Consider the following 56,940-nt stretch of genomic DNA (forward strand, 5'->3'; position numbering starts at 1 on the left):
ATGAGAAATCTTTAACGCCGTTAGCGTCCTATTTGCTCCTTCAAATTGAACAGGTATTAAGTGAAATTGGTATAAAGCACTCTGCCCGAAGTTCACCTGCGACGAGAAGGGAATGCTCGATCGCGCGAACTCAGTTTATCGGACTGTTTTCTCAATATGAAAGGCATTCTCGTGCGCAGTCAGAATTTATTGCTATATTTAGGAACTGTGAAGCTAGGAGCCTAGGCTATTAAAGAGAACATGCAGCCTCCCTCTACACAAAAATTAACCAATTCATTCTTGCTTTATACACACGGGTGTGTATAAAATAAACTAAATATGGAGAGCTCATGACTTCAAAAGATTTATTTAAGCTCTTAAAAAAGCACAATTGTGAGTTTGTTAGATATGGGAAAGGGGACCACCAAATTTGGCGGGCTCCCAGTGGTAGAACCTTTAGCGTCCCGCACCCAAAGAAAGACTTACCAATAGGCACAGTTAAGAGCATTAAAAGGATGGCTGGGATTAAATAGGCCTGCTGGAAGTCGAAACTAATTGAGGTATATTTTATGTTATTTATGGTCGGTGTTGAACGCCCCCAGTGTGATGGGGAAGCTTTTGGCATCATAGTGCCAGTATTTGAGCTGCTTGGATACGGTTGCATATCCGCTGCTGATACCCGAGAAGCAGTGCTTTACTCGGCCAAAGATGCCATATTGGAAGTGGCTGAAGAAATGCTCCAAGGTGGCCATGCACTTGATGCACTGGACACAGGTTACCAAGACTTAAGCCGTGACTACCCAGACTATGACGAATGGTTCGCGCTTGAGGTACCTGTTGAATCTCTAAAGGGCAAGCAGAAGAGAGTTAACGTCACTCTCTCTGAACCCTTGCTAGCAAGAATTGATGCATACGTTGAATCACGCAAAAGTGATTACAAAGACAGATCAGACTTTTTAGCAAAAGCTGCGGATACAGTAATGCAGCAAAACAAAACTACATAATCGAGTAGTATCAATTATTGTAAAGCCCCTTTTGGGGCTTTACTGTTTTGGGGTATTCAAAAGTGAATAGGTCACCTGTTCCCTTCACAAGGTCAAAGGGTAAACAACCGTACAGGCCTGAAGGGAACATCACAGATGGCTTATTTACTGCTGTGTCACTCGGATATTTTACAAATCACTCAAGCAAAACTCTACACCTCTCGCCACTTTGCAACGCCTCAAAAAATCATAGCGCCCTAACCCGGTTCCAAGTATCCTAATACTTCTGCATATCAAAGGATTTATTTCATGCCTAATCAAATGTTTACCGATGTCGAACTCCGCATTATGTCAATTCATGTTAAATCGCAGGGTTTCGTCGAAAAGCTACTCAGCGAAAGTAAGTTTGAACTCAAAGTATTTAGTGCCGTCAGCGACGGGGTAGCAGACCATTCATTTAATATGGAGCTGAACGTGATGCCAGTCAGTGAGGGCGGTACCATCGGCTTTGGCCCCGCAGGTTACACGATTTATCGTAATCGCGCCGGACAAATCCCACGCTTCCTTGATGCCCATATTGCCGTCTTAGAAGATGACAGTGATATTCGCAGCACAGCCAAGCTGATGGCCCAGGTTCGAAAAACCGCAGCATTTGGCGAGCTGACTCGCACCGTGGCAGCTGCGGCGGCCAACCCTCTGTTTGCAGTCGGTATGAATGTGGCTGAAAGCCTGATGGATATTTCCATCGATGTGTTAAAGGACAATAAAGACGACCTGTGGCTGCGCCGTTTCTTCAGCTTTAACTACAATATTGAAGGTTATGAGGGCGTTGCAGAGTTTGAGTCTGACGAAGTGAAAATAACGCTGCAACTTTTTACCGGATAGCACTGCAATCAGCTTTTCACGGCAATCACGACTCCCTGAGTCAGTGACACCAGCTTGGCTGCTGGCAGCGAGAATACCGCATTGGGTGTACCTGCCGCAGCCCACAGCGTCTCATGTTGTAGCAAATCCTCATCAATAAAAGTAACAGGCTTAGTCAAGTGCCCGATGGGAGGTATGCCACCAATGGCAAACCCGGTTACCTCCCGGGTAAACTCAGCGTCGGCTTTTACCAGCTTCTCTCCCAGATGTTTGGCCACGACTTTTTCTTTTACTCGATTGCTGCCACTGACCAGCAACAACACCGGCTTACCACTTTCTTTGCCTTTGAATATCAGTGACTTTACAATCTGGCCGAGCTGACAACCTAAGGTGTGCGCAGAGTCCTCTGCTGTGCGGGTACTGCCGGGCAACTCGACAACAGTAAACGCCCCTCCCGCTGCTGCAATGGCATCCTGAACCCGTTGCGCACTTCTGCTTAATTTGTCCGCTTCGTGATTACTCATAGTCGCTCCTTGTTTTGACTTTGTTAGTTTCTAACCCACCCTAGCCAAAAATCACGCCCGGGCCAAACACATTCCGTGATTTAATATTGATTGTTTTTCATCTGACTGGTGTTGTTCTTTTTCCCTGTAATTCAAAATCACAACGAGTAATCAGTACTTTTCAACTACACTTACCTGTAGAAAGCTTCTGAAATGGGAGACGAGTCTTGACAAGGGACAGCCCAGAGTTGACTGCCCAGTCACAGGGCCATGTGAAAACACGAAAGAGAGATAGCCGAGTGACCAAACTATACTCAATTGACCTCAAACTATGGCTTACACTCAGTGCTTTCTTATTTGCCGCCCTGTTGGCGGTAGGTTTAGTGCAGGTCCATCATGATACCCAGCAAGAAAGCCTGCTGGCAATCACAGAAGCAACCTTAAAACGCGATCTATCTGCGCTTAACCTGACAATGCAACATCACCTCGCCCAAAACGATCAGGAAGAAATACGTAACACCTTAGTTGCATATCAGCAGGGCCAGCAATATGACCACCTGGCACTGGTCGATGAAAATGGCATAGTGCTATATAGTAGTAACACAAGCCATGAGGGCCGCCACCACAACGATACCCCATTAAAACTCAAACCAGAAGCCATCAGTCAACGGCTTAGCCCGCCATACATAATGGTTGAATATAATAAACATAAACACCTGTATCAGGCCTACAGCACCTATGAACAACAAGGCGCAGTGGCGCCTAATTCCCCTCTTCCGGCACTCATCTATGCCGAATACTCCATTGCCGTTCAGGCACAACAGCTACTTGAATATACGCGAATGAAAACCCTGTCTATTCTGGCGATTGCGGCACTACTCACTGCTCTGGTACTGTATTTCACTCGACTATTCATCCATCGCCCAGTATCACAGTTGGTTGCGCTCAGTGAACGGCTGAGTAGCTTTGACTTTAGTGAAACACTCGAAACACACGGCGCTGGCGAGTTTAAGCATCTGGCCGACAACCTCAATCGCATGGCAAACAGTCTGCAAGTTGGCTGGCAGCAAACGCTGCAAGCTGAGGCTGATGCAAGCCGCAAAACAGCTATCCTGGAGGGGATTTTCTCAGCCCTGCCTGACTTATTTTTTATCATTGATAAACAGGGTACTATTTTAGAGTATCACAGCGGACAAACTGACGACTTATACGTACCTGAAGCCCAATTTTTGGGACGTAAAATTGAGGAGTTCCTGCCAGCCCAAACCTCGCGCCACTTTACTCGCGCAATTCAAAGCATTGAACAACCGGGCCAGTTAATGCAGCTTGAATATTCACTGCCCTTTGAGGACGGTAACCGCCACTTTGAAGCTCGCCTCAGTGCACTGCCCGGTACCGAGTCCCTGGTTATTGCAGTGCGCAACATCACAGACAAAAAACGCCAGGAAGAAATCATCCTGCACCACGCTTTTTACGACACCCTGACAGACTTGCCTAATCGCTTTTTGGTGCTTGATCGCCTCCAGCAATTGATCCATGACGCCAAACGTGACAAGTCATTAGTTGGAGTTGGGTTTATCGATCTGGATGACTTTAAAAAAGTGAATGACTCTATGGGACATGAAGTCGGTGATAAAGTCCTGATACATTCGGCAAAGCGGCTGCTATCAGCTTTGCGAGAAAAAGACACCGTGGCGCGCCTTGGTGGCGATGAGTTCATCATTTTACTGGGCGACTTGAAAAGCAACGCCGATATTCATCCCATCGCCAGCAAACTGGTTAAGCTCTTTCACGCACCGTTTGATATCGACGGCCGTGCCTTTAATATTTCTTTGAGTCTGGGCATTGCCCTTTTTCCTCAGGACGCCGACACGCCCAACGACCTGCTGAGAAAGGCCGACTCTGCGATGTACAATGCTAAGCAACAGGGGCGCAATACCTATTGTTTGTTCACTGAAAGCATGAGCAATACGCTGCAACGACGCCTGATGCTTGAAGAAAGCATGCAAGGCTCACTTGAGCGCGGAGAGTTCGAGGTCTATTATCAGCCACAGCTGGATCTCCAGGCGCGTAAAGTCGTTGGTGCTGAAGCACTGCTTCGCTGGCACAGTGATAAACTGGGTCCGATCTCTCCGGCTGAGTTTATTCCCCTGGCAGAACAAAATGGGTTTATTATCGACCTCGGCAAGTTTGTTCTTAATTCAGCAGCCAAAGCCCTACAGCGAATACATACGCAATTCAATGCGTCACTGCGACTGGCGGTCAATCTGTCACCCCGCCAGTTTAATGACCCTGAACTACTCAGCCATGTTGAGCATCTGATAGAGCACTGTGCATTGCAACCCGGCACGCTTGAACTGGAGATCACCGAAGGTCTGCTATTAAGCGGTGACAGCTCGATCAGAGCCACACTGGATAAACTCCAGCAACTGGGGATTTTGATCTCAATGGATGACTTTGGCACAGGCTACTCGTCGTTGAACTATTTGCGCCAGTATCCGTTTGATGTGTTGAAAATTGACCAAAGTTTCATTGCCGATATGCACACGGGGAATGAGTCGGCCTATCTGGTAAAAAACATTATCACCATGGCACACGGCATGGGCCTCAAAGTGATTGCCGAAGGGATTGAAGACCACGAACAACTCACACGACTGGTCGAGTTTAAGTGTAACATTGGTCAGGGTTACCTGATTGGACAGCCAATGCCTGAAGCCGCATTCCAGGACTGGCTTGAACACAACTTTACTCGTCCGGAGAATATAATGAATAAATCCCTGTCGATACAAGACTATTAAAAAGAATATGTTAGTATTGCATGGCAGTGTAAGGATTTAGAACATGAATATAGAACAACTGGTAAGTAAAGCTAAGCAAGTTTGTGATAATCGAGGGGCTCGATTTACCCCTATCCGAGAAAAAGTTTTCCGCTTACTCGCTGCTAAACAAGGCGGTGTAGGCGCCTATGATCTGTTAGAAGAGCTCAAGCTCACCGAGTCTGGAGCAAAACCAGCAACGGTATACCGTGCTTTGGATTTTCTCTCAGAATTAGGGTTTATTCATAAGATTGAGAGCACGAATGCATTTATGCTGTGCCATCACTTTGACTGTATTCACCCTGTGCAGTTATTGATCTGTGACTCCTGTGGTCACGTACAAGAGCTGCATTCTAATGCCATTTCGCACGAGCTGAATAACCTGGCTGCAGAGCATGGCTTTCTTGTAAAAGCACAAACGATAGAAGCACACGGCCGGTGTGGAAAGTGCAATGAGTAGTGCAGCATAGTAAAAAGCCCACTACACTTAAACCAGCGTCCGTTACAACATAGGAACCAAGGGAAGAAGCATATGAATGTAGAATTCATCAACCCTTTTTTATCGTCACTAATGAATGTCCTGGCAACCATGGCACAAACAGAATTAACGCCAGGCAAGCCAAAGATTAAAAAAGATGAGGTGGCACGCGGTGATGTGTCTGGGTTGATTGGCATGGTAGGCCCGCAAACCAAAGGCTCCTTTTCTATCAGCTTTGATGAAGGCCTGGCACTGACCATTATGGAAAGAATGCTGGGTGAGCGCCCAGACAAAATCAATGAAGAAGTCACCGATATGGTTGGTGAAATCACCAATATGGTCACCGGTGGCGCAAAGAACCTGCTTGGCGAGAAGGGCTACGAGTTTGATATGGCCACGCCAATTGTGGTCTCCGGGCCCGGGCACACAATTACTCATAAATGCGAAGGCCCTAAAATCATAATGCCCTTCACCTCAGCTGACGGGAATGCCAACATAGAGGTGAGCTTCGATAAGCTATGAGCTGGCATCAAACACATATCACACTCAGGCCGCGTCAACGCGGCTTTCATTTGATTGATGATGAAGTACTTACCCAGGTACCACAGCTAGGCTACTACAAAGTGGGATTACTTCATTTGTTTATTCAGCACACATCGGCCAGTCTCACCATCAATGAAAATGCCGATCCTACCGTTCGTATGGATATGGAAAGTCACTTCAACCACTTTGTACCCGAGCGACAAAGTTACTATCGTCATGATTATGAAGGAGACGACGACATGCCAGCCCATATCAAATCCAGTACGCTGGGCTGTGAAGTGACAATCCCGGTTAGTCATGGACGCTTGCAATTGGGTACCTGGCAAGGGATTTACCTGGGGGAACACAGAGACCATGCAGGCAGTCGCTCAATTGTCGCAACCTTACATGGCCAGCTGCTGGAATAATTAGCGTGATAAGTCTGCCGGGGTGATATAGTCGTAACTCACCCTGGGTGTGACATTGCAGAGTAATTCATAAGGAATCGTACCCGCGCACGCCGCAACTTCTTCAACCGGTAAAGCAGGACCCCACATTTCAACCTGATCACCGACTGCAACCCCGTCCGGGTTAGTGCCTATGTCCACAGTGATCATGTCCATAGACACTGCACCAACAATGCCATAACGTTTCTCCCTGATCACCACAGGGGTGCCATTGCGCGCATTACGTGGGTAACCATCACCGTACCCCATCGCCACGACGGCCAGCTGAGTTTGTATATTACTCTGCCAGCGACCGCCATACCCCACTTTTTCGCCAGCAGCGATAGTCTTGATGGCAATCACCCGGGTTGTTAGCCGCATCACTGGCTTGAGGCCATGCTCAGTACCAACCTGATTAAGCATGGGCGACACCCCATACATCATTAGACCGGGGCGGATCCAGTCACCATGTGACTGAGGCCAGCCGAGTATCCCGGCGGAGTTGGCCAGACACTTAGCTTCAGGTTTACCCTCTATCAGACGCTCGAACGCGTTAATCTGGCGTTGCGTTTGCGTGCTATTTACATCATCAGCGCAGGAAAAGTGCGTCATCAGTTTGATATTCGGGTCAACATTGCCACAGGTTTTTAGCCGCTGATAGAAGGCCTCGAACTGTTCAGGCTCGATGCCCAGTCTGTGCATGCCTGTATCAACTTTCAGCCACACAGACAAACGAGCACCTAACTCACTGGTTTCGATAGCCTGCAGCTGGTTTTCATCATGAATAATGGTTTCAAAATTATTGGCGATCAGAATGGGCAAATCAGCACAATGAAAAAAGCCTTCCAGTAAAACGATCGGCTTGGTTAAGCCACCGGCGCGCAGCGCCAATGCTTCATCAATACGGGCCACTGCAAAGGCATCTGCGTCATTAAGCTGCTGGGCAATTTTGACCAGACCATGGCCATAGGCATTGGCCTTGAGCACTGCCATCACCCGGGCACCAGGTGCCAGTGTCTTGATCCGTTTTAAATTATAACTTAATGCCGCGAGGTTAATTTCGGCGGTTGCCAGGCGCATACTTACTCCTAATTCAGGCTGCCGATTCTGTTAGAACACAACGAATGCTTTAATATTCGTCATCTACTGCTGGGCCGGCATAATTGTCGAACCGAGAGAATTGCCCCTGGAAGGTTAACCTAACCTTACCAATCGGACCATTACGTTGTTTACCAATGATAATTTCCGCGACACCCTTATCCGGGCTGTCGTCGTTGTACACCTCATCACGGTAAATAAACATGATCAAGTCGGCATCCTGCTCGATAGACCCCGATTCACGTAAGTCTGAGTTAACCGGGCGTTTATCAGCCCGTTGTTCCAGTGTCCGGTTAAGCTGAGATAGGGCTATCACCGGGCACTGAAGCTCTTTTGCCAGTGCCTTAAGTGAACGAGATATCTCTGCGATTTCTAAGGTCCGGTTGTCCGATAAACTGGGCACTCGCATCAGCTGCAAATAATCCACCATGATCATGCTAATACCACCGTGATCTCGCGCGATGCGCCTTGCCCGTGAGCGCACATCCGTCGGCGTCAGGCCTGAAGCGTCATCAATGTACATCTGACCCTTTTCCATCAACAACCCCATGGTTGAGGATAAACGCGCCCAATCATCATCATCCAGCTGACCAGTCCGTACTTTGGTCTGGTTAATACGCCCCAGTGAAGCCAGCATCCTCATCATGATCTGTTCTGAGGGCATCTCCAGTGAATAGATAAGCACAGGCTTATCCTGCGTCATCGCAGCATGCTCAGCCAGGTTCATTGCGAAAGTGGTTTTACCCATCGACGGACGTGCAGCGACTATGATCAGGTCTGAGGGTTGCAAGCCTGCGGTCATCTGGTCAAGATCAGAGTAGCCCGTGCTCACCCCGGTTACACCATCCTGCGGCGACTGGTAAAGCTCTTCAATTTTATCGACGGTTTTTTCGAGAATGCTGTGAATGCTCTGTGGACCTTCAGTACTCTTGGTGCGCTGCTCAGCGATTTTGAATACCTTACTTTCTGCCAGGTCCAACAATTCGTGACTATCACGCCCTTCCGGATTAAAACCCGCTTCGGCAATTTCATTGGCGACCGAGATCATCTCACGGACCACAGCCCGTTCGCGTACGATACTGGCATAGGCATCGATGTTCGCCGCACTGGGTGTATTTTTGGCAATTTCAGCCAGATAAGCAAAACCACCGACCGTGTCCAGTTGGTTGTTCTTTTCGAGGTTTTCCGAGATGGTGATCAGGTCAATAGGCTGACTGGCCTCAACCAGCTTGCTCATTGCCTCGAATATCAGCTTGTGGGTGCGGGTGTAAAAGTCCTGCGCGACAACCAGTTCTGCAACCCTATCAAACGCCTGATTATCAAGCATGAGTCCACCTAACACAGACTGCTCTGCCTCGATAGAATGGGGGGGAACTTTCAGGGTATCGACTTGTTGATCAGGTTTCGCCATATCACTACAAACACTAAGGGACGGACCTGTTATTGTATACGCAATTGGGGTGGAAATGAATCTAGATTATCAGGCTAATATTGACTCAGGGACGCCCTCGCTGGGCGCCCCTCCTGAGTATTACAATTTCTTCAACGCAATACGTCCACTGACTGTATCAATTTCTACATCCACATCACCGTCGTTAATCACGAACTCCAGTTCACGCGATGGCCCATATTTCGCCTTTTTTTCTTTGTCTGATGACAGTTCATTGATGATCCGTCCGCCGGCATGCGCATCAATATCAAAACGCGCCGACAGATTAGTCGGAAAATAAAAGTCGACATCACCACTGACTGATTCAAAGCGAATATTGGCTCGCTTTTCCAGTGCTCTCAATTTGACATTAATCTCGCCATTGACGGTACTCATTCTCAAATCCTTCAGGCTGGCAATATCGAAATCAACTTCACCGTTGACGTTTTCAACGCGAATATCACTCGCCTGCGTCATACTCTCAATACCACCATTGACCGCATTAAACCTTAGCTTTCCGCTGGACGCCATGTCTTCAATATCGCCATTGACTGTTTCATAGCGGATGTTACCGGATAGCTCTTTCCCCTCGATGTCACCATTGACGGTTTCCAGTTCAATTTTCCCGCTGACCTGATTCACTTCAATGTCGCCATTGACGGTGGTGACTGCCACACCAGCACTGAAGTTGCTGACATCCACATCGACATTCACCCCTTCAAAATCAAGTTCACTCTGTTTCGGCATATAAATGATCAACCGAGAACCATCTCGCTTGTTATTCCACCCTTTATTGCGACGTGGCATTTTGACAATAAACTCTGTTACATTGCCCTGAGTTTCTAATGTATAGCCATCGGCCAGCTCATCTAGCTCGCCACTGACTTTAAAGCTTGGCTTGTCCCATGATTTGATAGTGACTTTACCACGCTGGTTTTCAATGACGACTTTGCCATCCAGCGGCACCTCAATCTGCTCGTCAATCTTGTCACCTGCCAGGGCAAACAGCGGCAGCGTGGCCAGTCCTAAAATGATTGCTTTCATGCTTCTCTCCTAAATCTGTTGCCACTGGGGCTGATGTACCTTAGTGATTAAATCCAATTGCTGCTGGTATACCTGAGCCAGCATTTTAAGCAGGGCTGCATTGTCGGGATCTTTTGTCAGAGCCAGTTTGATGGCCTGCTCTGCTTCCTCCAGCTCCTGCAATGGCACCTGCCAATCCTGTGTGAGTGCGGGTTGCGTCTCATACTGAACCAGTAGCATTTGTTTTCTCTGCTCGAAGAAGGCACTCATATTCGCCATAGTGTCTTGCTGAGGCTGCGTCATGATAACCTGCCAGCTCAGCAAGCCAGCTGATATGCAGGCTGCAACACCAGCTAGCTTAACCCAGGGACTGGCAGAGCGAGGCTCCGCTGCAGGCAAATTGATTGCCTTTTCAATGCCCTGCCATAAGTCTTTGCGCGGTTCAGGTAGCTGATCCTGATCTTGTTGTCGTGGCAGCTGTTGTTTCAGAAACTGCTCAAATGTTGGTTTACTCATTGTCGTACCACTCCTGTAACAATTTCCTGGCTCGGTGAAACTGAGATTTACTTGAGCCCACCGCCATATTCAACATACCCGCGACCTCTTCATGGCGGTAGCCTTCTACCGCGTGTAAGACAAACACCAAACGAGCGCGCTCCGGTAAACGCAGGACCAGCTTATCTAGCCCGTTGAGCGATTCACATTGCGCGATTTCAGCTTGTTCCATCCCACTGTCTTCCAGACTGACAACTTTTTGCAGCCAGTTTTTTTGCTTACGCAAATAGCTGATTGCAACATTCGACGTGACGCTGTGAAGCCAGGTCGTGAATTTTGACTGCCCCTGAAACTGAGCGATGTTATGCCATAGCTGAACAAACACTTCCTGCGTCGCATCTTCCGCGTGTGCCTGATCGGCAAGCAAACGTAAACACAGTCCATACACCCTGCGATAACACTGCTGATAGAGCTGTTCAAATGCAGCCTGTTCGCCCTGCTGGGCACGCTGCACTAACGCTTCAATCGTATCTTGGTTAAATGCCTCTTTGGCATTGATTATCATAGAGTATTCCCTCGTTACCGAGCCATCATCGTGACACATCGGATGTAATAAAGAAAGTGACCCAATGGCGCGATGTTTGAAGAGTAAGACGCGGGGGGAAGAGCAAAAGGTTTAAACAAAGAGGAAAAATTTTTCTGTACGGTGGGAGCGACTAGTTCACTGTGTTATTCGTCTTCCTCCTCTGGAGTCTGATAGTCTTCGCCAGACTCAAAACGCCAGCCCATAAATTCCAGCTTAGCCGGCGTAACCACGCCGCCGTTGCCGAGGTTAAAGTTTTTCAGTGCTTCATCAAAATGCACACCACTGCCGCCGGTGGCATCTATGGTTGCGCCACGGATAGTACCGTAAAACTGACCACTCCCTCGCATTGCGATGCTGGTAACGGGTGCATAAATTACGGCATACACAGAGCTGGCACCTCTCAGAGTAATGCCATTTTGGCCAGAGTAAGAAGAGAAGATACTCAAACTTGGAAAGCCGCTATCAGTCATGCCTTCCCGTTCAGTGATCACGACACCACTGGCACCAAAATCAACTTTACCGGTAACAAAAATCGCCAGACTGCTACCTGCTTTGATAGTAATGCTGGTGTGACCCGTCATCTTGAGGTCACCATCGACCAGCCAGATCACATCTCCTCCCTCGATGGTAATGGTACCATCGCTGGTCAGCTTCATGTTTTTCATTCCAAACACATACTCATTGCCGCTATTACCCTGGCCATGGTTTTGCGTAAGGTGCTGAAACAAATAGATGTCTGCGGGGCTCGATGACCAGGTGCCACTGCCTCCACGTATATAACGGCCTTCGCTCGGGGTAAACACATAGTCCGTCTGTGCACCGACAGTAAAATCAGCATAGTTGTTATTGCTGTCGATCACTGAGGGCATATTCAAAGGTAACGCCAGTGGATCACATTCTTTATCTGGGTCATTGGGATCATAATCCGGCGAGCTGGGGTCGTATACCCGTACCGCTTCCACTTCTGGGTTAACATTGAAGCGATCCGCTGAATAATGCAACCCACCTTGCATATGGCTGCTCTGGAAGACACCCGTGCCACCATACATAATGTCTAACTCAGCCTGGTTTTGATTGAGAATTTCGGCGCCCCACTTCATCGTCACGTCACCATTCGCACGCAGTACGCCGGTGATCTGTCCGCCATTGTGCTTTACGAACCCCTGAGTGAGCACATCGCCATCAACTCGCACGCCACTGCCCGCGGAAATATCGATACCGGTATTGGACTGAACAGTACCGACAACAGGTGAAGATCCCTTAAGGTACAGGATACCCGATGCTTTAACATCTCCCATGATAGGGGAGTGACCATTTAGCACCACATCGGCATCGCCAATCACAGTATTCACATCGCCATTGCTGGTTTTAGTGTCTTCATAGCTGCCCTGAGTGGAATCATAACTGTCGACTAAACCACTGCCCGCAAGATTTACGCCCTTACACCCGGTAACAGCGTTTTGGAACACTGAACTGCGCTCGGGAGGGGTGTATTTAAAGTAAGAGATCATACGCGCCTGGGCCTGCTCATCATAACGCTGCCCCAGGCTGGCAATCGCCACTTCATCACCGTTGACTGACAACTGGGCGTCAAAACTCGTGCCATCCAGTTCGCCGCTACCCACACCCGTCCCTATCTGCTGCACCACCTGCTCCAGTGTCAGATTTGGGTTATTGATCAGTGCGGCTTTGAGTGCCTGCCCCCGCTCGATCACGCCCTTTTCAGCCAATAATCGCGCATTCAGGTCTTTTTGATAATTACCACTGAGACGCTCCTGCACCAGGGTATCTTTAAATGCAGCAAAGACCACCACACTGGCTACCGAGCTGAGTAGCATCACTTTTATCAGGGTAAACCCACGTTGTCGCAGTGTTTGTATTGCCATGATAGTCACCAGTTCGCCGTCGCCAGCACCTGCTGACTTGCTGCAATATCTATCTGGATCCCCGCGGCATACTGTGCGGGCACACCCACGGGTGTCACTGTAATGGACGTGATCAGGCCGTCGACCGAAAAGCTTAGTCCATTCACCCCTCTTAACAAGCGCTGGGCAGGTAAGTTATCTGAGCTGATATCACATAATAAGTAGCCATCAAGTAACGAAAAGGTCTCGGTGTAATTCACCACAGGCACGCTGCCATCGCAGGCCGGCGTATTGGCAACCTGACTGACTTCTAATGCCTCACCGTTAAGCATGACCTGAGGTGTAGACGCAGTTTGCTTAATGCTGCGGGTCATTAGCTGACTGGTATAACGGATCACTTCCTGGGCCTGTGCCAGCTCCTGATTCACCGCAATAGTGCTGCGAATGGTCGAATAGGCCACGGCAATACCGCCGAGCATAAACAAGCCTATCGCCAGTGCGATCAGCAGCTCAAGTAAAGTAAATCCGCGGCAATTCATCATTCGACTCACAAACATTCATTGACAAAACTGGCGTGCAATGAGATTTGGTCCACGCCTGTATTGGTCATACGTTCATCGTGCCAGCTAACCGTCAGGCTCATATCGAGACTAAAGGTATCAGGCAGCGTCAGCGTAAAGCGAGGATCATTCGGATATAGCCGGGCAGCTGTCGGGTTGGCACCCGGGTTCAGGCTGGTATTGACACTCTGATAATGGCAAATGTCGGGCCAAATGCGCTCTATCGCATTCTGCCCGTGGATCAAAGCCAGAGTATAATTAAAACTGTTCTGTGCAAACTGCATGGCCTTGATCTGGGCTGCTGCAAGGCCGAGTAACGCAATGGCGGCTATCACCATAGACACCATAACTTCCAGCAATGAAAACCCCGAAACTACGCGCAATTGTCTGTCGCCTTAGCCAACCAGCTTTGCCCACTGTGTAAGATGCATAAACGAACATCGTCCGTTGTTGCATCGTTATCCGATATCAGTATATTACTGAACGCACTGAGCTCACCACTTGAGCGCAGCGTTCTGTCAACCAGGTTCACGGCCACTGCCGTGTGGTCAATCGTAAACCGTTTTAACGTGATTTCCTGGCCCTGCTCGACCACCTTCATCACCCAGTCATTGTTTTCAAGTTCCAGTTTTACCGGCACTTCGCGTTTTACCGCTTCACTGCGTGCAAAACGATAAAAACTACTTAGCTGATTTGCAGTGGTATTAACCCTGTCCTGCTTAATTTGGCCAATTAAAGACGGCGCAGCCGTAACAGCCAGAATGGCAATGATAGCCAGGACCATCAACAGCTCAATCAGCGTAACACCGTGCTGGGTGTGCTTACCAACAGTCATTCAGGTTGCCTCCCTGATTGCCTAAATGGTCCAGTGTGAGCACACCACAAATGTCGCCATTCTGACCACCCGCAGCCAGTGGTGTCGCCTTTAAAATATAGCCCATATTGCGAAAATCACCGTTGGCACCTTGTGGCTTATTGCGCGCTTCGTAGCTGAACGTGTAGTGTTCAGCAGCTGGCAGGCTCTGAAAAGTCTGATCATTAGGGTAACCACCATTACGAGAATAGATTCGCTCCAACGTGGCACTGGTTTGTAACAGCAAGTGCTGTGCATCCAGTCGTCTGCTTTCACGTACATACTGACCATAGTTTGGCAATGCCACACTGGCCAGAATGGCGACGATCGCAATGGCGATCAGCAGCTCAATTAAAGTAAATCCACGCATTCTGGAGGTTTTAAGCATATTGGGTTTCCCACCTAAATGATAACGCTGTCATTAGTACCTGAATAAGACTGTATGACATTTAACCAATAAAAAAAAGTGCCTGTAATAAAAACAGTTAACTAAAATATCACAAAACAGGATTATCTAAAACAGGAACGCGCTTACATGAGATAACAGCTGACGATGTGCCTCAAGGCTACACGGTGGTCAGACCATTAAATACCAGCGTCATTTGTTCCCATAAAGACTATAAGCCGTTTACGAGCGCTGTTGTTTTGATTTGGATTAAATTTCCGACTTGTGTTGTAAACCTTCCATGATGATCCCGATAATCATCAGATCCACACACTGAAAATTGGAGTTGTTATTGTCTTTCAGAGATTGGGAATACAACCGCGTGCAGATACACGCGGTTGGTGCTTAATACTATTAAGCTTCAGCGATCACGATTACTTTGATAGCTGTTGTCACGTCAGTGTGAAGCTGGATTGATACGTCGAACTCACCTGTTTCGCGGATAGTACCGGTAGGCAGACGAACTTCTGACTTAGCAACTTCCAGACCTACTGCAGTGATAGCGTCGGCAATATCGCGAGTACCGATAGAACCGAATAGCTTACCTTCGTCACCCGCTTTAGAAACCAGAGTCACTTCTGCTAGTGCTTCTAGTTTTTCAGCGCGCGCTTGTGCAGCGACTAGCTCTTCAGCGATTTTCGCTTCAAGCTCAGCACGACGTGCTTCGAAAGTTTCGATGTTAGCTTTAGTTGCAGGAACTGCCTTACCCTTAGGGAAAAGGAAGTTACGTGCGAAACCAGATTTAACAGAAACCTGGTCACCTAGGCCACCTAGGTTTGCGATCTTGTCTAGTAGAATAACTTGCATGTCTCTACACCTTTTAAAAACTGTTAATCAGCTGCTTACTTGTGTAAGTCAGTGTACGGAAGAAGGGCTAGGTAGCGAGCACGCTTGATAGCAGTTGCTAGCTGACGCTGGTATTTAGCGCTAGTACCTGTGATACGGCTAGGTACGATTTTGCCACTTTCAGTTACATAGTTTTTAAGAGTAGCCAGATCTTTGTAATCGATTTGTTGTACGCCTTCCGCTTTGAAACGGCAGAACTTACGACGTCTGAAATAACGTGCCATGAGTAAATTTCCTCAATTAATTCTTTCAATATGTTGTGCATGTAATACAAGTTGACTCAAGCCGCTGCGACTCTCGTGTCGGTTTAAAAAACCGCGTACTTGTATGGTTTGCCCAACGTATAAATGCTCTAGTTGAGTCCGGAACTGCTGTCCGCTGGCTACCACCTGAATTCGCACATAACTGTTACGATTTAGGTCGGCTTCTACTTGCATCGATTTATGTTCTAAAACAAAAATACAATGCGCGATACCGGCGGGGCTTTGACTGTACTTAGGTGGCTTACAGACCGTGCCGGATAATACCAGCTGGTTTGTATACAGTTCAGACTGAGTGCTCACCAAACTACCAGGTCAATTCCGAATCAAAAACGATTAAGCAGTTGCTGCTTCTTTTTTCTCTTCTTTAGCAAGAGGAGACGCTTCAGTTACAGCGTTCTTAGTACGCATAACCAGGTTACGAAGCACTGCATCGTTGTAGCGGAAAGAAGTTTCAAGCTCGCTGATTACTTCAGTAGGTGCTTCAACGTTCAACAGAACATAGTGTGCTTTGTGAAGCTTTTCGATTGGGTAAGCCAGTTGACGACGACCCCAGTCTTCTAGACGGTGGATTTTACCGCCAGCTTCTGTGATGGCACCAGTATAACGCTCGATCATACCAGGTACTTGCTCACTTTGGTCTGGGTGAACCATGAATACGATTTCGTAATGACGCATGGATATTCCTTACGGTTAATATAGCCTTGTCCCGTTTCGGCCAGTCGGGGTAAGGCAAGGAACTAAAGTTAGTTAGGCCGAAAGAGCGCGTATTTTACGTGTCGAACTAAAAATAAGCAATCAGTTTATCGATGAAAATTGGTGGAATAAGGGTTAAAGTTGAGTGAGTAAGTCAGAATGAAAAAATAAGGGTAGAAAGAGAGGAAAGTTGGAGCGGCACACGAGGTTCGAACTCGTGACCTCGACCTTGGCAAGGTCGCGCTCTACCAGCTGAGCTAGTGCCGCATCACAAATTGCCCGATTTTTTAAACGCTGGAGCGCGACAGGTCGCGTCTAACATTTAGCAGCTGAGCTAGTGCCGCTTCACAGGATATAGAAATATCATTCAAAATAAACTCGTTATTTAGTCAGTCGAGTAAACTGATTGTAGATTGGAGCGGCACACGAGGTTCGAACTCGTGACCTCGACCTTGGCAAGGTCGCGCTCTACCAGCTGAGCTAGTGCCGCATCACAATGTAGCTCTTAGTTTCCCGCTGGGCGCAACCTTGAGGTCGCGTCTAACGTTTTAGCAGCTGAGCTAGTGCCGCATCACGCACAAGCAACAAACAATGTTTGCCGTCTTGAGCGGGGCAGGATTCTACAAGATAGAAAAAGCATTGCAAGTACTTTTTCTAAATTTTTTTAAAGATTGAAGAATTTTTGCTGGTAAACCTTCAACTCCATAATGGAGTCTTTGATGTCGTCCAGAGCCAGGTGAGAGCTCTTTTTGTGGATCCCGTTTAACAGCTCAGGCTTCCAACGACGTGCCAGCTCTTTAATCGTGCTGACGTCCAGGTTGCGGTAGTGGAAATATTCTTCCAGCTCAGGCATGTATTTGTTGAGGAAACGACGATCCTGACCAATCGAATTACCACACATCGGCGATTTGCCCGGCGGTACCCATTGTTTCAGGAAGTCTAATGTTTGTTTGATTGCATCAGATTCAGAGTGAGTACTGGACTTACAACGCGCAGTCAGACCGGAACGGCCATGCTGGTTTGTACACCACTCATCCATATTATCAAGTAAATCATCACTTTGATGGATAGCAATTACAGGTCCCTCGGCCAGTACATTCAGATCACAGTCGGTGATCACAGTGGCAATTTCGAGGATCCTATCTGTTTTAGGTTCCAGACCCGTCATTTCTAAGTCGAGCCAGATCAGGTTTGATTCATGAAAAGACATACACTACCTAACGGTACTTTCCTTTAGATCCAATGCAATTAGATATATCATATTAGCTTCATCACTCGACCAAAAGCTTTTTTTTACAAAGCGGGGCAATTTATTGAGTTATAGTCCATGATTGGCCTGTATACCACTCGATAGCAATAAATCGTGTCGCGAGTTTATTAGATATGGCAAAACGCAAAAAACTCAGTAAGGGCCAGTCCAGACGGATCAGTGCCAACCATCAAAAACGCTTGCATAAAGCGAAACAACAATCCGACACTCAGGTGACTTGGCAAACCGATAACCTGGGCCCCACAGAACCCGCGGTGGTGATCAGTCGCTTTGGCCAGCATGCCGATGTCGAGTGCGAAAATGGCGACGTACTGCGCTGCAATATTCGCCGTACCGTCACCAGCTTAGTATGTGGCGACGAAGTGATTTTTCGCCGTGCCAAAGTCAGCGAAGGCGATCTGGCCGGTGTAATAGAAGCCGTCGAGCCTCGCCGTTCTCAGCTCACCCGTCCGGATTTTTACGACGGTGTGAAAGTGGTTGCAGCCAACATTGATCAGATTTTAATGGTGTCCGCTGTAGTGCCTGAATTCACCCCACAGATCATCGACCGCTACCTGGTCGCCTGTGAAGACATGGGCATTGAGCCAATTCTGCTGCTCAATAAAATCGACTTGCTCGATGACGAAGGTCTCGACTATGTCGATGAAGTGCTGGATATCTATCGGGAGCTAGGCTATCGCGTCCTGCTGGTGAGTAACAAAACAGGCCAAGGGATCGATGAGCTCAAATCCCTGCTAACAGACAAGAACAATATCTTTGTTGGCCAATCCGGCGTGGGTAAATCCACTTTAGTGAATACCGTCCTGCCCGATGCCGCCATTCTGACTCAGGAAGTCTCTGAGAACAGTGGCCTGGGTCAGCACACCACCACAGTTTCTAAACTGCATCACCTGCCCAGTGGCGGTAACCTGATAGACAGTCCGGGGATCCGTGAATTCGGTCTGTGGCACCTGGAAGTTGAGCGGGTAACCTGGTGTTTTAAAGAGTTTCGTGAGTTTATCGGTGGCTGCCGTTTTCGCGATTGCAAGCACCTCAACGATCCGGGGTGTTTGATCCTGGAAGCGGTAGATGAGGGCAAGATCAGCGAACTGCGCTTTGACAGCTATCACCGTATTCTGGAGTCAATGGCAGATGGTCGCGCAGGTGCGCGCGCGCCAAGAGTTTGATACTATCTTCAAAATTTTTTCAGGAATAATAAAAGTGAACTTGGATAAACTAAAGATTGCCCTGCAATATGCTTTACCCAAACATGCCGTATCACGTTTGGTGGGAAAACTGGCCGCAGCCGAAGCGGGTGCACTGACAACCACCTTAATTAAATTGTTTATCAAACAGTACAAGATAGACATGAGTGAAGCCCTGCATGAAGATCCAGCTCACTATAAAACCTTTAATGAATTCTTTACCCGTCCGCTGAAGCCGGGGATCCGCCCACTTGCCGAAGAAGCCAGCATTGTGGCTCACCCGGTCGACGGTGCCATCAGCCAGTTAGGCGATGTAGTCGATGGTCAGATCATTCAGGCCAAAGGCCATGACTACAGCCTGCAAACCCTGCTGGGGGGCAAAGAATCCGACGTAGCCCCCTACCTTGGCGGTAAATTTGCCACCATTTATCTGGCGCCTAAAGACTATCACCGCATTCATATGCCCCTTGATGGTACGCTGAAAAAGATGATCTACGTACCCGGCGATCTGTTCTCGGTAAACCCGTTAACTGCGCAAAACGTCCCAAATCTGTTTGCACGTAACGAGCGAGTTGTCGCAATCTTTGACACTGAGATAGGTCCACTGGCTATGGTATTGGTGGGCGCCACCATAGTGGCCAGTATCGAAACCATCTGGGCGGGCACGGTCACGCCACCAGCCGGTAAAGACGTCTTTAGCTGGGATTATCCGGCAGAGGGCGACAACGCCGTTAAATTGAAAAAAGGCGACGAGATGGGCCGCTTCAAGCTGGGCTCGACGGTTATTTTGGCCTGGGGAGAAGATAAAGCCGACTTCCTGGCCAACCAATTGCCAGAAACCGTTACCCGTATGGGCACCCCATTTGCGACCATCCGCGACTAAAAAAACGGATAACGCGCTCAAAAAAGCCCGCATTTGCGGGCTTTTTCAATCGTCTATCACATTAGCCACACACATCACATGCTGCATCCCTTTCCAGCGTAAACTGTCTTTGCTTAAGGCTTAGCGCATCGACCAATATCATTTCACTGTGTTTATCAGGTACATCAGAGATAATTAAACTGACTGCTTTCATTGCCTGCATAGAACCAATGATGCCCAGCAACGGGCTCACGACACCTGCGTTCTGACAATTCAATACCGGTTGCGCCGATGACTTTGGAAAAATGCAGTGATAACAGGGCGAGGACGCCCTGAAATCAAAGGCCATAAACTGGCCCTGAGTGCCCAGCGCGGCACCCGAGATCAGCACCTTGCGCTGTTGTACGCAATACTGGTTGAGCAAATAGCGGGTGGCGAAGTTGTCGCTGCAATCCAGGATCCAGTCACTGTCTTGCAATATGCTGTCTATATTGCCGCTGTCGAGCTTCACAGGCTGAGGGATCAGTGAGATTTGGTTATTCAGGCTCGCTAAAACCTTACCCGCGGCTTTCGCTTTTGGCTGGCCAATGTGACTGACCTTATACAAAATTTGCCTTTGCAAATTAGACAGTTCAACCGCATCATCATCACAAAAAGTCAGCTGCCCGACTCCGCTTGCCGCCAGATAAAACAGCGCAGGGCTACCCAGCCCCCCACAGCCAACCACGGCTACTCGTGCTTGTTTAAGGCGCAGCTGACCGGCTTCCGACACGTCGTTGAGCAGTAAATGGCGGCTGTATCTTAGCCGCTCTTTGTCACTGAGCTCTGTACTCATGACTCGCCTGTGGCCCGTTTCAGGTCAATAATGGCCTGTTTATAATCCGCCGCCTCGGTGATGGCACGCACCACCGCCACACTACCCACTCCGGTGGCGGCAACCTGAGGGGCGCGAGTCAGGTCAATACCCCCAATCGCTACGGTGGGATAGGTTTCACGCATCAGAGGCACAAAGTGCCTGAGCTTTTCGAGCCCCTGGATCTGTCCGGTCATGTCCTTGGTGGTCGTCGGGTAAATTGCGCCAAATGCCAGGTAGCTGGGCCGATAGTTGTGGGCTCGCAGCATTTCATAAAACCCATGCGTAGAAACGCCCAAACGTAACCCCGCCTGCTGAATGGCAACCAGATTCGCCGAATCCAGATCTTCCTGACCAAGGTGCACCCCATAAGCGCCATGGCGAATGGCCAGCTCCCAGTGGTCATTGATAAAGACCCGGCCCTGATACTTTTCCCCCAGGGTGATAGCACACTGTATGTCTTCTTCCAGGGTCGCATGATCAGCCTGTTTAATTCTGAGTTGCACTGTTTTTACGCCCTCAGCCAGACACTTTTCAACCCAGTCTACCGAGTCTACGACGGCATAAAGCCCCAGCTCTTCTCCGACTGGGGCAAAACCGGCTGCAAAGTTAAACTCTTCGCTAAGAGCAAACTCCAGTTCATCACCGAGCCAGCTTCCAGGCTCTATCACCTGAGGAAAGTCCGAGATATTCTCTGGGAACCCGGCATGTGCCAGTGGCCCTCGCCCCTCACCAAAGCGCTGTGCTAATTTCAGCCCCTGGTTGATATAGGCTTTGGCCAGAATAAAGGCATCTTTGATCGGATAACCTTTGGCCAGACAAGCCGCAACAGAAGAGGCAAAGCTACAGCCGGTGCCGTGACTGTGCGGCGTTTGTATCGCTTCATTGCCAAGCCAATACTCTTCACCCTCACTCCAGCAATAGTCAATGCAATAACCACTGGGATAATCCCAGTGACCCCCTTTAATGATCACCGATTTGACGCCAAATTCGCGCAGCTTACGGGCAGCGTCCCTGACGGCATCCGGACCAATCAGATACACGCCTGTCAATACTTGCGTCTCCTGCGTATTGGGCGTGATCACATCGACCAGAGGTAATAAGTACTTTTTTAGCGCATCCAGGGTATCTTCTTCGGTAAGCGCATCGCCACTGGATGCAATGGCAACCGGGTCGAACACAATCACAGGGGGATTGTCCCAGCGACTCTTGTACTGCGCCAGATGCTCTGCCACCAGCTGGATCTGTGTGCTGTTGGCCAGCATGCCAATCTTGATCACGGTTGCTTTTAAATCGGCTTCGAGTGCCAGCAGCTGAGATTCCAGCACTTCACTCGATACCGCATTGATCTCTTCAACCGCTAAACTATTTTGCGCCGTCAGCGCGGTTATAGCTGTGCAGGTTTGCACACCAAAACTGTGCATTGCTTTGACATCCGCCTGCACTCCGGCGCCGCCACCCGAATCCGACCCGGCAATGGTCCATACCAGTTCAGCCACAATTACTCCTACTTACTCTGTTAAACATGGGCGCATGATAAAGTACTTTGCGCCACAAAAGCTTAGCGACACTATAGCGCGTGTTTAATTCTGATGCCAAAAGGGCATCCCCATCGTCGGGGTGGAAGGCGCTGCGACTTCTTTCTCCGGCATGGCCTGCGCTACATAGGCAGCACGCCCGGCAACCACCGCATGATTAAAAGCACTGGCCATGGTCACCGAACAGCCAGCACCGGCAATGGCAGAATTCAGCAACACGGCGTCGTAACCAAGCTCCAGAGCCTGAACGGCATGCGAGGGTAAACCGAGTCCTGCGTCGACAATCAGGGTGTGGTCAGGCAAACGCTCACGAATGGTTTTCAGGTTATAGGGGTTGAGTAGCCCTTTCCCGGTGCCAATGGGGGCGCCCCAGGGCATCAGTACTTCACAACCCAGATCCGCCAGGCGCTGACACACCACTAAATCATCGGTGCAATACGGCAGCACCTTAAACCCCTGCTTTATCAGGGTTTCAGTGGCTTCCAGCAGGGCAATCGGATCGGGCTGTAAATTGTATTCATCGCCAATCAGTTCCAGCTTGATCCAGTCAGTTGCAAACACTTCCCGGCACATTTGTGCCAGTGTCACCACTTCTTTAACACTGTGACACCCGGCGGTATTAGGTAACACCCGCAATCCGGTATCCTTGATCAGTTGCCAGAAGTCGTCTCCGGCCGACACTGAGTTTTGTCGTCGCAGTGACACAGTGACGATTTGTGCCTGCGAAGCCACCAGGCTTTGCTGCATAATCTCAGGCGAGGGGTAAAGTGCTGAGCCTATCAGCAAGCGACTGTTGAACTGCTCACCATAAATGGTTAACGGCGTATCACTGTGCATCATCAGCCCCCCTGAATAGGCGATAGCAACTCGATGCTGTCACCCTCTTGCAGCCGCAGCTCTGCCAACGTGCTGCGCGGCACAAATTGCCCGTTCAGCGCCACCGCAAAGGGTGCCTTTGCCCCTTGCGCCTCAATCACCTCCAGCAAAGACTGTGGCTGTGACAGCGTGAGCGCCTGACCATTGTAACTAATATTCATAATACCCCTTGTTGTAACGCGTGTTGCACCACAGCGGGTGCCAGCAAAAACCCGTGCCGATACAGACCGTTAATGCGGATCACATTATCAGTGACACTAGTATGCGGACGATTATCTTTATACGCCGGGCGCAAACCTGCGCGCAGCGACATCACTCGACCCTCGGCAAAGCCACTGTGTACTGTATATGCAGCCGACAGCAGCTCCAGTGTCGAGCGGACTGTAATATCTCCCCGATCCTGAGACTCAATTTCGGTCGCCCCGATGACAAACTCGTGATTTGGTTTAGGCGCAATATAGAGTGGATAACGCGGATGCATCAGACGCACCGGACGCTGCAAACTCACCTCCGGCGCATAGATGCGTGCAACTTCGCCACGCACCCCGCGCAGATCGGGACTGTCCTTTTTGGCATCCAGCCCGCGGCAGTCAATGATCCAGTCAAACGCTTCACCATTGACCCGCCCTTGTGCGATGTGTGCCTCTGCCCCTTCATGAAAGCGCACGCCCCTGTTTTGTAAGGTGCGAAGGCTGGCAGCATAGAATGCCAGGTTATCGAGCTGGCCCTCACAGGGTAAATACAGCCCCTGGTGAAAGCGGCCAGCCAGTTCAGGTTCCAGCGCACCAATGCCGTGACCATCCAGGTTTTGCGCCTGATGCCCAGCCAGCGGTTTAAGGCGCCGCTGGAAACTCAGCAAATCGCCCCTGTCTTGCTGATGCGCGACGATCACTGTGCCCTGCTGCTGAAAGAATACAGGCGCATCGAGTTTGGCCAGCAACTCGGGCCATAATGCCATGGCATGTAAGCCCTGCTCTGCCAGGTCTTGTTCACAGATCACGGATTCGGCCATGGGAGCGAGCATCGCCGCGGCCAAAGTGCCTACACTGGCAGGCGCCGCAACCGGGTCACGCTCAAATACGCTCAGCTGATACTGCTCTGCCAGCATCAGCGCCGCAACCCGCCCTGTCAGACCAAAGCCGACAATGGCAACGCGTGGTTTGTTTGTCTGGGACATCTTGCCTCCATACGGGCCCGAAGGGGCCCGCTACCCTAAATCACAACGCTTTGTGGTAAAGCTCCGAACCCGTTTCTTTAAATTCGCGTGATTTATTTTTCATTTCGGCTTCCACATCAATCATTTTGATGGCGATAGCTTCACCGGCATTATTTGGATCTATGCCCTCGGCTTCGAGCTGTTTGGCATAGTCGCGCACATCCTGGGTGATTTTCATAGAGCAGAACTTAGGACCACACATAGAGCAGAAGTGCGCCACTTTACCCGACTCCTGAGGCAGTGTTTCGTCGTGGTAAGACAATGCCCGCTCCGGGTCCAGACTCAGGTTGAACTGATCGTGCCAGCGGAACTCAAAGCGTGCTTTAGACAAAGCATTGTCGCGAATTTGTGCGCCAGGATGGCCTTTAGCCAGATCCGCCGCGTGTGCCGCAATTTTGTAGGTGATCAGGCCCTCTTTCACGTCTTCTTTGTTTGGCAGACCCAGGTGCTCTTTTGGCGTGACATAACACAACATGGCGGTACCGTACCAGGCGATCTGCGCTGCACCAATGCCGGAAGTAAAGTGATCGTAGCCAGGAGCAATATCTGTTGTCAGCGGACCAAGGGTGTAGAAAGGCGCTTCATGACAGTGCTTTAATTGCTCATCCATGTTTTCTTTGATCAGGTGCATTGGCACATGGCCCGGCCCTTCAATGAACACTTGAACATCGTGTTTCCAGGCAATCGTGGTCAGTTCACCCAAAGTGCGCAGCTCGGAGAGTTGTGCTTCGTCATTGGCATCGGCGATTGAACCCGGACGCAGGCCATCACCCAGAGAGAAACAGACATCATATTGCTTCATGATCTCGCAAATGTCTTCAAAGTGGGTGTACAGGAAGTTTTCTTTATGGTGCGCCAGACACCATTTGGCCATGATAGAGCCACCGCGCGAAACAATGCCCGTCACTCGCTTCGCTGTCATAGGCACATAGCGTAACAGCACACCTGCGTGAATGGTGAAGTAGTCAACGCCCTGCTCGGCCTGCTCAATCAGCGTATCGCGGAAAATTTCCCAGGTCAGATCTTCCGCCACGCCGTTCACTTTTTCCAGCGCCTGATAGATGGGCACCGTACCGATCGGCACGGGTGAGTTACGTACGACCCACTCACGGGTTTCGTGAATATAGCGCCCTGTTGACAAGTCCATGACCGTATCCGCACCCCAGCGGGTTGACCACACCAGCTTCTCAACCTCTTCTTCAATCGAAGAGGTCACCGATGAATTACCTATATTGGCGTTCACCTTCACCAGGAAGTTACGACCGACAATCATAGGTTCGGTTTCCGGGTGGTTGATGTTGTTTGGCAAGATAGCGCGACCACGTGCAATTTCAGCACGGACAAATTCAGGGGTAATAAAATCCGGGATCTCGGCACCAAACGACTGGCCCTTATGCTGTTGTGCCAACAGTTCTTCACGAATTTTGGCACGCCCCATGTTTTCACGAATGGCAACGTACTCCATTTCTGGCGTCACAATACCACGGCGTGCGTAGTGCATTTGCGTCACATTTTGCCCAGGTTTGGCACGACGTATTTTAGGCAGATTTTCAAAACGAATATGATCTAACCCTTCGTCCGCCATACGCTGCTGAGAAAACTGCGAGGTGACAGATTCCAGTACTTCAGTATCGTCGCGATCCAAAATCCACTGCTCACGGAATTTCGGCAACCCTTTGCGCACATCCAGCTTAAAATCCGGATCGGTATAAGGGCCCGACGTATCATAAACACGAACCGGCTCATTCTTTTCGAAGATTGGATCTTCTTCCGTGCCGCCAATAAAAGAGTCACTCAAAGTGATCTCGCGCATGCCGACGCGCACGCCCGCCTGCTCACCCTCAACATACACTTTCTCAGAATTTGGGAAAGGTTGTCCGGTAAGGTTATAGATAAAGTCCGACGCCGCCTCGCGCGACTCACGACGTGATAACTTGCTACTGTTGTTTGACATGACATGCCTCATTGTTAAGTTAAGGTGTCTTGTCAGAACTCCGCAAAGGGAGCGAGAAGGGTCCAAACCAAACTCACAACAAAGCGCTGTGTGCTGGTTTCATTCAGTGGAGCATGTTGGCACAGGCACAACATGGCTGGCAACCTAGATATCTTGCGATATACCAACTTAGGTAGCTTGTTCCCTACGCAGGCATTAACCTGATCAGGTCCACGGATCCCGCAATACTGCGATCTCAGCCCAGATGGGCACTCCGACAAGTAACGAACTGTGAAAAAGTGTACTGAATCGCGCCTAGTTAGTCAAAGGCTCTGCGTCCAGCGTTTTAAATTGCCAGGTTTGCTGGCCTTTCAGCTGAAGCTTGTTATTCACAAAGGTGACACTGGCGCCTTGTTGTAGCATCTCTAAAAACCGCATTTCCCGGGTATCTAAGGTATTTCCGCAAGACTTGCGAGTCATCCCCAGTTGACTCAGTTTGAGCACCTCAGATTCCATGTTGCCCTCGGCAAAAAACCGATTACAACCTGCGAAGCCAACTACCTGTAGGGCGTCCAGAAATTCGATTTCTATGGGCGAAGCCCCTTTGACAAGACGACCATCAATCTGAATTAACTGCCAGTGAGAGTGCTTAAGCTGTTCCCTGGTTACCTTCCCTGTACTGGAACATGCCATTAATAATACGCACATCAGGCATAAAAGAATGGAAATTTTCATGGTAAACCAACCGCTTAAAATATAATTCATATTATAACGCCAGGCAGCATGGAAAAGGCAGTAAAAATCTGTAATTTTCTGCCTTTTTAGTCAAAAAATCAGCCAAAAAGCTGATCTATCTCCTCAGGAAGGAACGGACGTCCTCGTTCATTCACGGAAGTGCCTGTGACAACGGCATCTAGCATCAGTTTGTTATCCTCTGCACGGATAATACGCTGGATAAACGCAAACTTCAGTTTGCTGACCCGCAATGTGTCAACCTCAACATAAAAAGCGTCGCCTGGTTTAAGTGAATCCTTGTAGTTCATTTCTGAGCGGATCACTACCAGGTTGATTTTTTGTTCCGCAAGTGCCGCAAAATCGACGCCATTCGCTATCAAAAACTCATGCCTCGCATGTTCCAGATAATTAAAATAGACACTGTTATTCACTATGCCCTGTAGATCACATTCGTAATCCCTGACTTTGAAATCAAGCTTAAATGTCATGGCCTTTCCTCTTGACTAAGTTGCCGAATTTATAACACATATTAACTGTTAACTGGTCGGGCTTTTGCTACACTGTGCGCAATCAAAAATGGAACAAGATAAGACATGAAGCTTAAACTTTCTTCGCTTAGCATCAGCCTGTTGGCTGCCCTGTCATACCAAGCCGCTGCTGATGAATCGCTTGCCGCCGCGCCCCTTGAAACCATTGAGGTCACCGGTGACTTTCAAAGAGAATCTCTGCAAACACTGAGCGCCAGTGCCAGCGTATTGGGTGAAGTTGAAATGACCCATCGCGGCGCCAGCTATCTGGATGAGTTACTAAACAGCACCGCCAATGTGAACTTTACAGCTGGCGCCTCTCGCGGTCGCTTTGTGCAGATCCGCGGTGTGGGCTTGCGCTCTCAGTTTGTTGACCCCATCACCCCGAGTGTAGGCATGCTGGTCGATGGCATTAACTACTCAGGTCTGGGTGGCAGTGCGTTGCTGTTTGATATTGATCAGGTCACCTTGTATCGCGGTCCTCAGGGCACACGTTTCGGTGCCGATGCTATGGGCGGAATAATCGATCTGCAGTCTCATGCTCCGACTCAGGACACAGATCTGAAACTACGTCTGGGCGCCGGAAACTATAACAGTTACGAAGCAGGTCTGGCCGCCGGTACCGGATTGACCGATAACACTGCCGCCCGGTTCAGTGTGTATCAACGCGGCTCAGATGGCTATGTCGATAACCTTTACCTGGATAAACCAACCCAGGATCAGGAAGAGAGTCTGGCCCGTTTTAAACTGAGCAGCCAGCTGACAGACGCGTTGACTATGAACCTGGTAGTGCATCATATTGATATCAATAACGGCTATGATGGCTTTACACTGGATAACACACGTAACAGTGTTGCCAATCAGCCAGGTAAAGACACACAAAAAAGCGACGCCTTTGCAATCAGTGCGTTGTATACCGGCCTGAGTGCCTTTGATATCGAGCTTCAGGGCACAGGGTTACAGGCTGATACTGAGTATAGCTACGACGAAGACTGGACCTGTCATGATGCGACTCAGGCACAGCTTTGCGCCGCCGGGTTGCACCCGGATCACTATGTTGGCTTTGATAACTATCTGCGTGATCACGAACGTGGCAGCCTCGAGATAAAACTCAAAGACAAGCAAGGCGACTGGGTCATAGGTGCCTATGCACAGCGTCGTGATGTCGCACTCAGCCGCAGAAACGCAACTTTTAAGTCTCACTATGATGTCTCCAACCAGGCAGTATTTGGGCAGAAAGTCACGCTCCTGAATGATCAAACCCGCTTGATCACAGGATTGCGTGTGGAGCGCTATGACAGTGAATACACAGACTCCAATGGCTTCACCATAGATCAGGATGACACTATGGTCGGTGGTAAGCTGGCGCTGGAATATCAGGTGGTGCCACGTACCATGATCTATACCAGTCTTAGCCGGGGCTATAAAGTCGGCGGCGCCAATGGGGAAGCGCTGGCAAAATTCAAAGACAAAGGCTTCAGCATTCCTGCCTCAGCATTTTCGTTTGAACCAGAATATCTGTGGAATGCGGAATTTGGTGTGAAAGGCCAGTCAGAAGACAAAAAACACACACTTGCGGTCACCGCTTTCTATATGGAGCGCGAAGACATGCAGCTTAAACAGTGGACAGTGAGCGGTGTGCAGTTTGCAGGCTTCATCAGTAACGCGGGTAAAGGTGAAAACTATGGTCTGGAAATTGAGGGCCAACGTGTGTTCACCGATCAACTGACGCTGAACTACAGCCTGGGTTATCTCGATACTAAAATTGAAGACTTTGTGACGACTTCGGGTGAAAACTTCGATGGTCGCGAGCAGGCACAGTCACCTAAGTATCAATATGCGTTTTCAGCAGACTACAGCGTACTGGAAAATCTGGTTGTCACTCTGGGTCTCGAAGGTAAAGACGACTACTTCTTCTCTGACAGTCACAATGAACAAGCACCGAGTCAAAACCTGATCAATGCCAGTGTGAGCTATTATGGCGAGCAGTGGTCACTCACCGCCTGGGGTCGTAACCTGGCCGACCGTGATGTACCGGTTCGGGGCTTCTACATTATGAATGACCCACGCATTGGCTATGAAACCAGTCGCTACGTGCAATATGGTGAGCCGCGGGTCTTTGGCCTGACCTTCACGTACGATTTGTAATACCAATCCATACCGGTATAAAAAAGGCGCTCAGTGAGCGCCTTTTTTATATTCCAAGCGGACAGTACCAGCTGGTTATTCCGGCAGGTTGCGACCGTAGAACACTTCCTGGATCTCGCGGTTCAGACGCTCGCGGATCTGATCTTCTTCATCTGCATCCAGATCATCTGTTGTGATGCCGAACAAATAGGTGTTCAGATCGGTTTCTTTAAGCATCATCTTAGTGTGGAACAGATTTTCCTGATACACATTCACATCCACCATGTGATACGCCTCTTTGGTATCTTCAGTCATGTAATTCTGGATAGAGTGAATAGCATGGTCGATGTAGTGCTTTACGCCATTCACGTCACGAGTAAAACCACGTACACGATAGTCTATAGTCACCACGTCTGATTCCAGCTTATGGATCAGGAAATTCAGCGCCTTCAGTGGTGAAATAATGCCACAGGTCGAGACTTCAATATCGGCACGGAAGGTACAAATACCATCATGCGGGTGCGCTTCAGGGTAAGTGTGCACACAAATATGGCTTTTATCCAGATGCGCAACCACAGAATCAGGTAATGGACCTGGTGTTTCATTACTGTCGAACGTCTGCTGTTCAACCGGCTCTTCCGATACCAGGATGGTGACACTGGCGCCCTGTGGGTCGTAATCCTGGCGGGCAATATTCAGTACATTGGCACCAATGATATCGACAACATCGCGCAGAATGTCGGTAAGACGGTCAGCACTATATTGTTCATCGATGTATTCCAGATATTCTTTACGCTGCTGCTCGGTCTTGGCATAGCAAATATCATAGATACTAAAGCTTAAACTCTTAGTTAAGTTGTTAAAGCCATGGAGTTTAATTTTATCAAAGGGCTTGTTCACGATAGACCCACCTTAAAACGTGAAAATCTGCGCTGCAGAAATAAAAGTTCGCGGATTTTATACGAAAATAGCGTCTCGAAAAAGCACTATTTTGCGCTGTTTTCAACCACCTCATGGCTGTGGGTAATTTCTACTGCTTTTTCAAGCATTAAGGCCACAGAACAGTACTTCTCAGCAGACAATTGTACGGCCCGTGCCAGATGCTTTTCGGCCACATTATTGCCAGTCACTACAAAGTGTAGATTGATCTTGGTAAATACTCTAGGCGCACTCTCAGCACGCTCAGCAGTCAGCTCCACAGTGACATCGCTGACGTCCTGCTTGGCTTTTTTTAGAATGCTGACAACATCCACAGATGAGCAGCAGCCTGCCGACATCAACACCATTTCCATCGGGCTAGGCGCCGCGCTGTCAGCGCCTGCGTCGAATACTACGTTATGACCAGAATGAGAGCGACCAATAAAGGTGTCTCCGTCAACCCACTTCACACTTGCTTGCATGTTTATTATTCCTCGAGTTCCTAAAACTAATAACACCGCCAATAGGCGGTGTTATATTTGATACATAGCAGCCACGACTGCATTAGTTTATTGCATTGTCGAACAGGTTTTTAACCAGCCCGGCGAATTCCTCAATAAACTCTCTTTGTTCTTCAGTGACGCGCTGCTCTGTGACGCTGGAGAGTACTTCCTGCAAATCATACACAATGCCGTCAACTTCTCTGACTATCAGGCTACGTTGTTCGGTCGTCAATCCGGTATGTTGCTCACAGAGGCGGATCACGTGCTCAGCAATCACATCTTCTATTAACTCCAACACCTTAGGTGCATTGGCTTTCACCACACCCGGCTTCTCAAACAAGGCTAAGTGTTGCGTTAGGTACATGACTAACTCATCGTATCCTTGTTTATCTAAAACCATATATTGCCCACCTGAATGTATCAATGACATCTCCTATTGATTTAAGCAGAAACTAGTTTTGATTGCTACTTTTGATATTTGCAGACCAACAAAAAAGCAGCCGAGTCGAAGCTTGGCTGCTTTTTTCAATACTAAAGGGTGAGAAAATAAGCGTTTATTCTCTCTGAGTAAGATTTTACTCGATAGTCAGGCCCGGACTCAAGGTGCCTGGCAAAGTCACTTTGTCCAGCTCTACCGAAGCCACCGGGTATGCACAGTAGTCTGCTGCATAGTAAGCACTTGCTCTGTGGTTACCAGAGGCGCCGATACCACCAAATGGTGCGGCACTGGATGCGCCTGTGATTGGGCGGTTCCAGTTTACGATACCCGCACGACTGCGACGCAGGAAGTGCTCATAATCGGCCTGGTTATCACCCAGTAAACCGGCAGACAAACCAAAGCTGGTGTCGTTGGCTTTTTCAATCGCGGCATCAAAGTCGCTGTAACGGAATATTTTCAGTAGTGGGCCAAAGTGCTCATCATCAGGGAAGTCTGTCACATTGGTACACTCAATGATGCCTGGTGTTACAAAGCCAGTGCCTTCAGTGTGTGTCAGCTCAAGCAGGATCTCACCACCAAGCTCAACCAGCTGCTGCTGTGCAGCAACCATACCAGCAGCGGCATTGTTAGAGATCATTGAACCCATGAACGGCTGGTCTTCGGCATCATAATTACCGATCTTGATCGCTTTGGTCGCTTTAAGCAGTTGCGCCAGGATCACATCGCCCTGTTCACCTTCTGGCAGGAACAGTTTACGCGCACAGGTACAACGCTGACCGCTGGAGATAAACGCTGACTGGATGATGTCGTGGACTGCCGCTTTGGTATCAGCAACGTCTTTCACGATTAATGGGTTGTTACCACCCATTTCCAGTGCCAGGATTTTACCTGGCTGGCCCGCGTACTGCTCATGTAACAGATGACCGGTGCGAGAAGAGCCAGTGAAGAACAAGCCATCGATGCCCTTGTGAGACGCTAATGCTTTACCAGTTTCAACTTCACCCTGAACCAGGTTGATCACACCTTTTGGCAGACCAGCCTGTTCCCATAGCTTCAGCGTTAACTCAGCAACGTATGGTGTCAATTCAGACGGCTTAAAGATCACTGTGTTACCCGCCAGCAGGGCCGGTACAATGTGACCGTTTGGCAGGTGACCCGGGAAGTTATATGGACCAAATACCGCAACCACACCGTGCGCTTTGTGACGAATAACCGCGCGACCCACTGGCATTGGATTTTCAACTACGCCAGTGCGCTCGTGATAGGCTTTCTCAGAAATCGCGATTTTGCCTACCATAGCACCCGCTTCAGTACGCGTTTCCCACAATGGCTTACCTGTCTCCTGAGCAATGGCGACAGCCAGGGCTTCACTGTTTTCTTTCAATAGCTCGGCAAAACGCTTAACCACAGCCAAACGTTCTTCAAACGCCAGCTCACTCCAGCTATAGAAGGCTTCGCGCGCCGCTTTAACGGCACTGTCAACTTGCTCTGCCGTTGCTGCGTTTGCACGCCAGATCTCTTCGTTGTTTGCCGGGTTTACCGACGCAAATGCTGCGCCTTCACCTAAGCGCCACTCACCATTGATAAATTGTGCTGCGTGTGTTGTCATAATTCTTTCCCAATTAAAGAGTTGCAATACTAACGGTATCACCGTCAGCGATCTGCAGGGCCTTAGCTACCGAACCAGGGATCGCAACTTCCGTTGCTTTTTCTGGCAGCGTTAACGTCAGCGCCGTCGCACGATATCCCGCTAGTTTATCATTAGCTATCATCACGGGGGAACCTTCTGCGTCAATCTGCACCTGATCATCAATACGGACTGTGTACTTTTGCACTTCGCGTACAGTACGAATATTGTCGACTTTGGCCTCAACCGTTGGGCCGGCATCAAAAATATCCACATAACCATTGAAGGTAAATCCTTCACTTTTGAGCAGTTCAATCGCTGGACGGGTATTGTCGTGTACTTCACCTACGACTGACTGGGCTTCTTTGCTCAGCAGATTGACGTAGATAGGATATTTAGGCATCAGCTCGGCAATAAACACTTTCTGGCCAATGCCAGTCAGGTAGTCCGCTGTTGGAAAGTCCATCGAGAAGAAATGCTCTTCCAGCCACTGCCAGAATGGACTGTCGCCATTCTCATCGGATACACCGCGCATCTCGGCTATGACGGTATCCGCAAAGCGGTCACGATGCTGGTTGATAAACATGAAGCGTGACTTAGACAGTAATTTGCCATTCAGCCCGCGACGGTATTTATCACGCAAGAACAATGTGCACAACTCAGTGGCGCCGGTGTAGTCATTACACAGGGTAAGAATATCCACTGCTTTGTAAACATTTAACGTCCGCGATGAGTGGATCACTTTACTCAGATGGTAGTGATAAAAGGCATCATCAAGACCCACTGCGGCTTCGATGGCACTGGTGCCAACGACTTCGCCCGTCTCACTGTCCTCGAGCACAAACAAATAGCCCTCGTCAAAAGGAACATCTGTTTCTTTGCCAAATGAAGCAACTGAACGTTCGATCTTGTTTTGCAGCAATTCTTCATTGACCGGCAACGAAGTAAAGCCATGCCCCGACTCCTGGGCAATGTTTAAAAGCGCTGAATAATCGCTTTTCTGGATTGGGCGAAGGATCATCATGAGCCCGCTTACTCCTCAAAAAATGTAGATAGATGAGTCGCACACAAGTGCGACCCACATGTCACCGACTGGTATTAGGCGTTGTTCGCAACCACTTTGGCTACAGCCGCTTCGAAGCGTGCCATCCCTTCGCGAATATCCGCATCAGGAATAACCAAAGACGGTGTGAAACGCACAACGTTGGCACCGGCAACCAAAGACATCACGCCCTGGTTAATGCCCTCTACCAGGAATTCTTTCGCTTTGCCCTGATACTTGTCGTTCAGTACACCACCCAGTAGCAAGCCTTTACCACGGATCTCACTGAACACCTGGTGTTTCTCGTTGATCTCATTCAGCAGCTCGCGGAACAGCGCTTCTTTGGCTTTAACGCCATTCAGTACTTCCGGGGTGTTGACAGTGTCCAGCGCAGCCTCTGCAACCGCACACGCCAGCGGGTTACCACCGTAGGTTGAACCGTGTGTACCAATCTTCAGGTGCTTAGCAATCTCAGTAGTGGTGATCATCGCACCGATTGGGAAACCGCCGCCCAGCGCTTTAGCTGTGGTCAGGATATCAGGTGTTACACCCAGTCCCTGATACGCATATAGGTCGCCAGTACGACCAACACCGGTTTGTACTTCATCAAAAATCAGCAGCGCGTTGTGCTTATCACACAATTCACGTACACCTTTCACGAAGTCCGCTTCTGGTGAAATGATACCGCCTTCACCTTGTAGTGGCTCCATCATTACCGCACAGGTGTTGTCTGAGATCAGTGCTTCCAGTGCTGCCAGATCATTGTAGTCGCTGTGTACAACATCACCCGGCTTAGGACCAAAGCCGTCTGAATACGCAGCCTGACCACCCACGGTCACAGTGAAGAAAGTACGGCCGTGGAAGCCTTTATTGAATGCGATGATTTGTGATTTGTGCTCACCGAATTTGTCCAGTGCCCAACGACGCGCCAGCTTTAACGCCGCTTCGTTGGCTTCTGCACCAGAGTTCGCAAAATAAACTTTGTCTGCGAAGGTCGCATCAGTCAGTTTTTTCGCCAGACGAAGCGCCGGCTCATTGGTCATGACATTAGACAGGTGCCAGATTTTCTCGCCCTGCTCTTTTAGCGCTGCAACCAGTGCCGGGTGACAATGACCCAGACAATTTACTGCGATACCGCCCGCGAAATCGATATATTCTTTGTCATTTTGGTCCCATACGCGTGCACCTTCACCCTTGACTGGGATCACTGCAGAAGGTGAATAGTTAGGCACCATTACCTGATCGAAAAGTTCACGATTGATAGTCATTTTGATTCCTCATTTTGGTGAGTACAGCACTCAACCGGGGCAGGCAGTGATACATGAAATCTCAGCGACAGCGATGTAAAAGACCTGAATTTTTCCCAATTGGTGCAAAATTCATACGCTCATTATTTCAAAAAAAAGCGCATTTGTCTCATATTAAACACCGCTCTAGCCCTTGATATTCAAGGGATTAGTATATAATTGCAGTCTCAGTGAATAACTATTAAGGCGCCCACAATTAACGCCCCTATAACTTCAAGGTGTTTACTGAGATCCCCCGCTTGCCCGGAATGAATGAATAAGCGGGAAAAAAGTGTGGCTTTTTTTAAAGAATTGTCAATTGCAGGCTTTGTAGTGCTGTTTTTGACAGCAGATCCTGCTCTTCAGTGGTGAGCTGATTAAAGGCGAGCCAGTCTTTAGCTTCATCGGGCTCGAGTAAATGGGTGTCCTTAAGTACCTGATATTGGGCATAGCAATAGGCCTTGCGCACCACCTGGGTCAGTGGTAATTGTTCAGCGGCATGATTATGCGACTTTGGCAGATAGCTTTGCGCAAACTCTTCCATCGCCGCATTAAACGGCAAGTAACGAAACTCCATACGCTCAATCAAATACTGTGACACCGTTGCTGAGTGCTCCAGTAACAAATTACGCAAAAATAACGGATCGGGTTCCAAACCAACTAAGGCTGTATGCAAATCTTTTTGCTTTTTATCCCGGGCGATCTTAACTTTACCCTGCCAAACACGCTCAAAGGTGCGCAGATACAGGCGTGTCAGGGCAATTTTTCCGACATCCAACAGCATCCCCAGGGTAAAAGCATGCTGCTCTTTCACACCATATAAAGGCGCCAATGTCTTAGCTGCAATGGCCGTGGCCATACTCATGTCGCGTAATTTGCGTTTTAACAGTGGAAATGGCTCAGTGGAATGGGGCATCCAGTGACGCACCGCAAAAGTCGGGATCACCATCTGCAAATTTTCCAGACCCAGATAACGTAATGCCAGCGCCGGTGTGTCAACCTTAACCGCAGTCCCTTTGGCATTGACTTTGCGATATTGAGGCAAATTCACCAAAGACACTAAATCCCGCCCCATCCAGGACAAATCGTTGATCAGAGGCTCCAATCGGCCAACAGACGCCGACTTCACAGCCAGAATATCCAACACGGTTGGCACTGCCTCCTGGATCCCCACGACTTCATGGTAAATCGTGTCCAAATCTTCCAGCTGGGTGTTGATAGCCGACTCGATAACCTGATGCAGGTGGGTACTGGCCTTGGCGATATACTTGTGATGACTGGTGCTACGCTCCTGACGCTTTGTGGCCGCAGCAAGCTCTACCTCCAGCATAGTGCGCTGGGGTATACGCTCACCGAAATTCATATCAAAAGTATGAATGTAGCCGATCTGCTGCTGCGCAAAGTTATGGCTAATTAGTACATCATGGGCACGCTCTGCCAGAGCTTGTGCGATCCGAGATTGCCTAATGTCTTCAGTCATCAATTATGTTCTTTTTTGGTATTGTCTGGATTACTTTTTTAAGGTTAGAAGCGACTTATAAAGTTATCAAGTAGCTGCAGACCATGCTCGGTAAGAATGGCTTCCGGGTGAAACTGAACACCTTCCAACGCTCGCTCAGTATGGCATAAGCCCATGATTTCATCTAGTTCACCCGCGCTATTTTGCGTCCAGGCAGTCACTTCGAGCGAGTCAGGCAAACCACTTTGCTGCACCACCAGCGAATGATATCGGCATACTTCAAATCGCTCAGGTAACCCGTTAAAGGATCCCCCGTCGTTATGCACCAGGGTTGAGGTTTTGCCATGCATCACGTACTTTGCCCGAACAACTTGCGCCCCCAGCGCTTGCGCTATAGTTTGATGACCAAGACAAATCCCCAGGATTGGAATTTGACCCTGAAACGCGTCAACCACAGAGAGGGAAATACCTGCTTCATTCGGTGAACAGGGCCCGGGTGAAATCACAATGTGGTCCGGATTAAGTGCTCGAATCTCTGCCACCGACAGAGCATCGTTACGATGCACCACAACTTCCTGGTCAAGGCGTTGAAAATATTGCACTAAATTGAACGTAAATGAATCATAATTGTCTATCATAAGTAGCATACTGCGCTATCCTTGTGATTTCATAGTCAAACTTGGTTGGCTGCCTTTTATCATGTCAAAAGGCAGGGGAGCAGCTACTAACCAGCCACCTTTGGCGCAGTCTGTGACTGACTCTCTTTTTGGTATCCCGACGCCCCTTTAACGATATATCTGAGCTGCCAGATCAATCGCTCAGTCAATTCTGCGCGCTGCTGAGCATCCTGATCCAAAGCTTCTGCCCCAGAACTGAATACCAATGTCACCATGGCTTCTGCCTGCATGTAGGCATGATTCGCATCACAAGGGGTTTCGGTTTCGAGATAATGCGACAGCTCCATAATAAAATGCTTGATCTCTCTTGCGACAGCAGCGCGAAATGCAGGCGAGGTGCCGGAACGTTCGCGCAGCAGCAAGCGAAACTGGTTACTGGATGTCTCGATGAACTCCATAAAGGTCAGGACAGAAGTATGGATCACACTTCCGCCCCCTTTGGCAATTCTGCGCCGTGCCTGGCGCATTAGCTGACGCAAAGTCAGGCCAGCCTCATCGACCATGGTCAATCCCAACTCATTCATATCTTTGAAATGACGATAGAAGGAGGTAGGTGCAATACCGGCTTCCCGGGCCACTTCGCGCAAACTGAGGTTGGTAAAGCTGTGCTCTGCACTGAGCTGATTAAACGCCGCCTCAATCAGCGCCTGGCGCGTTTTTTGTTTTTGCTGGGCACGAACACCTGACATGGTCGCAGTTCCTATAATTTATTAGCTCAGATCAACAATAGGGGCAGTCTAATACTTGACGGCGCAACTTTGAAATACTATTTTAGCGTACAAGTGTACGCTGAGATTTTTAAAAATGAAAAAACCCCCTTTATTGTGGACTAATGTCTTATTTTTTAGTCTGTCCTTTCTTGCTGCGATTACTTTAGTGCCTTGGTATGGCTTTGAGTATGGCTATACGACCACCCACTGGATTGCATTTGTGGGCTGTATGTTTTACGCCGGTATGTCTATTACCGCCGGCTACCACCGTCTTTGGGCCCACAAAGCCTACGATGCTCACCCCGTTATCCAGGTCTTCTTTGCACTTGGCGGAGCCTTTGCATTGCAAAACAGTGCGCTGCACTGGAGCAGCGATCACAGGGTTCACCATGGCCAGGTAGATGACCCGGTGAAAGACCCTTATGCCGCGACACGTGGCTTCTGGTATAGCCATATTGGCTGGATGCTCAGAGACTATCAGGGCGATAGCTACGGCGATTACAGTAACGCTCGTGACTTGCAACGCAATAAAATTGTGATGTGGCAACACAAGCACTATCTGAAACTGGTCCTGTTAACGAATATTGGTATTCCTTTGATTTTGGGCCTGGTATTGGGAGACGTATTTGGCATGCTGCTGTTGGCTGGCGTGTTGCGTCTGGTACTTAGCCAGCACTTTACCTTTTTTATTAACTCTCTGGCCCACATCTGGGGCAAGCGTCCTTACACTGAGAAAAACACCGCCCGGGACAATGGCTTTCTGGCGCTGCTTACCTATGGTGAAGGCTACCACAACTTCCACCATATCTTTGCCAGCGACTATCGCAATGGCATTCGCTGGTACCACTATGATCCTACAAAGTGGATGATCCGTGGTCTGTCGTACCTTGGTCTGGCCAGCAAGCTCAAGCGCACACCGATTGAGCGGATCGAAAAAGCCAAGGCAGAAACCTTGCTGAATAAGACTAAAGTTACCCTGGCGAAATTGCCTTTGGCGCAGGATAAGCTTACATTGTTACAACAAGAGTATGATTTACTGCTGAAAAAGCTTCAGCACTTCTGTGCAGTACAAAAACAGGTACTGGAAACGAAAAAGCATGCCATGCGTGAACAATGCGAGCAATCAGCCCTGTTAAAACAGTATCAGGAACTGGAACAGGCCTGGCAGACACAAAAGCAAGCATGGCTGGCATTAAACTCGAGGTTGTTAAAGGGCGCCACCAGCTAACCCCGAAGCGGCCTCACAAGTCATTATTTAAGGTGAGGCCGTGACTAAGAAAACCTCCACAAAAGCACCCCGCCAGGACGTATCCTATCAATATGATGCCATCATCATTGGTACGGGTCCCGGCGGTGAAGGTGCAGCCATGAACCTGTCAAAAAGCAACCGCAAAGTGGCTGTGATAGAGCGACAAAAAGACGTCGGGGGTGGCTGTGTACACTGGGGCACTATCCCATCCAAGGCGCTGCGCCACTCCGTCAGCCGTTTGATCGAATACAAAGCCAACCCGCTGTTTCGCTTTAGCGAACGTCCACAACGGCTGACTTTCCAGGATATTTTGCATCACGCCAGTGATGTGATCAGCAAACAATCCAGCCTGCGTTCCAGTTTTTACGACCGTAACCGGATCCATCTTTATCAGGGGGATGCCACCTTTGTTGACGCACATACGATCCAGGTGCAGCATCTGGATGGCTCCAAAGAGTTACTGACTGCGCAAACCATCGTCATTGCCACGGGCTCCAGGCCTTACCGCCCACCTGGTGTCGACTTCGACCACCCGCGTGTCTATGACAGTGATACCATTTTGGACTTAACCCACAACCCGCAGCGCGTGCTGGTTTACGGTGCCGGCGTGATTGGCTGTGAGTATGCGTCGATTTTTAAGGGCCTGGGCGCCAAAGTGGATCTCATTAATACCCGCGATCGGTTGCTATCGTTTATGGATGATGAAATATCAGATGCACTGAGTTATCACTTCTGGAACAGTGGCATCGTGATCCGTCACAATGAAGAGTTTGCCAAGGTTGAAACCCAGGATAAAGGCGTAGTGCTGCACCTTCAATCCGGTAAAAAGGTTAAGGCAGATTGTATATTGTGGGCTAATGGTCGAACGGGTAATACTGATGCGCTGAACCTGGATGCTATTGGGCTCAAAGCGGACGGCCGTGGCCAGCTCAAAGTCAATGAGCATTACCAAACTGAAATAGACAATGTGTACGCCGTGGGGGATGTGATTGGCTATCCAAGCCTTGCCAGTGCCGCTTTTGATCAGGGCAGAATTGCCGCCCATGCCATAGTGCACGGTAAGTGCGATGACCGCCTGATCACTGACATTCCAACCGGTATTTACACTATTCCGGAAATGAGTTCAGTGGGCAAAACCGAGCAACAACTTACTGCCGCCAAGATCCCTTATGAAGTCGGCCGTGCCCAGTTCAAACATCTGGCACGTTCACAGATCACCGGCACCGAAGTCGGCTCGCTTAAGCTGCTGTTTCATGCTGAAAGCAAAGAAATTCTTGGGATCCACTGTTTTGGCGAGCGGGCCTCCGAGATCATTCACATTGGCCAGGCCATTATGGAACAAAAAGGCAAAGGCAATAATGTCGAGTACTTCGTCAATACCACCTTTAACTACCCGACCATGGCAGAAGCCTACCGGGTGGCCGCCCTCAATGGCTTAAACCGCCTGTGTGACTGACGCAAGTATAATTTCTGGCTGCGCTGCTAAAAGCGCAGCTCAGCACTGACGCGCCACAATTGTTCAATTTGTCGCGTCGGTAAATTAAAATCAGCCCGGTTTGCCACTTTAGACTCCAGATACTGAAATTCCATCCCGACATGCCATTGCTCAGTGACCTGCCAGCGGCCAGTCACGGTAATCGCGCCACCCTCACTGGTGTTCGGGTCAAACTCCCAGAAGTCCCTGTCTCTGACATCGAACTGCTCTACCCGCCCACTGACACGATAATCCTGCCATTTATGGGTCAGCAGAATAAACTGACTACTGAAGTCATTATCCACCCCACGCCGCTTGCCCATCGCAGTGTTGCCAGCCATGGCCTGCATAATAAGATGCGTAGCCCGGGTGATCTTAAAGCGGTAAGCCGCACTGTAAAACTTCGTATCCCAGGCATATTGTCCAGTGTGATAGTTTAATACACTCGGGTCGCCGTTATTATCGTACCAATACAGCCGCACCGTATGGCGTTTCTGATAATCCCAGTGCGCCCCAAGGTAATAGCCAAATCGACCATCCACTTCAGTAAATGGCTCCGTTTGCCACGCCTGTTTCGCCAATGGCGCTGCGTTTAGAGCGTTAATGGGCGCAAACGCAATGGCTTCGTTGAATACACTTTGCCTGTCGTGCACGGCCCAGCCGCGCCATGCCAGTAAAGTGCCCGCAGGGTCGTTGCCTTTATACAAAGCACCGACTAACTCCCAGTTATGACCGCTACGCTGTCGTCGCGGTAATCGGCTGTCACTGCGTTTAAAGCTCACTTCCGTACCAAAGGTCCGGATCTCCTCACCCAGCCAGGCATTAATCGCACTGTAGCTGTAGTTATAGGGAGATGACCAGCCTATATCCGGGTTTTCCAGTGACATTCTGGGGTAAAACCCGCCTACCCGGCCTTGCCACTGCCAGGGCCCTTTATTCAGGGTGTGGTATTGGGCAAATAACTCGGTAAACCCGACTTTGTTATCCGGATCAGGTACATATTGCGCACTGGCTAACAGTGACCATTTGCTCCCTAATTCTGTGCGCAGGTCGAGTATCCCACGGCTCAGATTGAATCGCTCTGATTCAGTGCCAAAACGATTAACTGCCACGCCTCGGTTATACCAGGATGCATGCTCACTGCTATTTTGCCAGCTTGCCTGAATAGCCCCTTTGTACTGAAAGCCTTGCGCCTGTGCAGCATTGATGGCCACCGCATTAAGCCCGGCCAGTAACAGCCATTGAAGTGATTTATTCATAGTCATCAAACTCATCACTGAAATCGTCCTGGAACATACCAAGTGCCTGATTCAATTGAATGTTAAGCTTATCACCGGATTTTACTCTTGATAACGAGTTGCTTTCCGGGCTATCCAGGTCCATAAACCCCTCATGCCAGACTTTCAAGACCACATCAGTAAGCTCCGCTTTGGGTAGCGAGATACGCGCGATCCCCTGCTGATCAGTCACAGCAAAGTGTGTAGAGTCAACCACCAGGATATAACCCAGCATCCAGTCGTGAATATTGCAGCCCAGCTCCACGGCACCGGTCGCTGAAAATGTCAGAGCCTGTGGCTGATCACGATACAGTTTGAATTCAAAGGATTTAGCGGGAGAAAATGAGTAAACATGATGCAATATAGAGTCATAATTAGGGAAAGACACTTCGGCTTGCTGAGGCACAATCAGCAAGTGCGGTGTAAACGCGCGATCTTTCTGGCCCATTTTATAACTTTGCTTTAAGACGGCCTGATCGGCAGTCAGCCCCTGCCCTGTTAACCACACAGCCGCACCGGGCAGCGCCTTTCCCTGCTTATCGACCAAGTGCACCGAGACCTGCCCACCTGCAGCAAACACACTGGCTGAGGCCAGAGCTAGGGCTGCCAAAGCAGTACTAAGAATATGTTTTAATTGAATCATTGCCTGAAATTTCCTTGCAGCATGAATTGAGTATAGGCCACAGATGTAGACCGGACGACTGTTAGTTTCCATTCATCGCATTTTCAAACTGAATACGTATGCAGAAAGTTCATCGCCCCTGGAAGATAACAGTATGCTAAACGCTCACTCACATTTGCAACCGAGATAGTTTATGCGATTAGTCTTCTCAGCAACAAGCATTGCCGCTACGTTGGTCGCCGGTTTATTTTCCGGCGCTACTGAGGCTGCGTCACACAGTGTCAGTTCACCCAACGGTAAACTGACCTTTCAGATCAGCGATGATAACACCCAGCCCAGCTACCAAATCACGTTCAACAACAAGGCGGTGATCGCCCCTTCAAAGCTGGGGTTTGATTTTGCCCGGGCGCCATCACTGCGGGATGGCCTGATCATCAGCAAGACTCTGCGTAACAGTGCAGATGAGCACTGGCAACAACCCTGGGGCGAGGCTCGAGAGATCCATGACCATCACAACGAACTGGTTGTGACTTTGGCAGACGAGCAGTCAAAGCAAGCACAGTATACGCTCAGGGTACGAGTATTTGATGACGGTGTGGGCTTTCGATATGAAGTCGCAGCCGATTCTGCCCGCTATATAACCCGCGAACTGACAGAGTTTGCTGTTGCAGACAGTGATCAGGCCAATGCCTGGTGGATCCCGGCACGCGGCTGGAACCGCTATGAGTATACATACAAAACCACAGCGCTACACGATGCGGCTCATGTTCACACCCCTTTCACCTTAAAGAACAAAAACGGCGTTCACATTAGCATTCATGAAGCCGCCTTGGTTGATTATGCCGCTATGACGCTGAATCAGCGTCGTCCTGGTACCTTTATCAGCGATCTGACGCCCTGGTCTGATGGCATTGCGGTAAAAACCAATGGCCACTTCACAACTCCCTGGCGCACCATACAAGTCGGTGCACAAGCCACCGACTTACTCAACTCCCGCCTGATCCTGAACCTGAATGAGCCTAATAAGTTAGGTGATGTATCCTGGGTGGAACCGGGTAAATACCTCGGCATTTGGTGGGGCATGCACATAGGTAAAAACACCTGGGGCAGTGGTGAGAAGCATGGCGCGACCACAGAGCGTACCAAAGAATATCTGAGCTTTGCCGCCGAGCATGGCTTTGATGGCGTACTGGTGGAAGGCTGGAATACCGGCTGGGATGGCGACTGGTTCTTCAATGGTGATGTCTTTAGCTTTACCGAGGCTTACCCGGATTTCGACCTGGATGCCATTGCCAAACATGGCGAACAAGTGGGTGCTCGCCTGATAGGTCACCATGAAACCTCAGGTAACGTCAGTAACTATCGTGACCAAATGGCAGATGCCTTTGCTCTGTACGAAAAAGCAGGTGTCCGCCAGGTGAAAACCGGCTACGTGGCTGATGGTGGCAACATCAAACGTATTGATGAACGTGGCCATGCCCGTTTTGAATGGCATGACGGTCAGTTTATGGTTAATGAGTATCTGGACAATGTGAAACTGGCTGCCAAACATAAGATCAGCATCAATACCCATGAGCCAATCAAGGACACCGGGCTGCGTCGTACCTATCCAAACTGGCTGACCCGTGAAGGTGCACGTGGCCAGGAGTTTAACGCCTGGGGCACCCCGCCTAACCCGCCGGAACATACCACTATGCTGGCCTATACGCGCATGTTGTCTGGTCCGATGGACTTTACTCCGGGCATTTTTGATATGAGCTTTAATGGTCTGGGTGATAAAACCAACCGACCACAAACCACCCTGGCAAAGCAACTGGCACTGTATGTAGTGCTGTACAGTCCGGTACAGATGGCCGCCGACTTGCCAGAGAACTATCTGGCCAGAGCGGATGCCTTCCAGTTTATCAAGGACGTGCCAGCAGACTGGGAGCAGAGTATCGCGCTGACAGGTGAGGTTGGCGACTACGTGGTGTTTGCACGGAAAGCGCGCAAACGCGGCAAGTACTCGGGTAAAGATTGGTATTTAGGGGCCATTACCGACGAGCACGCCAGAAGCATTGACGTCAAGCTCGACTTCCTTGAGCCGAGCCAACGCTTCGAAGCCCAGATCTATCAGGATGGCCCTGAGGCTGAGTGGAAACACAATCCCTATGATCTGAGTATTCAAAAACAGATTGTCACAGCACAGGATACGTTAACGCTGAAGCTGGCTACCAGTGGCGGTACCGCGATCCGCTTTAAAGCCCTTTAACACGAGATTCTTATCCATATAGCCGCCCGCAATAGGCGGCTTTTTATCAGGCAGCCACGCGTTTCAAGTGCGGTGTAATAAACTGGCTGAGTAGCAAAGAGCACCCTGCCAATGCCGCGCCAAAGTAAAACACCAGGGACTGATCATACAACCACACTACACCAAAACTGGCCGGGATCACCACAGCGGCTATATGGTTGATGGTAAAACTGACACCCGCAGTGGCCGCAATGTCCTCGGGCTGGGCTATTTTCTGGAAGTAAGTTTTCAGTGCAATGGCCATAGCAAAGAAGATATGATCTACCACATACAGCGCTGCCGCCAGCTGGGCCGACTCCACCAGCGCATACCCCACAAACACCAGTACTAACCCTGAATATTCCAGGGTCAGCGCCTTTTGCTCACCAATACGATTGATCATCTTGCCGATTTTCGGGGCAACAAAAATATTCACAACGTGATTGAGCATATACAGCGCAGTGATCTCAGCCACATCAAAGCCAAACTTTTCAACCATTAAAAAGCCGGCAAATACCATAAAGATCTGACGACGAGCACCCGAGAAAAAAGTCAGAATGTAATACAGGGAATATTGCTTACGCAGAATTAATTTCTTGTGCTGCGTTGCTTGCTGAACAAATTGCGGATGCGTTGCCGCCATAAATAGTGTCAGTACCAGTCCAGCACCGCCAAAGAGTAAGTAAACCCAGACATAATCGGTGGCCAGCCAGGTGAATGCAACCCAGATCAGACCAAAGGTGACCAAAGAGGCCATAGATTTAATAGACAGCAGCCGACCTAACTGCTCTGGTGCCTCTTCTTTGCTAAACCATTGTAAACTCAGCGACTGATTAAGCGTTTCAAAATAGTGAAAGCCAATGGACATCAGCACTGTTGTGGCATACAGGCCATACACGCTGGGGAAAAAGCCCGTCAGCGCGACCCCGATTGATAATAAACATAAACTTACCAGCGCAAAGGTTTGCTCCTTCAGCACCAGCAATACAAATACGGCCGTAAAAGCCAAAAAGCCAGGCACCTCGCGCAATGACTGCAACATGCCAATATGCGCGCCAGTAAACGCAGCCTGTTCAATAGCAAAGTTATTAAGTAAGGCATTCCAGGCAGAAAAGGTCATTGCCATGACAATGGTCGCCAGTACCATAAAACTCATCGGCGAGGGCACAAAGAGTCGGGTTGGGTTTTTCATTCACAGTCCTTAAGCACATTGATTGCCGTTATTAGCCCGGTTAGTATATGAGCTAGGCACGCTGGCTAATATGGAAAATCATGACACAAAGTTTATCAAATCGGACAGATGCTTCCTGGCGCAGTGTGTCCAGCCGGTTTAAACGAAAGACACTGGACAGACCCGTCTTCCCCCGGCCTACCACTATGCCCGCCAATGAGCATGTGCGCTCACACAGCCATCACTGGGGACAGATCACGTACATCAGTGATTCGGTCATGACCATTTTCACGCCGCAGGGCACTTTCGTCATTCCACCGCAACAGGCGTTGTGGATCCCACCCAATGTGGAGCATGAAACCTTCTGCCGCTATGGCGGACACTTTCGCAGTGTCTATATCGATGAAAAGTATGCTGAGATACTAGGCGACCAGGCGAAGACCCTGGTGGTTGATACCCTGCTCAAAGAAATGATCCTGACCATCTGCACCTGGCCCGAAGACTATCTGCTCGATGATAAAACCGAGCGCTTTATCCAGGTATTTATCGATCGACTGGAGCTGGCGCCCACCAGCGCGTTTTTTATTCCCAAGGCGGATGACCAGCGACTGCTGCCGATTGTCAGTGAACTGTATTCTAACCCGGGCTGTACACGGACTTTGGAGCAGTGGGGTGAACAAGTTGGTGCCTCGGCCAGAACACTGAACCGGCTGTTTCATAAAAGCTTTGCCATGAGCTTTAGTCAGTGGAAGCAAAAACTCAGAGCACTGCGTGCGGTGGAAATGCTCACCGCCGGAGAAACCCAGCAGGCCATTGCCCAGCAACTGGGTTTCGAATCCAGCTCGGCGTTTAACAGCGCGTTTAAGAAGTACTTTGGTACAACCCCCCGGCAATACATAAAACGCTAATATCCCCCTGCAGAGAGAAGATAGTCAGCTCATCATAGGCTGATGATCAGACGTTACCTGAACTGGAGCAAATAACTCAAGGCAGTTTAAAAGAAAAAGGGGCCACAAGCCCCTACGATTCTAGATTTGTGTGGCAAAGTCCATCACGGCCTGTAGTAACAAACGGCTTGGCGGCTCAGCTCACCCGGCACGCCAGTAAAGCCAAATTTACACTCATATTCCGCACCTTGAAACCAGTTTCTTAAAGCAAATTCAATGTCAGTGTAACGCTTAAAAGATTGAGACGTACTTCCGGGAGCCGGATAAGTTGCAGTTGTCTTATTATTATCCTGTTTAAACTTAACTTCATCAGTGCCCTGGCATCCATCTTTCGTCATGATACAAATGTTAGTAGGCACTTTCTTGCCGTCTTTGCGTACACTGAAGTGCATGGTAATACCAGTTTTATTCAATTGACCACTTTCGCCAGACACTAAGTTTGCAATCTGTTTGATCGACTCATCTACCGCCTGGACACCTGCTCGGACCGCAGCACTATTCAGGAAGGCCTGAACCAGCCCCTGTTCCTGTGCCGGTGGCGCAGAAGGAACCGGACGTCGGCTTGTTCGTTGCACATGCTGGAACTGCTGCATTTCAAACCCGTACATTTCATAGCTTTGCTGCTCTTCTGGCACATTACCATGTGGCGTACAGTTATTCCTCGGATCCATGCAGGGGTCATATGGTACATAGCGGTAAGAATAGAGACCACGATTTATCCCTGCACGGATAAAGTCCTCAAGTATGGTTCGGGTATGCGCCTGCGTCATACAATAGCCGTTGTTGATCGTACACAATGAAGAAAAAGTAATATTCTGCATCTTGCCGTTGGCCACGGTCAGAAATACTTGGATCTCTTCCCCTTCCCGGGTTTTGAAGTATATTTCTTTATGAGGGGTAGCAAATGTATTCATGCTGATAAACAGACCCAGCAAGGCAAAAATCATTTTTTGCATTTTTTCATCCTTAAATATTAGACTCAACTTTTCATCTATGTTTCCATAAACGGAAACAAAAATTAACAAAAAAAACACCAAAAATCAACGCGCATTGCAAATTCAAGCTTAGAGATATAATTTGGATATTTTTCAGCCAATTAACATCGTAATACTGTACAGTAACTCAAGAGACAAGTACTCTGAGCGCCTTTCTTTGTTGTAACCTGCATGGGGTGTCATGAGCACAGCATTTTCGCGTCGATTTGTTACCTTAATCGACCAGTTTAGTGCCGGAAATAAGCGTCAGTTTGCGCTACTTACCGGCAAATCACCGTCGCATATTTATCGTATTTGTCGTGGTCTCAGCCGACCATCTGTTGCTTATCTGGAGCATTTGTACAGTCTATTTGGCCTGGATCTGAACTGGTTGCTTACAGGTGAACAACCCATCGACCATGCCACGCACTCTGGTGGACAGGACATGCTGATGGTACCTAAGCTGGATGTGGAAGCCAGTGCCGGCTTTGGTAGTATCAATGGCAGTGAAGATATCACCGAGCAGTTTGCCCTGAATAAGCGCTGGCTAAGTACTCAGCTGGGCGTACACAGTGAACAGCTGGCGTTTGTGACTATTCGTGGTGACAGTATGCTACCGACTCTGCAACACGGCGACATGGTTCTGGTTGATTTGAGCCAGCGTGATGCCAATAAACGCGGCGTATTCGTATTGCAAACCGAAGATGGCCTGATGGCTAAACGTTTAGTACAACACCGGGATCATATTAGTGTGGTGAGCGATAACCCGGATTACCCAGCCTGGCAGATCCAGGCCGACAATGCTCAGCAGCATGGTATCGCAGGCAGAATCGTCTGGTGTGGTCGCAGTATGTAACCCCTAAGACAGCAAAAAGCCAGCATATGCTGGCTTTTTGTTATTATAGCCTGATGGCTACGGGCGCGGAATAAACCCAACGGCGTCGTATGCCGCTTTCAGCGTTTTCTCAGCACGGGCTCCGGCCTTTTCTGCGCCGTTGCGCATGATCTGATCCAGCAGCGCCTGATCTTCACGGATCTCTCTGAATCTTGCCTGCATCGGCTCCAGCATGGCCACAACCGCATCAGCAGTGTCTTTTTTCAGATGACCATACATTTTGTCGTCGTACTCAGGCACCAGATCAGCCACATCGCGTTTGGTCGCCACTGACAACAGAGTCAGCAGGTTAGAAACGCCAGGCTTTTCTTCACGGTCAAAGTAAATGCGCGCCTGCTCATCTGAATCCGTCACTGCTTTTTTAAGCTTTTTCTCAATCTTTTTCGGTTCATCCAGAAGCATAATGTATGCATTGGGGTTGTCGTCCGATTTAGACATTTTCTTTAACGGATCCTGTAAGCTCATTACCCGTGCACCCAGCTCAGGAATGTACGGTTCCGGAACTTTGAATACATCACCATATAAGTTGTTAAAGCGCGTTGCGATATCACGGGTGAGTTCAAGGTGCTGTTTCTGGTCTTCTCCCACAGGGACCTGATCGGCCTGATAAAGCAGAATGTCCGCAGCCTGAAGTACCGGATAAGCAAACAAGCCAACGTTGACATTATTGGTGTTCTTGGCTGACTTGTCCTTGAACTGAGTCATTCGATTCAGCTCACCCATTTGCGCATAACAGTTCAGCACCCAGCTTAACTGGGCATGCTCTGGCACCTGCGACTGTACAAACAGCGCCGATTTTTCAGGGTCGATACCACAGGCCGCATACAGCGCGATACCATCTAAAACGCGATCACGCAGGACACTTGGCTCCTGACGTATGGTGATGGCATGCAAATCAACCAGCATAAAGAAACAATCATGATCTTCCTGTAGCTTAAGCCACTGGTTAATGGCACCTACATAATTGCCTATTGTCATACCACCGGTTGGCTGAATGCCACTTAATACTACTGGTTTAGTCATTGTGTTCCTTTAGTCCTATATTTGTTTAAGGTTGATTTAAAATGGGGATTATATCCAAGAAGCCCTCACAGAGGTACTCTGGATTAAATGTCGCCAGGTCCAGTCCTTGATTGTACCCATATTTAAGTGCAATCACAGGCATTTTTGCAGCCTGAGCGGCCAGAATGTCACTTTTTGAATCGCCCACCATGATGGCGTCTTGCGGTGCAATATTAAGTTGCTCGCAGGCAGACAGCAGTGGCTCAGCCGCTGGCTTTTTAGGGCCATCGTCGCCACACACCACCACATCAAAGTGCGTACTCAAATTCAGGTTATTGAGTAGCTGTAGTGTAAATTCCCGGCTTTTATTGGTTACGACCGCTTTGGGGACATGATTGAATGCTGCCAGCACGGTTTCGACATTGGCGTAGAGCAAAGAGTACTGACCAACCAGCGCCCGATAATGTCCGGCAAAGCGTTCTTGTGCTTCCGCCACCAGGCGCGGCGGTAACTCTGCGTTTACCTCATTACTACCACTGAGACCACGTTGCACCAATATATCGATCCCGTTGCCCACCCACTCAAGCACCTGAGTGCGACTGACCACAGGAAATGCCACTTCCGTTAACGTCAGATTCAGTGCCATATACAAATCATGCGCACTGTCGACCAGTGTACCGTCGAGATCAAATAAAATACCCTGATATCGCATTAGCCCACCTTAGCGAGCTCTGTACGCATCGCATCAATGACCGTCCGATAGTCTGGTTGATTAAAAATAGCCGAACCAGCGACAAACATATCAGCACCTGCTGCCGCAACCTCAGCGATATTATCGACTTTAATGCCGCCGTCGACTTCAAGGCGGATTTTCCGACCACTGGCATCAATACGCTCACGTACCTGGCGCAGTTTATCGAGTGTTTGAGGGATAAAACTCTGGCCACCAAAACCCGGATTCACAGACATCAGGAGGATCTGATCCACTTTATCCATGACATAGTCCAGATAATGCAGTGGTGTTGCAGGGTTAAGCACCAAGCCCGCTTCGCAGCCCTGCTCTTTAATCAAACCCAGACTGCGGTCAATATGCTCACTGGCTTCTGGGTGAAAAGTAATAATGTCAGCCCCCGCTTTCGCAAATTCGGGGATGAGGCTATCTACGGGTTTGATCATCAAATGTACATCTATTGGGGCGGTGATCCCATAATTGCGTAAGGCTTCACAGATCATTGGGCCAAACGTCAAATTGGGGACATAATGATTGTCCATGACGTCAAAATGCACAACATCTGCACCGGCAGCCAATACTTTGGCAACGTCTTCACCCAACTTTGCGAAGTCGGCAGACAAAATGGACGGTGCAATTAAGAACTCGGATTTATTATTGTTCTGCGACATACTACCCCCTGAAACAAAATGTCAGCGGCTACTGTAACCCATCTGAGCGCTAAAAACACCTGATTGTTGGGCGCTCGTAGCAATCTCATTTGCGAGTAATTGCAACTTTTGCAAGACAAAGCGATTGTTTAATAATCACCCATAGTGTACTATTTAAAGATAACTATTCACTGGGGATATGGTTATGTTAGGTCAGCTAAAAACACGGACGCTTTTGCTTACGGCTGCTGTAATCTTGTCTGCTGGCGTGTTTTCGTTCAGCGGTGATGATGCCTTAATCGCAAAGCACGATATGTGTCAATGTTCTACAACTCAGGTGAGTCAGCATGCGCAAGCTAATGCATGTAAGCTGGAATCACATACCAGCTGGTACGCCTGGCTTACAGGCGGCAGCAGTAATGGGCAATTCCATTACCTAGACTTGCTTGAACTGTTACTTGGATCAGATGACGAGCAGACTTCAAGTCAGTTTTCACAATTTTAATTGATTACAAGTACACTTAGCTAAGGCGAGTTTGTATTTGTACACTATACTGATCGGTATCTTAGTTCAGACAGGAGCCAGGACGCCGTGACAGAACGACTCTTCATACTCATTCAGAGTGTACTTGCTGCGATGTTTGGTGTGCAAAGCCAAGCCAAATATCGCGTCGACTTCAGCCAGAAACACTTTTGGCCCTTTGCCTTGCTCGCCGTTTGCTTTGTTATCTTACTGGTGCTGATGTTGGCTTGGTTTGTTAATTCAGTGGTGCTCTCGCGGCCATAAACCAGCAAACGCTGACAGGTTAGTCGTGATACAAGGCCATAAACCAGCAAATGCTGACGGGTTAGTCGTGATACAAGGCCATTAGCTCATCAACCCGGTTCCGGCCTGTACCTTTTGGGCTAATAGTCCGCTTTACCTGGATCACATCCAGTTTAGCTTGGCTATATATTTTGCGAGTCAGCACAGTGTCATGGTTGGAAATAAGTACAGGAGTACGCTGCTCAAACGCGGCCGTCTCCGCCAGATTAGCAAGTTGTGCCTGGTCATCCAGATTGAATCCGCCTTTAGCATAGGCTGTAAATGAAGCGGTTTTGCTCAATGGCACATAAGGTGGATCACAATACACCACAGCTTTGTCTGGAATACGTTTAAAGACCTGCTCATAGCTCAGGCAGGTAAATGTGGCCTGCTGTGCTTTTTCTGAAAAGAAGTACAGTTCGTTTTCAGGGAAATAGGGACGCTTGTATTTGCCAAACGGCACATTGAAAATGCCCTTCAGATTATAGCGGCACAAACCATTGTATCCATGGCGGTTCATGTATAAAAACAGAATAGCCCGTTCATATACGTCGACACTTTCATTAAACTGCTGACGATACGCATAGTAAGCGTCGGAATGGTTGTTCAGATCCACAAATAGCTTTTTGGCATCACTGATGAACTCATCCGGCGTGCGTTGCAGCTCTTTGTACAGATTAATCAGATCCGCATTGATGTCATTGAGTATGTAGTGCTTAAAGTGACTGTTGAGAAAGACAGATCCGGCCCCAACAAAGGGCTCCACCAGAGTTTCGGCCTCTTCATTTGCGGCTTGCAAACGCTTGGTAATGTCTTCCACCAAGGCGTATTTTCCACCTGCCCATTTTAGAAAAGCTCTGGTCTTTTTTTGCATGATCTGACTAGTTACCCCAAAGTAGCGCGATTCTACACTATTTTTGTGTTTGTGACTGTTGGATTTGTTGCTTAATTTGCACGATACGTTTAAAAAACGGCTGACCTGCCAATACCGCTTCCGGTAAGTTAGCACGCGCCTGTTTCGCCTCATCTAAAGTCGCAAAGGGTGCTATAGTCACAAACCACCAGTCTTTCCCGGCACGCACTACCTGTGCAGTACGGATCTGTGACAATTTATGCTGTTCGATGTACCGACGTGCTACGGTACGGTCGGTGACAGCAAGTAACTGAATTGTCCAGGCATTGCTGTCCTGAGCCATAAACCAGTCATTGTCAGAGATAGCCTGTGGCTGCGTATCATTTGCAACCTGTACTGGTTCAACTGCGGGTTCTGGTTGCTGTGTTTGGTTATCTATCACTGGCTGTACGATGTCATTGGGAGGCGCCTGCTCTGAAAGCACCTGCGCAACAGCTGGGACATCAGCGGCACTTTGCAAGTCTGGTACGGGTGTTACATCACCTCCCTGCTCTTGTGCAGGGACCACACTCTGACTTGTATCCTGCTCCGTATCACTCAGAGTTAAAGCATTCAGTATGGACTTCACATCATGCTGCCCCATACTCTGAGTATCCTCGCTTTCTTCAGCTTGCACCTGAGGTTTAGGCAGCTCAGCCTCAGACAACACCTCTTGAGTTGTCAGCACCGTCGGCTGTGGTAGTTCGGTGACGGCTGTTTTTTCAACATCCTGTTGCATGCGCAATAGGTCCGCCCAATCTTTTTGATATACCACCGCGACCAGCAATAATATGCCAATCGCAATAAATGCCCCAAAAAATCCACGTAGTTGTCGACGGCTTATTGTTCGCTCAGACTTGAGCGTCAGTTGATGCTGATTTTGCTGCCATTCCAACAAAATACTGGGGTTGCCACCTGACTCATTTAAAAAAGTGGAGAAAATCGGATCTTCTTGTGGTGGAAGTTCCTGAAAGAACATCGCCATCAGACGGCGACTTTCCGTTAATGACAAGGGTTCCAGGTGAATATCCAGCGCCTCGGGTAATATCTTTGGCGCTTGTCCTGTCGTCAAAATATATAAAGTATCAGGTGCTTTTTTCGCCAGCAACTGAAGTTCCTGGATAAGTTCATCACTGAGGTGACGTGCACCATCAATCACCCACAAACACGGCCCACAGGGTTGTTCATTGTACAGAACAAAAAAATTCTCACTCAATGACAACTTATGATCAACCAGGGGAGCACGAAAACTGTTCTCTAATAATTGCTGAACCAGTTCGGTGTCTTTGGTATGCGCGCTGAGCTTTACAAAGGCTTTATTGAATTCAGGGTATTTATCTGTGATGAAAGACTCAGCCAGATAGCTTTTACCCAATCCGGAGTTACCAACCAGGCATATAAGATTCTGCCCATACTCAAACTGCATTGCAATCCGGTCGACCAGGGCAGCCCGACTCGGTAAGATTTGCGACTGCATCAGTGCCCTATTAGCTGGCCTAAGGTGTCATCAGATACGTCGTCCACCAACTGACATTCGCCCAGTGCAGTTGGTACGATAAAGCGGATCTTACCTTGCTTGTTTTTCTTATCTTTACGCATATGGGAAATAAACTGTGCCGTTGTCATAGACTCTGGCGCTGCAATCGGCAGTTGATACATTTCCAGTAACGCAGCAATACGCGCCACTTCATTGCCTGTCAACGCGCCTCTTAACTGCGCCAATCGGGCAGCAAGCATCATGCCTGCAGCGACAGCCTCACCATGTAGCCAAACACCATAGCCCATCTGCGCTTCAATGGCATGACCAAACGTATGACCCAAATTCAGCAGCGCACGTAGCCCTGCTTCCTTCTCGTCTTTTGCCACAATCTCAGCCTTAATGGCACAACAGCGGTGGATCACTTGCATCAGCAACTCAGTGTCCAGGCTTTGCAATGCCCTGCTATTGTGCTCAAGCACAGTCAGGAAGGCTTTGTCGTAGATCAGACCATATTTGATCACTTCTGCCATACCAGCGGCAAACTCTCTAGGTGGCAGGCTTTGTAGCGTGTTGGTATCAATAAACACCGCTTTAGGTTGATAGAAGGCGCCTATCATGTTTTTGCCCAGAGGGTGATTGACTGCCGTTTTGCCACCAACCGACGAATCAACCTGAGATAGCAAGGTTGTGGGGATCTGAATAAATGGCACACCGCGTTGATAACACGCCGCAACAAATCCGGTCAAGTCACCCACGACACCACCACCTAAGGCGATCAGGCAAGTATCCCGCCCACAATTATGCTCAAGCAAGAATGCACTAACGCGCTCAAACCACTCAAGTGTTTTGTATTGCTCACCATCAGGAATACAGAAATGCAGAGGCTCTGTGCCATTCAACTGCATTAACAGAGTATCGAGATACAGAGGTGCAACCGTCTCGTTGCTAATGATGACGGGGCGCGCATTGCCAATATGCTGCAATAACCGCCCCTTATCGGAGAGAAGATCTTGGCCAATATAGATAGGATAGCTACGCTCGTTTAAATCGACTTTTAATTCAAGCATGTGCTGTCACCTCCTATCTAGCCTACATGTTTAGAAATCTAACTTCTCAATAATTTGATTCGCCACTACTTTGGCGCTTTGCTCATCTGTGCGTACAACGTGATCCGCCACTTCTTTATAAAGCGGTTCACGTTCGTTTGCCAGACGTACTAATACGTCGCGTGAATCTTCTTCTGTTTGTAGCAAAGGACGACGCTTATCGCGCTGTGTACGTGCTACTTGCTTTTCAATTGGAGTCTCAAGATAGACTACAATACCACGCGCAGATAGCTTGTTACGTACCTCTTTACTGATGACTGAGCCGCCGCCAGTAGCCAATACGATGCCTTGCTTTTCGGTAAGATCAGAAATCACGGTCTCTTCGCGACGACGAAACCCTTCTTCCCCTTCAATATCGAACACCCAGGAGATATCGGCCCCTGTACGGCGCTCGATTTCTTGATCTGAATCGAAGAACTCCAGATGTAATTGGTCCGCAATGTGACGACCAATCGTGCTCTTACCAGCCCCCATTGGGCCTACCAGAAATATATTACGTTTCTCAGCCATATCTTTTTAGTACAAACGAACTCTAAAATTTGAAATAAAACCCCGCCTAACGACCTGGCCCCAAAATTAAGGAGGGGATTATCTCAGCATTCAATGCGTGATTTCAAGTCAAAAGGCAACTTTCACGCCCATTATTATTATTTTAGTCTGACTAGAGTGAGTCATGCATGATCTTAGGCGTCACAAAAATCAATAACTCTCTCTTTTCATTGATTTCTCGTGTGTTCCTAAACAAGACACCTAAATAAGGCACATCACCCAGTACCGGTACCTTGCTCACCGCATTGGTCATTTCCTGCTGGTAAATACCACCCAATACGACTGTCTGACCATTTTCTACCAATACCTGTGTTTGGAT

Annotated in this window: 62 protein-coding genes, 2 tRNA genes and 1 riboswitch (1 of these 65 only partly in view); of the genes, 17 read left to right on the plus strand and 47 right to left on the minus strand. The window is 49.0% G+C overall.

Annotated elements, in window-relative coordinates:
* Positions 1-329 precede the first annotated feature (329 nt).
* The 3 genes from CWB99_RS07055 (at position 330) to CWB99_RS07065 (ending at position 1,847) form a co-directional block, all read left to right on the plus strand.
* Positions 330-512 (plus strand): type II toxin-antitoxin system HicA family toxin, encoded by a 183-nt coding sequence (locus CWB99_RS07055; protein WP_138553097.1) that lies wholly within the window; start codon positions 330-332, stop codon positions 510-512.
* A 36-nt stretch (positions 513-548) separates the two neighbouring features.
* The gene (locus CWB99_RS07060) at positions 549-983 is read left to right on the plus strand and encodes a type II toxin-antitoxin system HicB family antitoxin (RefSeq protein ID WP_138553096.1); all 435 of its coding nucleotides are present in this window, start codon (positions 549-551) and stop codon (positions 981-983) included.
* 288 nt (positions 984-1,271) lie between these two features.
* Positions 1,272-1,847, plus strand: coding sequence for a hypothetical protein (locus CWB99_RS07065; protein WP_138553095.1), 576 nt, complete (start codon positions 1,272-1,274; stop codon positions 1,845-1,847).
* A gap of 8 nt (positions 1,848-1,855) precedes the next feature.
* Here CWB99_RS07065 and CWB99_RS07070 read toward each other — a convergent pair whose 3' ends face one another.
* On the minus strand, positions 1,856-2,350 hold the full coding sequence (locus CWB99_RS07070; protein ID WP_138553094.1) for a YbaK/EbsC family protein: 495 nt from the start codon (positions 2,348-2,350) through the stop codon (positions 1,856-1,858).
* Positions 2,351-2,628: 278 nt separating this feature from the next.
* Between CWB99_RS07070 and CWB99_RS07075 the strand changes: the two genes are divergently transcribed.
* From CWB99_RS07075 to CWB99_RS07090, 4 genes are all read left to right on the plus strand, one after another.
* A complete protein-coding gene (locus CWB99_RS07075) occupies positions 2,629-5,127 on the plus strand; it encodes an EAL domain-containing protein (protein ID WP_138553093.1) in 2,499 nt (832 codons plus the stop codon).
* 43 nt (positions 5,128-5,170) lie between these two features.
* Positions 5,171-5,605, plus strand: coding sequence for a transcriptional repressor (locus CWB99_RS07080; RefSeq protein WP_058796952.1), 435 nt, complete (start codon positions 5,171-5,173; stop codon positions 5,603-5,605).
* A gap of 72 nt (positions 5,606-5,677) precedes the next feature.
* Entirely contained in the window at positions 5,678-6,145 is a 468-nt protein-coding gene (locus tag CWB99_RS07085) for a chemotaxis protein CheX (protein ID WP_138553092.1), read from the plus strand.
* Complete coding sequence (locus CWB99_RS07090) at positions 6,142-6,573, plus strand: secondary thiamine-phosphate synthase enzyme YjbQ (protein ID WP_138553091.1); 432 nt, start codon at positions 6,142-6,144, stop codon at positions 6,571-6,573. The genes CWB99_RS07085 and CWB99_RS07090 overlap by 4 nt, the downstream gene beginning before the upstream one ends.
* Here the strand turns inward: CWB99_RS07090 and alr are convergent, their stop codons facing one another.
* The 17 genes from alr to orn form a co-directional block, all read right to left on the minus strand.
* Positions 6,574-7,671, minus strand: coding sequence for an alanine racemase (gene alr, locus CWB99_RS07095; protein WP_138553090.1), 1,098 nt, complete (start codon positions 7,669-7,671; stop codon positions 6,574-6,576). It lies immediately after the preceding gene.
* A 49-nt stretch (positions 7,672-7,720) separates the two neighbouring features.
* On the minus strand, positions 7,721-9,100 hold the full coding sequence (dnaB, locus tag CWB99_RS07100; protein WP_138542983.1) for a replicative DNA helicase: 1,380 nt from the start codon (positions 9,098-9,100) through the stop codon (positions 7,721-7,723).
* A 120-nt stretch (positions 9,101-9,220) separates the two neighbouring features.
* Positions 9,221-10,162 (minus strand): DUF4097 family beta strand repeat-containing protein, encoded by a 942-nt coding sequence (locus tag CWB99_RS07105; RefSeq protein WP_138553089.1) that lies wholly within the window; start codon positions 10,160-10,162, stop codon positions 9,221-9,223.
* A 9-nt stretch (positions 10,163-10,171) separates the two neighbouring features.
* Positions 10,172-10,657: a hypothetical protein gene (locus CWB99_RS07110; protein WP_138553088.1), complete on the minus strand. Its 486-nt coding sequence runs from the start codon at positions 10,655-10,657 to the stop codon at positions 10,172-10,174.
* Positions 10,650-11,201, minus strand: coding sequence for an RNA polymerase sigma factor (locus CWB99_RS07115; RefSeq protein WP_138553087.1), 552 nt, complete (start codon positions 11,199-11,201; stop codon positions 10,650-10,652). Before CWB99_RS07115 ends, CWB99_RS07110 begins: the two co-directional genes overlap by 8 nt.
* A 164-nt stretch (positions 11,202-11,365) precedes the next feature.
* Complete coding sequence (locus CWB99_RS07120) at positions 11,366-13,108, minus strand: DUF7305 domain-containing protein (RefSeq protein ID WP_138553086.1); 1,743 nt, start codon at positions 13,106-13,108, stop codon at positions 11,366-11,368.
* Positions 13,109-13,113: 5 nt separating this feature from the next.
* Complete coding sequence (locus tag CWB99_RS07125) at positions 13,114-13,629, minus strand: prepilin-type N-terminal cleavage/methylation domain-containing protein (protein ID WP_249331774.1); 516 nt, start codon at positions 13,627-13,629, stop codon at positions 13,114-13,116.
* Positions 13,630-13,634: 5 nt separating this feature from the next.
* Positions 13,635-14,030: a type IV pilus modification PilV family protein gene (locus CWB99_RS07130; protein ID WP_138553084.1), complete on the minus strand. Its 396-nt coding sequence runs from the start codon at positions 14,028-14,030 to the stop codon at positions 13,635-13,637.
* Positions 14,021-14,482, minus strand: coding sequence for a pilus assembly FimT family protein (locus tag CWB99_RS07135; RefSeq protein WP_138553083.1), 462 nt, complete (start codon positions 14,480-14,482; stop codon positions 14,021-14,023). The genes CWB99_RS07130 and CWB99_RS07135 overlap by 10 nt, the downstream gene beginning before the upstream one ends.
* A complete protein-coding gene (locus tag CWB99_RS07140) occupies positions 14,469-14,888 on the minus strand; it encodes a type IV pilin protein (protein WP_054016931.1) in 420 nt (139 codons plus the stop codon). The genes CWB99_RS07135 and CWB99_RS07140 overlap by 14 nt, the downstream gene beginning before the upstream one ends.
* A gap of 411 nt (positions 14,889-15,299) precedes the next feature.
* Positions 15,300-15,752 carry a 50S ribosomal protein L9 gene (rplI, locus tag CWB99_RS07145; protein ID WP_054016932.1) on the minus strand — a complete coding sequence of 151 codons (453 nt, stop codon included), beginning with the start codon at positions 15,750-15,752 and terminating at the stop codon, positions 15,300-15,302.
* A 35-nt stretch (positions 15,753-15,787) separates the two neighbouring features.
* Positions 15,788-16,015: a 30S ribosomal protein S18 gene (gene rpsR, locus CWB99_RS07150; RefSeq protein WP_010386263.1), complete on the minus strand. Its 228-nt coding sequence runs from the start codon at positions 16,013-16,015 to the stop codon at positions 15,788-15,790.
* 12 nt (positions 16,016-16,027) lie between these two features.
* Positions 16,028-16,357 (minus strand): primosomal replication protein N, encoded by a 330-nt coding sequence (gene priB, locus CWB99_RS07155; protein WP_138553082.1) that lies wholly within the window; start codon positions 16,355-16,357, stop codon positions 16,028-16,030.
* A gap of 30 nt (positions 16,358-16,387) precedes the next feature.
* A complete protein-coding gene (rpsF, locus tag CWB99_RS07160; RefSeq protein WP_010386261.1) occupies positions 16,388-16,729 on the minus strand; it encodes a 30S ribosomal protein S6 in 342 nt (113 codons plus the stop codon).
* Between the two features lie 209 nt (positions 16,730-16,938).
* Positions 16,939-17,014: transfer RNA gene (locus tag CWB99_RS07165), tRNA-Gly, on the minus strand.
* 147 nt (positions 17,015-17,161) lie between these two features.
* Positions 17,162-17,237 (minus strand) — tRNA-Gly (locus tag CWB99_RS07170).
* 174 nt (positions 17,238-17,411) lie between these two features.
* A complete protein-coding gene (orn, locus tag CWB99_RS07175; RefSeq protein WP_138551746.1) occupies positions 17,412-17,957 on the minus strand; it encodes an oligoribonuclease in 546 nt (181 codons plus the stop codon).
* A 173-nt stretch (positions 17,958-18,130) separates the two neighbouring features.
* On the opposite strand from orn, the gene rsgA reads away from it, so the two are divergent.
* Positions 18,131-19,183: a small ribosomal subunit biogenesis GTPase RsgA gene (gene rsgA, locus CWB99_RS07180; protein WP_138551747.1), complete on the plus strand. Its 1,053-nt coding sequence runs from the start codon at positions 18,131-18,133 to the stop codon at positions 19,181-19,183.
* Positions 19,184-19,217: 34 nt separating this feature from the next.
* On the plus strand, positions 19,218-20,084 hold the full coding sequence (gene asd / locus CWB99_RS07185; RefSeq protein ID WP_125720180.1) for an archaetidylserine decarboxylase: 867 nt from the start codon (positions 19,218-19,220) through the stop codon (positions 20,082-20,084).
* 61 nt (positions 20,085-20,145) lie between these two features.
* Here the strand turns inward: asd and CWB99_RS07190 are convergent, their stop codons facing one another.
* From CWB99_RS07190 to CWB99_RS07225, 8 genes are all read right to left on the minus strand, one after another.
* Positions 20,146-20,898: a HesA/MoeB/ThiF family protein gene (locus CWB99_RS07190; protein ID WP_138551748.1), complete on the minus strand. Its 753-nt coding sequence runs from the start codon at positions 20,896-20,898 to the stop codon at positions 20,146-20,148.
* Complete coding sequence (gene thiE / locus CWB99_RS07195) at positions 20,895-22,415, minus strand: thiamine phosphate synthase (RefSeq protein WP_138551749.1); 1,521 nt, start codon at positions 22,413-22,415, stop codon at positions 20,895-20,897. Before thiE ends, CWB99_RS07190 begins: the two co-directional genes overlap by 4 nt.
* 84 nt (positions 22,416-22,499) lie before the next feature.
* The gene (locus CWB99_RS07200; RefSeq protein WP_432760825.1) at positions 22,500-23,291 is read right to left on the minus strand and encodes a thiazole synthase; all 792 of its coding nucleotides are present in this window, start codon (positions 23,289-23,291) and stop codon (positions 22,500-22,502) included.
* Positions 23,292-23,293: 2 nt separating this feature from the next.
* A complete protein-coding gene (thiS, locus tag CWB99_RS07205) occupies positions 23,294-23,491 on the minus strand; it encodes a sulfur carrier protein ThiS (RefSeq protein ID WP_138551751.1) in 198 nt (65 codons plus the stop codon).
* Positions 23,488-24,507 carry an FAD-dependent oxidoreductase gene (locus CWB99_RS07210; protein WP_138551752.1) on the minus strand — a complete coding sequence of 340 codons (1,020 nt, stop codon included), beginning with the start codon at positions 24,505-24,507 and terminating at the stop codon, positions 23,488-23,490. The genes thiS and CWB99_RS07210 overlap by 4 nt, the downstream gene beginning before the upstream one ends.
* A gap of 40 nt (positions 24,508-24,547) precedes the next feature.
* On the minus strand, positions 24,548-26,500 hold the full coding sequence (gene thiC / locus CWB99_RS07215) for a phosphomethylpyrimidine synthase ThiC (RefSeq protein ID WP_138551753.1): 1,953 nt from the start codon (positions 26,498-26,500) through the stop codon (positions 24,548-24,550).
* 164 nt (positions 26,501-26,664) lie between these two features.
* Positions 26,665-26,766: riboswitch (TPP riboswitch) on the minus strand.
* Between the two features lie 28 nt (positions 26,767-26,794).
* Entirely contained in the window at positions 26,795-27,244 is a 450-nt protein-coding gene (locus CWB99_RS07220) for an META domain-containing protein (protein WP_138551754.1), read from the minus strand.
* A gap of 68 nt (positions 27,245-27,312) precedes the next feature.
* Positions 27,313-27,702 (minus strand): acyl-CoA thioesterase, encoded by a 390-nt coding sequence (locus CWB99_RS07225; protein WP_138551755.1) that lies wholly within the window; start codon positions 27,700-27,702, stop codon positions 27,313-27,315.
* 105 nt (positions 27,703-27,807) lie between these two features.
* Between CWB99_RS07225 and CWB99_RS07230 the strand changes: the two genes are divergently transcribed.
* Entirely contained in the window at positions 27,808-29,889 is a 2,082-nt protein-coding gene (locus CWB99_RS07230; RefSeq protein ID WP_138551756.1) for a TonB-dependent receptor, read from the plus strand.
* A 75-nt stretch (positions 29,890-29,964) separates the two neighbouring features.
* Here CWB99_RS07230 and speD read toward each other — a convergent pair whose 3' ends face one another.
* From speD to fabR, 9 genes are all read right to left on the minus strand, one after another.
* Positions 29,965-30,768, minus strand: a complete 804-nt coding sequence (gene speD / locus CWB99_RS07235; protein ID WP_138545899.1) for an adenosylmethionine decarboxylase — start codon at positions 30,766-30,768, stop codon at positions 29,965-29,967.
* Between the two features lie 86 nt (positions 30,769-30,854).
* A complete protein-coding gene (locus CWB99_RS07240) occupies positions 30,855-31,268 on the minus strand; it encodes an OsmC family protein (protein ID WP_054016944.1) in 414 nt (137 codons plus the stop codon).
* 82 nt (positions 31,269-31,350) lie between these two features.
* Positions 31,351-31,689 carry a DUF3802 family protein gene (locus CWB99_RS07245; protein ID WP_046004953.1) on the minus strand — a complete coding sequence of 113 codons (339 nt, stop codon included), beginning with the start codon at positions 31,687-31,689 and terminating at the stop codon, positions 31,351-31,353.
* Positions 31,690-31,864: 175 nt separating this feature from the next.
* Complete coding sequence (gene astD, locus CWB99_RS07250) at positions 31,865-33,337, minus strand: succinylglutamate-semialdehyde dehydrogenase (protein WP_138551757.1); 1,473 nt, start codon at positions 33,335-33,337, stop codon at positions 31,865-31,867.
* A 13-nt stretch (positions 33,338-33,350) separates the two neighbouring features.
* Positions 33,351-34,379 (minus strand): arginine N-succinyltransferase, encoded by a 1,029-nt coding sequence (astA, locus tag CWB99_RS07255; protein WP_138551758.1) that lies wholly within the window; start codon positions 34,377-34,379, stop codon positions 33,351-33,353.
* Between the two features lie 74 nt (positions 34,380-34,453).
* Positions 34,454-35,665 (minus strand): aspartate aminotransferase family protein, encoded by a 1,212-nt coding sequence (locus tag CWB99_RS07260; protein WP_138551759.1) that lies wholly within the window; start codon positions 35,663-35,665, stop codon positions 34,454-34,456.
* A 322-nt stretch (positions 35,666-35,987) separates the two neighbouring features.
* Positions 35,988-37,163 (minus strand): HDOD domain-containing protein, encoded by a 1,176-nt coding sequence (locus tag CWB99_RS07265; protein WP_138551760.1) that lies wholly within the window; start codon positions 37,161-37,163, stop codon positions 35,988-35,990.
* Between the two features lie 44 nt (positions 37,164-37,207).
* The gene (locus CWB99_RS07270; RefSeq protein ID WP_138551761.1) at positions 37,208-37,789 is read right to left on the minus strand and encodes an anthranilate synthase component II; all 582 of its coding nucleotides are present in this window, start codon (positions 37,787-37,789) and stop codon (positions 37,208-37,210) included.
* A 77-nt stretch (positions 37,790-37,866) separates the two neighbouring features.
* Positions 37,867-38,508: an HTH-type transcriptional repressor FabR gene (gene fabR, locus CWB99_RS07275; protein ID WP_138551762.1), complete on the minus strand. Its 642-nt coding sequence runs from the start codon at positions 38,506-38,508 to the stop codon at positions 37,867-37,869.
* Positions 38,509-38,623: 115 nt separating this feature from the next.
* Between fabR and CWB99_RS07280 the strand changes: the two genes are divergently transcribed.
* Together CWB99_RS07280 and sthA are read left to right on the plus strand one after the other, a co-directional pair.
* Entirely contained in the window at positions 38,624-39,757 is a 1,134-nt protein-coding gene (locus tag CWB99_RS07280; RefSeq protein WP_138551763.1) for an acyl-CoA desaturase, read from the plus strand.
* Between the two features lie 40 nt (positions 39,758-39,797).
* The gene (gene sthA, locus CWB99_RS07285) at positions 39,798-41,234 is read left to right on the plus strand and encodes a Si-specific NAD(P)(+) transhydrogenase (protein WP_138551764.1); all 1,437 of its coding nucleotides are present in this window, start codon (positions 39,798-39,800) and stop codon (positions 41,232-41,234) included.
* A 26-nt stretch (positions 41,235-41,260) separates the two neighbouring features.
* Here sthA and CWB99_RS07290 read toward each other — a convergent pair whose 3' ends face one another.
* Both CWB99_RS07290 and CWB99_RS07295 read right to left on the minus strand, forming a co-directional pair.
* The gene (locus tag CWB99_RS07290) at positions 41,261-42,511 is read right to left on the minus strand and encodes an outer membrane beta-barrel protein (protein ID WP_249331767.1); all 1,251 of its coding nucleotides are present in this window, start codon (positions 42,509-42,511) and stop codon (positions 41,261-41,263) included.
* A complete protein-coding gene (locus tag CWB99_RS07295; RefSeq protein WP_138551766.1) occupies positions 42,504-43,172 on the minus strand; it encodes a methylamine utilization protein in 669 nt (222 codons plus the stop codon). The genes CWB99_RS07290 and CWB99_RS07295 overlap by 8 nt, the downstream gene beginning before the upstream one ends.
* Positions 43,173-43,344: 172 nt before the next feature.
* Here CWB99_RS07295 and CWB99_RS07300 point away from each other — a divergent pair, with 172 nt between their 5' ends.
* Complete coding sequence (locus tag CWB99_RS07300; protein ID WP_138551767.1) at positions 43,345-45,402, plus strand: glycoside hydrolase family 97 protein; 2,058 nt, start codon at positions 43,345-43,347, stop codon at positions 45,400-45,402.
* 46 nt (positions 45,403-45,448) lie between these two features.
* Here CWB99_RS07300 and CWB99_RS07305 read toward each other — a convergent pair whose 3' ends face one another.
* Positions 45,449-46,612: an MFS transporter gene (locus CWB99_RS07305; protein ID WP_138551768.1), complete on the minus strand. Its 1,164-nt coding sequence runs from the start codon at positions 46,610-46,612 to the stop codon at positions 45,449-45,451.
* 80 nt (positions 46,613-46,692) lie between these two features.
* Between CWB99_RS07305 and CWB99_RS07310 the strand changes: the two genes are divergently transcribed.
* Entirely contained in the window at positions 46,693-47,499 is an 807-nt protein-coding gene (locus CWB99_RS07310; protein WP_138551769.1) for an AraC family transcriptional regulator, read from the plus strand.
* 143 nt (positions 47,500-47,642) lie between these two features.
* Here the strand turns inward: CWB99_RS07310 and CWB99_RS07315 are convergent, their stop codons facing one another.
* Positions 47,643-48,494, minus strand: coding sequence for a hypothetical protein (locus CWB99_RS07315; protein ID WP_138551770.1), 852 nt, complete (start codon positions 48,492-48,494; stop codon positions 47,643-47,645).
* Positions 48,495-48,714: 220 nt separating this feature from the next.
* Between CWB99_RS07315 and CWB99_RS07320 the strand changes: the two genes are divergently transcribed.
* Complete coding sequence (locus CWB99_RS07320) at positions 48,715-49,368, plus strand: XRE family transcriptional regulator (RefSeq protein ID WP_138551771.1); 654 nt, start codon at positions 48,715-48,717, stop codon at positions 49,366-49,368.
* A gap of 57 nt (positions 49,369-49,425) precedes the next feature.
* Here the strand turns inward: CWB99_RS07320 and trpS are convergent, their stop codons facing one another.
* Genes trpS through rpe form a run of 3 tightly spaced genes read right to left on the minus strand, consistent with a single transcriptional unit; the run spans position 49,426 to position 51,810 of the window.
* Positions 49,426-50,430 carry a tryptophan--tRNA ligase gene (trpS, locus tag CWB99_RS07325; RefSeq protein WP_138551772.1) on the minus strand — a complete coding sequence of 335 codons (1,005 nt, stop codon included), beginning with the start codon at positions 50,428-50,430 and terminating at the stop codon, positions 49,426-49,428.
* 25 nt (positions 50,431-50,455) lie between these two features.
* Positions 50,456-51,121: an HAD-IA family hydrolase gene (locus CWB99_RS07330; protein WP_138551773.1), complete on the minus strand. Its 666-nt coding sequence runs from the start codon at positions 51,119-51,121 to the stop codon at positions 50,456-50,458.
* On the minus strand, positions 51,121-51,810 hold the full coding sequence (rpe, locus tag CWB99_RS07335) for a ribulose-phosphate 3-epimerase (RefSeq protein ID WP_138551774.1): 690 nt from the start codon (positions 51,808-51,810) through the stop codon (positions 51,121-51,123). Before rpe ends, CWB99_RS07330 begins: the two co-directional genes overlap by 1 nt.
* A gap of 184 nt (positions 51,811-51,994) precedes the next feature.
* On the opposite strand from rpe, the gene CWB99_RS07340 reads away from it, so the two are divergent.
* Together CWB99_RS07340 and CWB99_RS07345 are read left to right on the plus strand one after the other, a co-directional pair.
* Positions 51,995-52,294: a hypothetical protein gene (locus CWB99_RS07340; RefSeq protein ID WP_138551775.1), complete on the plus strand. Its 300-nt coding sequence runs from the start codon at positions 51,995-51,997 to the stop codon at positions 52,292-52,294.
* Between the two features lie 87 nt (positions 52,295-52,381).
* The gene (locus CWB99_RS07345) at positions 52,382-52,576 is read left to right on the plus strand and encodes a DUF2970 domain-containing protein (protein WP_138551776.1); all 195 of its coding nucleotides are present in this window, start codon (positions 52,382-52,384) and stop codon (positions 52,574-52,576) included.
* Between the two features lie 61 nt (positions 52,577-52,637).
* Here CWB99_RS07345 and CWB99_RS07350 read toward each other — a convergent pair whose 3' ends face one another.
* The 5 genes from CWB99_RS07350 to pilQ form a co-directional block, all read right to left on the minus strand.
* Positions 52,638-53,468 (minus strand): Dam family site-specific DNA-(adenine-N6)-methyltransferase, encoded by an 831-nt coding sequence (locus CWB99_RS07350; protein ID WP_138551777.1) that lies wholly within the window; start codon positions 53,466-53,468, stop codon positions 52,638-52,640.
* 37 nt (positions 53,469-53,505) lie between these two features.
* Complete coding sequence (locus CWB99_RS07355; protein ID WP_138551778.1) at positions 53,506-54,963, minus strand: SPOR domain-containing protein; 1,458 nt, start codon at positions 54,961-54,963, stop codon at positions 53,506-53,508.
* Positions 54,963-56,033, minus strand: coding sequence for a 3-dehydroquinate synthase (gene aroB, locus CWB99_RS07360; RefSeq protein WP_138551779.1), 1,071 nt, complete (start codon positions 56,031-56,033; stop codon positions 54,963-54,965). The genes CWB99_RS07355 and aroB overlap by 1 nt, the downstream gene beginning before the upstream one ends.
* Positions 56,034-56,063: 30 nt before the next feature.
* A complete protein-coding gene (gene aroK / locus CWB99_RS07365) occupies positions 56,064-56,582 on the minus strand; it encodes a shikimate kinase AroK (RefSeq protein ID WP_046004932.1) in 519 nt (172 codons plus the stop codon).
* Positions 56,583-56,733: 151 nt separating this feature from the next.
* Positions 56,734-56,940, minus strand: partial view of a type IV pilus secretin PilQ family protein gene (pilQ, locus tag CWB99_RS07370; RefSeq protein WP_249331778.1) — the 3' portion only. It continues 1,797 nt past the right edge of the window; the window shows 207 of its 2,004 coding nt (coding positions 1,798-2,004); the start codon falls outside the window, past its right edge — the gene reads right to left on this strand; the stop codon is at positions 56,734-56,736.

This window comes from Pseudoalteromonas rubra (assembly GCF_005887095.1).
Lineage (GTDB): Bacteria > Pseudomonadota > Gammaproteobacteria > Enterobacterales > Alteromonadaceae > Pseudoalteromonas > Pseudoalteromonas rubra_E.

Coding starts and splice junctions, on each gene's coding strand:
- CWB99_RS07055 (WP_138553097.1), top strand. CDS start 330: ATGACTTCAAAAGATTTATTTAAGCTCTTAAAAAAGCACAATTGTGAG.
- CWB99_RS07060 (WP_138553096.1), top strand. CDS start 549: ATGTTATTTATGGTCGGTGTTGAACGCCCCCAGTGTGATGGGGAAGCT.
- CWB99_RS07065 (WP_138553095.1), top strand. CDS start 1,272: ATGCCTAATCAAATGTTTACCGATGTCGAACTCCGCATTATGTCAATT.
- CWB99_RS07070 (WP_138553094.1), bottom strand. CDS start 2,350: ATGAGTAATCACGAAGCGGACAAATTAAGCAGAAGTGCGCAACGGGTT.
- CWB99_RS07080 (WP_058796952.1), top strand. CDS start 5,171: ATGAATATAGAACAACTGGTAAGTAAAGCTAAGCAAGTTTGTGATAAT.
- CWB99_RS07085 (WP_138553092.1), top strand. CDS start 5,678: ATGAATGTAGAATTCATCAACCCTTTTTTATCGTCACTAATGAATGTC.
- CWB99_RS07090 (WP_138553091.1), top strand. CDS start 6,142: ATGAGCTGGCATCAAACACATATCACACTCAGGCCGCGTCAACGCGGC.
- alr (WP_138553090.1), bottom strand. CDS start 7,671: ATGCGCCTGGCAACCGCCGAAATTAACCTCGCGGCATTAAGTTATAAT.
- dnaB (WP_138542983.1), bottom strand. CDS start 9,100: ATGGCGAAACCTGATCAACAAGTCGATACCCTGAAAGTTCCCCCCCAT.
- CWB99_RS07105 (WP_138553089.1), bottom strand. CDS start 10,162: ATGAAAGCAATCATTTTAGGACTGGCCACGCTGCCGCTGTTTGCCCTG.
- CWB99_RS07110 (WP_138553088.1), bottom strand. CDS start 10,657: ATGAGTAAACCAACATTTGAGCAGTTTCTGAAACAACAGCTGCCACGA.
- CWB99_RS07115 (WP_138553087.1), bottom strand. CDS start 11,201: ATGATAATCAATGCCAAAGAGGCATTTAACCAAGATACGATTGAAGCG.
- CWB99_RS07120 (WP_138553086.1), bottom strand. CDS start 13,108: ATGGCAATACAAACACTGCGACAACGTGGGTTTACCCTGATAAAAGTG.
- CWB99_RS07125 (WP_249331774.1), bottom strand. CDS start 13,629: ATGATGAATTGCCGCGGATTTACTTTACTTGAGCTGCTGATCGCACTG.
- CWB99_RS07135 (WP_138553083.1), bottom strand. CDS start 14,482: ATGACTGTTGGTAAGCACACCCAGCACGGTGTTACGCTGATTGAGCTG.
- CWB99_RS07140 (WP_054016931.1), bottom strand. CDS start 14,888: ATGCTTAAAACCTCCAGAATGCGTGGATTTACTTTAATTGAGCTGCTG.
- rplI (WP_054016932.1), bottom strand. CDS start 15,752: ATGCAAGTTATTCTACTAGACAAGATCGCAAACCTAGGTGGCCTAGGT.
- rpsR (WP_010386263.1), bottom strand. CDS start 16,015: ATGGCACGTTATTTCAGACGTCGTAAGTTCTGCCGTTTCAAAGCGGAA.
- rpsF (WP_010386261.1), bottom strand. CDS start 16,729: ATGCGTCATTACGAAATCGTATTCATGGTTCACCCAGACCAAAGTGAG.
- orn (WP_138551746.1), bottom strand. CDS start 17,957: ATGTCTTTTCATGAATCAAACCTGATCTGGCTCGACTTAGAAATGACG.
- rsgA (WP_138551747.1), top strand. CDS start 18,131: ATGGCAAAACGCAAAAAACTCAGTAAGGGCCAGTCCAGACGGATCAGT.
- CWB99_RS07190 (WP_138551748.1), bottom strand. CDS start 20,898: ATGAGTACAGAGCTCAGTGACAAAGAGCGGCTAAGATACAGCCGCCAT.
- CWB99_RS07200 (WP_432760825.1), bottom strand. CDS start 23,291: ATGCACAGTGATACGCCGTTAACCATTTATGGTGAGCAGTTCAACAGT.
- thiS (WP_138551751.1), bottom strand. CDS start 23,491: ATGAATATTAGTTACAATGGTCAGGCGCTCACGCTGTCACAGCCACAG.
- CWB99_RS07210 (WP_138551752.1), bottom strand. CDS start 24,507: ATGTCCCAGACAAACAAACCACGCGTTGCCATTGTCGGCTTTGGTCTG.
- thiC (WP_138551753.1), bottom strand. CDS start 26,500: ATGTCAAACAACAGTAGCAAGTTATCACGTCGTGAGTCGCGCGAGGCG.
- CWB99_RS07220 (WP_138551754.1), bottom strand. CDS start 27,244: ATGAATTATATTTTAAGCGGTTGGTTTACCATGAAAATTTCCATTCTT.
- CWB99_RS07225 (WP_138551755.1), bottom strand. CDS start 27,702: ATGACATTTAAGCTTGATTTCAAAGTCAGGGATTACGAATGTGATCTA.
- CWB99_RS07230 (WP_138551756.1), top strand. CDS start 27,808: ATGAAGCTTAAACTTTCTTCGCTTAGCATCAGCCTGTTGGCTGCCCTG.
- CWB99_RS07240 (WP_054016944.1), bottom strand. CDS start 31,268: ATGCAAGCAAGTGTGAAGTGGGTTGACGGAGACACCTTTATTGGTCGC.
- CWB99_RS07245 (WP_046004953.1), bottom strand. CDS start 31,689: ATGGTTTTAGATAAACAAGGATACGATGAGTTAGTCATGTACCTAACG.
- astD (WP_138551757.1), bottom strand. CDS start 33,337: ATGACAACACACGCAGCACAATTTATCAATGGTGAGTGGCGCTTAGGT.
- astA (WP_138551758.1), bottom strand. CDS start 34,379: ATGATGATCCTTCGCCCAATCCAGAAAAGCGATTATTCAGCGCTTTTA.
- CWB99_RS07260 (WP_138551759.1), bottom strand. CDS start 35,665: ATGACTATCAATCGTGAACTTTTCGATCAGGTAATGGTGCCTAACTAT.
- CWB99_RS07265 (WP_138551760.1), bottom strand. CDS start 37,163: ATGACTGAAGACATTAGGCAATCTCGGATCGCACAAGCTCTGGCAGAG.
- CWB99_RS07270 (WP_138551761.1), bottom strand. CDS start 37,789: ATGCTACTTATGATAGACAATTATGATTCATTTACGTTCAATTTAGTG.
- fabR (WP_138551762.1), bottom strand. CDS start 38,508: ATGTCAGGTGTTCGTGCCCAGCAAAAACAAAAAACGCGCCAGGCGCTG.
- CWB99_RS07280 (WP_138551763.1), top strand. CDS start 38,624: ATGAAAAAACCCCCTTTATTGTGGACTAATGTCTTATTTTTTAGTCTG.
- CWB99_RS07290 (WP_249331767.1), bottom strand. CDS start 42,511: ATGAATAAATCACTTCAATGGCTGTTACTGGCCGGGCTTAATGCGGTG.
- CWB99_RS07295 (WP_138551766.1), bottom strand. CDS start 43,172: ATGATTCAATTAAAACATATTCTTAGTACTGCTTTGGCAGCCCTAGCT.
- CWB99_RS07300 (WP_138551767.1), top strand. CDS start 43,345: ATGCGATTAGTCTTCTCAGCAACAAGCATTGCCGCTACGTTGGTCGCC.
- CWB99_RS07305 (WP_138551768.1), bottom strand. CDS start 46,612: ATGAAAAACCCAACCCGACTCTTTGTGCCCTCGCCGATGAGTTTTATG.
- CWB99_RS07310 (WP_138551769.1), top strand. CDS start 46,693: ATGACACAAAGTTTATCAAATCGGACAGATGCTTCCTGGCGCAGTGTG.
- CWB99_RS07315 (WP_138551770.1), bottom strand. CDS start 48,494: ATGCAAAAAATGATTTTTGCCTTGCTGGGTCTGTTTATCAGCATGAAT.
- CWB99_RS07320 (WP_138551771.1), top strand. CDS start 48,715: ATGAGCACAGCATTTTCGCGTCGATTTGTTACCTTAATCGACCAGTTT.
- trpS (WP_138551772.1), bottom strand. CDS start 50,430: ATGACTAAACCAGTAGTATTAAGTGGCATTCAGCCAACCGGTGGTATG.
- CWB99_RS07330 (WP_138551773.1), bottom strand. CDS start 51,121: ATGCGATATCAGGGTATTTTATTTGATCTCGACGGTACACTGGTCGAC.
- rpe (WP_138551774.1), bottom strand. CDS start 51,810: ATGTCGCAGAACAATAATAAATCCGAGTTCTTAATTGCACCGTCCATT.
- CWB99_RS07340 (WP_138551775.1), top strand. CDS start 51,995: ATGTTAGGTCAGCTAAAAACACGGACGCTTTTGCTTACGGCTGCTGTA.
- CWB99_RS07350 (WP_138551777.1), bottom strand. CDS start 53,468: ATGCAAAAAAAGACCAGAGCTTTTCTAAAATGGGCAGGTGGAAAATAC.
- CWB99_RS07355 (WP_138551778.1), bottom strand. CDS start 54,963: ATGCAGTCGCAAATCTTACCGAGTCGGGCTGCCCTGGTCGACCGGATT.
- aroB (WP_138551779.1), bottom strand. CDS start 56,033: ATGCTTGAATTAAAAGTCGATTTAAACGAGCGTAGCTATCCTATCTAT.
- aroK (WP_046004932.1), bottom strand. CDS start 56,582: ATGGCTGAGAAACGTAATATATTTCTGGTAGGCCCAATGGGGGCTGGT.